This window comes from Streptomyces sp. CA189 (assembly GCF_056428985.1).
Genome location: NZ_JBWJVM010000072.1, coordinates 1 through 46266 on the forward strand (window position 1 = coordinate 1; position 46266 = coordinate 46266).

The window sequence follows — 46266 nt, forward strand, 5'->3', positions numbered from 1 at the left end:
CGCCGTTGCCAGCGACGCATGCGAGCGTGGGGACAGACCTTGGACACTGGTCTGGGACGGCCTACGTATTCAGTTCCTTCCTCGTGCAGGTCGTCCGCTTGGGTGGAGCGACTTCGTGTCGCACTGGTGGTGCTCCTCTCGATGATGTGCGCGTGGTGCAGGGGGTGGTGCACCCCCTCCCGGGCGGTGCCCGTGGGGAAGCCTGGGCCGGGGGGCCTTCGGGCGATTCCAGCGCTCGCCTGTGTGCGGCGCGGGAGAGACCGGTACCCAAGGAAGTGAAGGGGACCGGCTACCCTCTGGCTCTCCAGGGTGTTCGCGCCGTCGCAGACAGTGAAGAGCGCGGGCGTAGCACTACCGGGATCCGAGCAGGGGCGGGGTGCTACGGGGCGTAGCAGTTACGCGAGGGTCGCCCCGATGATCTTTGCGATTTTCCGGGAGCGGGAGGTGGTGGCGTAACCGGCGCGTTGGGCGATGACGCCCGGGAGGGTCTGGTGGCGCACCCATTGCGGGTGCTCCTTGCACACCGTCAGCAGGGTGTCCAGGCAGGTGTCGTACTGCCTGGTGTCGCACTGGGCGAGGGCGATGTCGAGCTGGAGACGGCTTCGTGCGGCCTGGTGCAGCGAGGACCAGTCGTGCACTTGCCGGGCGAGGTTCAGGGCCTTGGCGGCCTTGCCGGTGGACACCGCGATACCGACGGCCTGGGCCGTGACGGCGGCGGGGCCGAACGCGGTGCCGTTGACCATGACGTCACGCCCCAGCCGGGCGGCTACGGCGAACCCCTGGGATAGCAGTTCCTCAGCGGCCGCGGTATCTCCCCGGCGGGCCGCGACCACGGCCGCGAAGACGACGTGCCAGCCGTAGGTCGCAAGGAACACGGGATCGCGGTCGCTGTAGGCCGGTTCGATGCTGGTGTAGGAGGACTTCGCTGAGCGCTCGGCGTCATCGAGCCGGGCGTCTCGCAGATAGATCCACGAGCGGCCCGACGCCACGCAGGCCTCCCGCACCGGATCGCCGCCCTGCTGGGCCTGACCGGCGGCGTGCCCGATGGCCGCGTACGCGAGATCGCGGGCTCCAAGCTGGTTGGCGACGTAGGCGCCCAGACGATAGGCGTCGGCGAGAGACCCGCGTGCCGTCATGCGGCGGTCCTCGCCGGCGTCGGCAAGGACCGCCGCCGCGGCCCTGACCGAGGACGCGGCGAACTGGCCGGCCACCGCGATACGCCCGGCCCGGTAGGCCTCCCACCCCGCCGCGAGATCGCCCGTGAAGTCGACGGGCTCGCGGTCGGTGCCGATCCCCGCCGCGGTGTCGTGGACTGTGCGCGACAACTCGCGCAGGACGGACCGGTCATCGGCGAGCATTGCCCTGCGGGGAGCCTGCTGGCCCACGATCACCGAGATGTCGGCGCCCAGAGCGTGTGCGAGCCGCAGGAGGGTGGGCAGCGAGATGTGACCCCGGTCCTGCTCGGCCTTGCGGATCGTGGCGATGGACAGGCCCGCGTTCTCAGCGAGTCCTTCCTGGGTGACGGCGCCGCGCAGGAGCTTGATCCGCTGACCGGTGGTGTGCTCGTTCCACTTCATGGCGTCCCCTTCGTCTATTGGGACGGTACCGCTGACCCGGGAGGGGCTGAACGTCCTTCCCGGACCTCCGGGTCAGGAACCTCGCGGGTCTACTCGGCGCCGGGAGCCGTTTCAGCGGTGAGCTGGCGGACGGTGCGCGACTCCTTCGTCGGGCGCAGTGGGGCGCCGTCGGGGCCGCGTACGTACTCGACCACGGTGATCTCCTCGTGGTGATGGTGCTGCTTGTCGGGGTCGTCCCGGTGCAGCCGGGGGTTCATGCAGTGGGAGCGGTCGTACTCGGCGATCACCTGCCGGTAGTCCAGCTTCCGGCCGGTCGGCGCAGGCCCGGCCGGGGGCGATGCGGTGAGCTGGGGGCGGCGGCCCCGGAGCGTGATGAGGTGGACGGCCGAATCGTCCTCGACGCCCTTGCGCCGGTCGCGGCGCAGGTCGCTGGGCTTGCGCTCCCGGACACTCTGGTCGGCGATCGGGCGTTTGGTGACCTGCTCCTGGGTGATGAAGTCCCAGCACGCGTAGACGACGTGACTGATCTCGTCGGTGGTGCCCAGCAGCATCGGGTCCAGGGCCTGGAAGGCGCCGACCGTGGCCTCGTTGTCAGCCAGCAGAGGCGGTGTGCCGGGGATGGCGTGGCGGGGGCGGGCCCAGAAGGTCAACCACCATGCCGGATGCTCACGGCCGTCGACGGGCTCGACGTACGTCACGCCCTCGTCCAGCCCGAAGTAGCCCCAGAAGGGCTGCTGCGGCCCGGCCACCGAGGTCGGCTGGATGTGCTCGGGCGCGTGCGCGAAGTCCGCGGCCCAGGGCCCCCAGGACACCGCGACCACGTCCGCCGGCCGTTCTCCGTTGTCCATCAGGGTCCGCACCAGCGGCTTCCCGAAGGCGATGAGCCCGTGCTCGGAAGGCAGGGTCATTGCGTGATCGGGATCTGTCCGGGTTCGTCACGTGAGGCCGAGGGTTCGTAGGGGCCGGAGGTAGTCGCGGCCGGTGTGGCGGAGGGCGGCAGCGATGTTGGTCCGGCCGTCCTGGCGGAAGACGCTGATGGCAAGGTTGCGCAGGGAAGCCATGGCGCGGGGCAGGGTGCCGGTGCGGACCTTGGAGTCGTCCTCGCGGAACGTGCGGTCCCGGACGTGGTGCAGGAGGTTCTCGATGCCCCAGTGGCCTCTGATCCAGGTGGCGAGTTCAGTGCAGGTGGCGTCGAAGACGCTCAGGCTGGTGATCAGGTAGACGCGCTCGATGGCCAGCTTCCCGGTGGTCAAGTCGCGCCGCCACCGCACCACTTGGATTACCTGCCGGGCACCGGGGTAGTCCAAGTGGCTGAACGCGGCGACTTTGAGCCGGCGGATCTCGTCGCGGTGGTGGGCGTGGTCGCGGGTGCGGTGCCCGAGCGGGATGTCCCGCCAGGGCAGCTTCCTGACCTGGGCGTACAGGCCGGGATGGTTCTTCTTCACGACAGCCACGTAGTGAGCGCCGCGGCTGATCAGATAGGCCCCGTGATCATGCTGGGTGTGCAGGGCGTCGGCGGTCACCACCGAGTTCTGTAGATCCAGGCCGTCCAGTAGGGGTGCGAAGGAGGGGATCTCGTTGCTCTTGGAGGCGACCTGCCGCTGGGCCAGGACCACGCCGTGGTGGTCCATCGCCGCCAGCAGCTGGATCGCTGTGGCGGTCTTGGTCCGCGAACCGCGTACCACCTTGCCGTCGACCGCGATCACCTGCCGCACCGGCCCCGCCTTCGTCTCCGGCTCGGCCGGGGGTGGCGTTCTGGCCTGCAGAAACGCGCCGATCGCCGCGTCCAGCGCATCACCGTCCACACGCTGCAGCAGGCGGCGCACCGTTGCGGCGTGCGGCACCGGTCGCAGACCGGTGAGTGGATCGGTCGCGAAGCCAAGGACACCCAGCGCATGCTGCGGGGCATCCGTGATCCACTCGCTGATCGCGATGAGTGAGCGGGCTCCGGTCAGCACCGCCGAGACGGCCGCGCACAGCAACGCGACCGCCGGATACCGCAGTCCCCGCACATCGCGGGGATCGGCGACCAGGATCAGGAAACGCCGCAGGTCAGCGACATCGCTTGAGGTGAGGGAATCGGTCGTGGAGCCCAGTTGCTCCAGCACGGAAGGGATGGGCGATGATGTTCGGGCAGGCACGGTCTCGCTCGGTTCTCATGGGTCTCGACAACCACATGATCACCAGCGCCGTGCCTGCTCTGCTCTCCGGGGTCCCTTGCGGCACAACGGACATGACGCCACGTCACTCACGAGACCGGCGAACCGGACCAATCCCAATCACGCAATGCCCCTGGCTCGGAAGGCACCCGGTGCGGGGCCAGCGGCCCCTTGCGGCCGCGTTCCGCCTTGCGGATCGCGGCCTCGGTCATCTCTTCATCAACGTGGTACAGCCGCGCTTTGGCGAGTCGATTGTTCTCCTGGGCGAGCAGCACCCGGGCAGCGTCGTCTGGGGAATCCACGAACGGAACGAGGGTTCCTGAGTTCCCCATGAGCGCCATAGTGAGCCGGTTGACGGCGTCCTTGCCCTGTTGAGCGGTGATCAGCCGGGCCCGCAGGTCGGGCAGGCGCTGCGGTTCGATCGCCGCGGTGGCAGCCACCGCGGGGAAGCGGCTGGGCCCCGCTTCCAGAACCGAGTGCACACCGGCACTGACCGCGAGCAGCTTGAGCGCGTCGCCGGCGGAAGCTGCACACACCCGCCGTGCACGCTCGTGCAGCGGCTCGTCGGCCTCACCATCGACAGCAGCCTGGAGCAGGCTGCTCAGGACGGGGGCCATCGACGGCATCTGCCGCGCGACACTGAAGTGCCCGAAGCCGTTCGCCTGCCAGCGCTCCGCTGCCTCCCGGCACATGCTCAGCACCACTGCGACAACGGGGGCCTGCCGCTCCAGCAGAGCGATGTGCGCGGCGTGAGCGCGAAACTGCTCGGCTACCTGCTGAGTCGCTCCGGACAGAACCTTGCCGGACAGGGCCACGAGTTGTTCGGCAAGCGCAACGTCCTGCGCGGTCGGATCGGAGCTTGAATGGTCAGTGATGCCGGACATGCCTACCAGTATCGGCGGTAATTGACCTCCCAGGTCACAGGCCGATCCCCTCGGTAGCGTTGTCCTCCCACTTCTCGCCCTCGTCGACGTACTCCCAGAAGACCGGGCTGTTCTTTGCCCAGCCGCCCTGGGTGCGGAGCTTCTCCGACCGCTTGCCCTTGCGGCGGCCGGTGGTGACGAGTCCCCGGCGTCCGGAGTGCCCGGTGATCCGTCGCCCGGTCATACCCGCGTACCTCGCGGCCCTGGAGATCGCCAGGCCGCACCCATCCGGGGACAGCCTGGCGGTGCCAAGTGCACCCCACTGCGTGACGGGCAAGTACGCGGGCCCGTCCGGGGCCGCGCCGGCGGCGAGCTTCGCCTGCTGCCAGGCGATCCAGCAGCGCACCGCGCAGGAGTCGGCGTTCTCGCCGTAGGAGACGACGACATCGCGGGCCGGTCGTCCCTTCACGCTGGGCACCTGAACCTCCAGGCCCTCGGCTACGAGCTGGATGCCGCTGTCGTCCAGCTCGCTCATCTCCTCGTTGCGGCCCGCGATGGCGAACCTCATCGTGTTCAGAGACCTGTCCCGCAGCCTGGCAAGCTCCGGTACCACGAACACCCGGCGGCGCCGGGCGTCCGGGTGCGGGGCGCGCTCGCGGGGGGCGGTGTTCATCTTCCGCAGGTCGTCCGGGGTGATCGCGGCGGCCTTCCCGCGGCCGCGCTTCTGCCGTTCCTTGTCGTTCTTGAGCGGCTTGAGTGCCTGGGTGGCGGCCGTCCGGGCATCCTTGGGCACGTCGTAGCCGTACCGGCGGGCCTCGGAGGCGACCCCGGTTACCCGACGCTCGATCGAGTTGGGTGCGGCCTCCTTGACCTCGTCCAGCCACTTCACGAAGGCCACGTAGGTGCCGACCGTGATCTTGCTGAGCGGCAGGGGGGTGCCCGTCTGCTCGGCAAGCCAAAGGTGGAACTCCTGCCACAGCTGCCAGTCCCGGGCGTACCCGGTCTTCGTCTTGTGCGGCCGACGGTCGTACAGATCCTCGGCGGCCTTCGTGTCCAGCGCGGCAAGGACGGCGGCCACCGGGTCGTACACCGCGACAGCGTCGTCGTCCACGAGCTCGGCGTCGACCACCTCCACCGGTTCCAGCCCGGTCCCGTCCTCTTGGGCGGTCGTCATCAGGCCTCACCCAGTCGAGCCGGTCCACAGGTGAAGGAGAGCACCGCATGGTCCTCGCGAACCCCGTGGTCCTTCACAGCCATTCGCCGCACCAGGTTGAGGAGGCCCGAGCGGGTGTCGTGCGGGAGCGCCAACGTGTCGCCCCAGATGCTGGACTGCCGGTGTCCTGCCCGTTCGTGCCAGCCCAGAGCCAGGGTCCAGAAGACCGGAAGCGGTGGCTCGTCCGGGGAAACAAGGACGTCGGGGGACAGCTCGAACCACGTCGTGGCGTACCGGTCGGCCTTCAGGCCGAATTCCTTCTCGGCCCGTTGCTGCGCACCGCGATACAGGTCGGACTGGGTGTCCTCGCCGCCGGCCAGCACCACATCGGTGAGGGATCGGTAGCGAGGAGCGTCGGGCAGAGCCACCGTGATCCCGCGGAAGTAGCGGGTGGCCGTCTCGGAGGTCACTCCGCGACCTCCGTCTCGGTGGCGGCCGCGTCGACGGCGGCCTTCACCCACTTCGCCGCGGCGGCCACGGTCTTGAACGTGGTGTCGCCGCTGACCGTCTTCCAGCTCGGGTAGGGCTCGGTACGAACGCTGTGCAGGTAGCGCATCTCCAGGATCGCGGCGGCGCTCCACACGGTGGCGCCGCGCGGAGTGCGTCCCTCGCCGATGGTGCCGACGATGTTCTTCTCGTCCAGCTCCTCCACCCGCTCCAGCGTGCACAGATAGGCGTGCGGGGCCATGTCCAGCTCCGCCAGCAGGGGCGGGCCGGGGTAGAGCCACAGCCCGGCCAAGCGCTTGGGTGGCTGCCCGTAGCCGGTGCTCGCGGTGGTGGTGCTGTGGTCGCTCTGCTCCTCTCCGGTGATCAGCCTCACCACCTGGCAGGAGCGGCACAGCAGCCGTACGGTCACCTCCTCGTACCGGTCGCCGTGGTCGCAGTCCTCGTTCGGGCAGGAGTGCGCTGGTCCGCCGCGGCGGTTGCGGTGCTGCCCGAACTCCGTGCGGAGGTCGACCTCCCAGGATGGGCGGGCGCAGTCGGGCCGGTGGGCGGGCCGGGTCCACCCCAGGTAGGCGGAAAGGGCATCGGAGCTGCTCAACGGACGACCTCCTTGCCGGCCACGGGCGAGACGAGGGAGCGGGGGCGGATGCCTCCGCGGGGGCCGAACTCCAGCACGGCGAAGGGCTCGCCGGCCGGGAGGAGGGGGCGGCCGCTCTCATCTCCCTCGACCTCGTAGAGGAAGATGACGGACTGCTCGCTGCCGTAGAACTGGGCGCCGGCCAGGGTCAGACCGTCGGCACGGCGCTCCGTGTCGGTGTTGATGGTGCCCGGCAACTGCGGGGTGCGGGCCCGGAGCGAGGCCTTTGCGGCGCGGGCAGAGGGCCACCATTCCAGGGGGCGGGCACCGGGGGCGCCCTGGGGCAGGGAACCTTCGGCGGTCGGCTGCCAGATACCCCAGGTGCGTACAGCGGTGCTCATCAGCGGCTCCCTTCGATCTGTCCTCACCGGAGCGCCAGTCCCTCGGCCGCGTCCGTGCCGGCGAAGAGGGAGTGGTACAGGTCCATCTGATTCGCCGCGTGCTTGGCGGCGGCGTAACGCTGGACCGCGTCGCCCACGTCGAAGAAGGGGTTCGAGCCGGTCAGTGCAGCGCTGAAGCAGCCCTCCCGGAACGTGGTGGCCGCGTCCGGGTCGATGGCGCGCAGCCGGGCCAGGTTGGCGTCCAGGACGGCGTGCGCGGCGAGTTCCTGGGACCAGTCGCGGGCGTCCTCGCTGGCGGCCTGGGCCCATGCCCGGGCCGCTGCGGTGTCGGGGGCTTCGTCACCGTGCTCGTGTTCGTACGCCTCGGCCACGATCCGGCAGCCAGCGTCGGCGCACAGAGCGCGGACCTGGGCCTGCACCGTGCCGTGTTCCTTACGGAAGGCGACTTTGGGCGCCGTCGTACTGTCGCGCAGGGCCGCGCAGTCGAGCCTTGAGGCGTCCAGGGCGAGGTTGCGGAGTACGGCGGCGACGAGAGCACCTCGTCCCTGCTGGGACACCATGGCCTCGGACCAGCTGAGGGACTCGGTGTGAACGACGGCGTTCGTACCGTCGGACAGTGTGGCGGTGGCGATCGACGACAACGGTCAGCTCTCCTTCGTGCGGGCGATGACGGCGCTGGTGACGGCGAAGAGCATGAGCAGGGCTCCCGCCGTGATCGTGGGGAACGCCAGGAAGTTGCACATCTCGTCGGCCTGCCGGCCGATGGAGGCGGACAGGCTGCCCCCGGAGAGGTCGTCGGGGCGCTGGTAGTCGTACTTGCTCATGGCCACGCCGGCGGCCGTGACGATGACGGCGAACAGCGTGCGGGCGAGGAGCCTGCGTTCCTCGAAGGTCCAACCCGTGCGCTGCTTCTCGGCCCGCAGACCTCCGGGGGCGAGGCCCAAGTCCTTCTCCGCGGCCCATTCGGCTGCGGCCTTGGCCTCGATCGACTCGGCGGCATCACGATGGTGGCGCCTCGCTGCGGTGTAGCACTCCGCCTCGTCGCACAGCACGCGCCCCACCATGGCGATGGAGCCGTCCGGGTACTCGGTGACGGTGATGTCCGCCTCGGTCAGCCCGGCGAAGACGCAGCTGGAGGACTTGCGTACGCCCTCGCGCACGGCGCTCTCCAGCGCCGCGCGGCCGTCCGTCTCGACGATGAGCTGGTCGGCGCTCCAGCGCAGGCGCTCGGTGTGCACCGTGAACGAGCGATCGAGCGGGGGGAGCGTGATGGTGACGGGAACGCTCAACGGCACGGGTCAGCTCTCCGTTTCAGCGGTGGAGCCGGGCGGCGTCTGGTCCCACTCCGCGGCGAGCTGGTCGAGTTGGGCCCGACCCTCCGCCGTGAGGGTCGGGGAGGCGCTTCCGCGGGCCGGTCCCGTCCAGGTCGGAAGGCTCGCGGCCTGGTCCAGGTCTACGGCCGTGACGTGGTGCACGGCAATCTCCGTGCCGTGGGACTCAACCGGGTACTGCACACGGCCCCGCCGGATCATCCGGTCGATCCCCTTCCGCACCGCCTCCGGCGACCGGTCGGCGAAGAGGCTGTCGTCCCCGAGCAGGTGGGCCAGCTCGTCCAGCAGTACGCCCATGTGATCGGGCGTGCCGCCCTCGGCTCCCGTGCTCTGCATCTGGTTGCCCAGCGCGACGGCAAGCATGTTGGCCGTCTTGCCGGGCAGTGTGCGCTCCAACTCGCCCCGCAGCTTCAGGAGTTCCACGGCCTGACCCTGGATCCGCGTGGCGGCCCACGTGCGGGCGGCCTCGGCTTCGACGTCCTCGTCGGCGTCGCGGTGGTATCCCTCGGCGGCCGCGGCGCAGACCTCGGAGTCGCACAGCACTCGCGCCACCGCCTCGGTGCCGAGAGAGTCCTCGGTGACCTCGACGTCGGCGTCGGCGTCGGCCAGCTCGGCGGCGACGCACTCACTTACGGACCGCCTTGCGATCCGCAAGCACCGGCGCGCGTTCTCCTCCAGCTTCGTCCGGTCGGCGGCATTGATCGGGACTCTGGTGTGGGGGATGCTCCAGCGCACGCGGTGCACGTGGACGGTGTAGTAGCGGTCCGGATCTCCGGGGATGAGCAACAGCGGAACGCTCAGCTGCATGGGATGGTCACCCTTTCGAGGGGTTGGGGTAGTCACCGGGCGCCCGCCGAAGGGAGCAGCTCGGCCGGAAGGAGGGTCGCGCGGATGGATCCGGTGACGGCTGTGTCCACCACGGTCCACCCGGCGTACAGCTGCTCGCGGCGGCCGATCATGGGGTGGGATTCGACGATCGCGCCGATGTGGTCGGCCCACTGCTGCACCGCCTCGCGCTGCTCGGCGGGGGTGTAGGTGACGCTGTCCGCCTCGCCGGCCAGGGAGCCGCCGGGGGCAAGTGTCCAGGTCAGCGGGGGCAGATCGTGCGCGGCGCCGTCCCGGAGGAGGTCGGCGAGCACGGCGTGCGCGGCCTGCTGCCAGCGGTAGCGGGTGCCGCTGTTCACGGCGTCGGTCACCGGCTGTGCCGTTCGTGGATCTTGCGGATAAGGCGCCGGTTGACGACCCGCCGGGGCGTCATGCCCTCGATCACGTTCTTGGCCCGGCCGGAGTGCACGCGCATCAGCCCCACGGAGAACCAGGCCATCGCGGCGGCGCCGAGCACCATGGTGACGATGAGGAAGGTCGGCATCAAACGTCCTCGCGGTACGTCGCCAGGGCTTCGCCGTCCGGGCCCACGGTGCCTTCCATGAGGCTGCGGACGTAACCGGCCTCCCAGGACCCGGAGCGGTTGCGCAGGACCTCCTCCGTGCCGCCCTCCTTGGCGGCGACGGTGCACAGCGCGTGCGCGAGGAACTCGGCGACGTCGCGCCCGTCGGCCAGGGCCTCGGCGATGACGTCGGCAGCACGGCGGGTCAGGTGGTCCATGGTGTCGGTGGCCTTTCGTTGGCGGAGCGGTGGTGGTCGCAACGGTATGTCCGGGTGCTGACACCGGTAGGCGTCCGCACCCAAGTCCGGTCTACGCCGCGGTGGTTGTGCCGGCGGGCAGCCCGTCTGTCTCGTCCAGGAAGGTCAGGGTGGCGATCTCCTTCGGGCCGCGCAGCACCACGCCGCTGACGGTGCGTCCGGCCGGGGTGGTCAGCGGGACGTCGGAGGAGATGTGAACCACGTCCGGGGTGGACGGGAGGAGTTCGGTCACCGTGCCGTTGGCGTGGAGGATGCGGTGCCCGCCGTGTCCGTGGACGACCGTCACTGTGCCGGTGAAGCTTTGGCCCTTGATCGTGCCGGAGACCCGGTCACCCTGCTGAACGACTCGCATGTGCGTTCGCTCCCTCGCTCGCGGCCGACGGGACGTCATGTCCGGTTTATCGCCTCGGATATCGCACCTTATCCGAGGCGATACGCACGCCGCAGCCCCATCACCCGATCGTGTGCAGAATTCCGCCAAGTTTCTCCGGGGTCTAGACGGAGGGGGGGCGGCCCGGCACACTCGGAGATGTAGAACCGGTAGAACCGGGCAAGAATTCACCGAAACGATCACAGGGCGGGCCGCCATGTCGAGCTACGACGTACTTACGCACCGCATGCCGGGCCTCCAGTCCACCGCGAAGGAGTTCGCCATCCGACTGACGCACGCCGAGCTGCGCGACGCCCAGGCCCGCGAGGACATCGTGATGACCATCGCCAGTGACGAAGCAGCCTGGATCGGACTGGACCCCGATCACGTGCCCCTGGGGCGCCTGCTGCGGCAGGCGCTGGCCAATTCCGCCGCTGGCTTGGCGCACATGAGCCCCGACTCGCGGTACTGCGTCGTCCTGGAGGTCCTCGCCGGGACGCCTGAAGGCACCCGGATCATGGCCGCCCACGGCCGCACCCATGACGAATCCTGACCCGCCAACCCAGAGACGAGGGACGCAAGTGACCGAGACCGAGACCTTCGAGAGCATCCGTTTCACGGCCGACGTCGTGGCCACCACGCCGGACGGCCGCGTGCTGCTAATCAAGCGCGGCTGGGAGCCGCACAAGGGAAGTTGGGCGCTGCCCGGTGGCCATGTTGATCTGGGGGAGACGAGCCGCTCGGCCGCCGTTCGAGAGCTGGCCGAGGAAACCGGCCTGTACGTGAACCCCGACGACCTGCGCCAGATCGGCGCCTTCGACCGCCCGAACCGCGACCCGCGCGGCCGGTACGTCACCATCGCGTACGCGGTCACCGTCCCCACCGGCACCACGGTACAGGCCGGTGACGACGCGACCGCCGCCCGCTGGTGGCCCGTTGACGCCCTCCCGCAGCGGCTTGCCTTCGACCACGCCGACATCCTCACTGCGGCGGCCACGGCGTGAAGATCACCATCGAAGGCGCCGACGAGGCGTTCGCCGAGAAGCTCGTCGTCCTGGCCGCCCAGCACCACGCGGAGCTGACCGTCACCACCGTCGACACCACATGGACCGTCGATCGCGCGGTGCAGTACCTCGGCGACCTGCCGGCCAGCGCCCTGCGCTTCGCGCGGCTCGTCGTCGACGCCAACGGCAACAAGCCCGCCGAGGAACTGCGGGCCGAGTTCAACGACCAGCTGCGGGGTCCCAACATCGCCCTGTCCCGCGCGGTGACGCGCGGGGTCCGGCTGAAGTGGTGGCCCGAAGGCACCCAGGCCCCCGTCACACCCAAGTACAACCCCGATCACCCCGCCTGGAAAAAGGCCATCGCGTACACGATGACCAGCGAAAACGTCCCGATCTTCCGGACCGCCTTCGCCCGTCTCATGAACTCGACCGACCAGGAGCAGGAGGCCCGACAGTGAGCACCCGCGTACAGCCGATCTGGCAGTGCCCCGACTGCGACACCAACAACGACGCCACCACGGACGCCCAGTGCATCGCCTGCGACCGCGACCGGCCCGTGAGCCCTCACCTTGAGATCGGGGTCGTGCACGGACGCCACGACGGCAAGCCGGTTCTCGTCACCGCTACCCGCCGCGATGACCCGTCGCTCCCCTACGGCTGGTCGTGCAGCTGCGGCATCGCCCAGCGCGTCTCGTCCAGGCCCGACCTGGAGAACAGCGCCTGGCGCCACGCCCACCCGCCCCGCTGGCGGTACTGGGCGCGCAAGGTCACCGTGCTTCGGCAGGTCGTGCAGCCGACCGCCCGCCCGAAGCACGCGCCCCACCAGTTCTGACCGGTCTCCCCCACGAGGAACCCAACGAGAGAGAAGGAACCCATGTCGTACACGCCGTTACTCACCCCCGAGCAGCAACTCGCCTCCGCCAAGCTCGACCTCGGTCTTCCGATCATCGTCGCCATCTGCGGCTCGACCCGGTTCATGGCCGAGATGGCGGAGGCGGAACTTCTGGAGACCGTCGCCGGCCGGATCGTGGTCAAGCCGGGCTTCAGCCTGAAGGAGCCGCATGAGCTGTGGGCGGATCCGGGCCGGGCCGAGGACCTCAAGCACGAACTCACCGAGCTACAGGAAGCCAAGATCCGGCTCGCCGACATGATCCTGATCGTCGGCTACTACGTCGGGGATTCCACCATCTCCGAGATCCGCTACGCGCGGACCCTGGGCAAGGTGGTGGCCTTCACCCACCCCGCCGTAGACCCCGACCCTGAGGCTGCGCCGCCGATCGTGGCCCACTCGCTCCGGTTCCTCGAAAGCGACGTCTCCGTCTCCGTGCAGGCCGTGGAGCCGGTGCCCGGTCTGCGGGTATACAAGCTCCCGGACGAGCTGTGCCAGGAAGGCAGCGCTGTCACCCATCCGTGGCAGCTGGGACACCACGAGGGTCAGGTCATGGCCGCCTTCCCCTCCCAGGTCGACGCCCTGCTCGCCGCCCGGGAGGTCGCGGACCTGACCGACTGGGCCCTCTCGGCCGCAGACCTCCGGACCACCAAGGCCTTCGGCCCCGAGGAGTACCTCCCGCGGCTGAGCCGGACCAACGGCCTGAGGTTCGCCCCGGTCAAGAAGGGGGCGGCGCTGTGACGCTTCACGACCCCGTGGCCACCGCCGATGACCTGTGGCGCCGCCTCGTCGACCACCAGCCCGCCGTCGCGGCCGCGCTCGCCCTGAAGGTGCGGGCTCTGCACGCCGACTGGCCGCTGCGGGAGCTCGGCGTCAGCCGCCCCGAGGCCGCGCTCGTCCTCCCGCACTCCGACCCGGAGGACCGGGTGGAGATCGAGCCGTACGACACCACCGACTGGGAGAACTGCTCCGCGTGCGGCGAAGTGCTCGATGACTTCTGCCGGTACCACCGGGGCTACATGGCGGGGTACGAAGCGCTCCACCGGCCGCTGCTGGACGCGATGACCCTCGACCCCGACGTCACCGTCCGGGCGGCTCTCCAGCGCCTGTCGGAGGAGGACGAGGACCTTGGCCACGGGGAGTGCATCGAGCCCCATCTGACCCCTGCCGGTGAGCACGTCGACTGCGATGGGCTGCTGCTGTGACCGATCACGACGAAGCGCTGGCCGCGGCCGCGCGTACCCTCCTCTTGGCGCGCCACCCGGCCGCCCAGTTCGACGCCACGGGCAAGGTCGCCTCTGCCGGATTCCTGTGCTCTCCGGGTGCTCCCGGCTACGGGCAGGTCCGGGTGGGCCACCGCACCCAGTTCCCGAGCGTCTTCAACGACCTGACCTTCGACGATGCCGCGGCCGAGGAGTACGTCCTGGTGTCCGCGTACGCCGATCTGCTGCGCGAGCACGGCTGGTCGGTGCGCGAACTGCGGGGCGACCGGCCCAGTCTCCTACTCTCCCCGCCGGTGTGCCCGGGCTGCGCCACCCCGACGGAGCCGTTCACCCTGGAAGGCGAGGCACTCTGGCGCTGCCCGTCGTGCCGGCGCCGGACGTACGGCACGACCGACCCCGACCGCGACTTCGAGCTGCCGACCTACACCGAGACGGACGCCGACGGCGGCGTCACGGTCTACCACGGCACCGGGGAGGTCGACATCGAGGCGACCGGCGAATGGGCCGCCCAGGACGACCCCGAAGACGATGACTACGTAGGCGTCGCCCTGGGCTCGGCGGGGACGGGTTTCCTGGTCATCCCGGCCCTCGGCCTCGTCCCCGGCACCCTGCTGGTAGCGGTCGGTCCCGGGGCGTCGGGCAAGTCGACCTTCGCCCAGAGCGCGGCGGTCGACGCCGTGGTCTGCCTCGACTCCCTGCGCCGCGAGATCGGCCGTGACGAGGGCGATCAGTCCGTCACCCCGGCCGCCGTGGAACGGCAGAACGCCCTCCTGGAGGAGCACCTGAGCGCCGGGACGACGGTCTACCTGGACAGCACGAATGTAGAACCCCGCGTGCGGGCCGGATTGGTGGAGCGGGCCCGCACGCGCGGGCGCCCGGTCGTCGCCCTGCGCTTCCTGCCCGGCCTCGACACCTGCCTGGCCCGCAACGCGCTGCGGCCGGACAACCGGCGTGTCCCCGAAGACACGTTGCGCTGGCAGCACGACCTCACGCGAGAGGCCACCCCGGATGTCCTGCTCCGGGAGGGCTTCACCGCCGTGCACCACATCGAACCCATCCCGACAGGAGCCACCATGTCCGACGACCTCCTTGCCCCCGAGCGGATCGCGGATGCCGTCGCCGTACTGCGCAAGGCGCAGCAGGGCGACCAGGAGGCGCACCGAGACCTGGGCAACTACTTCCCGGAGTACGAAGGGCTGGTGATGCAGACCGATCACCTCCGCTACCTCGAACTCGCCGCCCGCGCCGGTCTGGAGGCCACCCACCTCCTGATCATGCACATCCAGGGCGACACGTGGGGGGCGTCAGTGGACACCTACACCTCCGACCTCGGGAATCCGCTCGCGGCCGTGAACCTCGGGGACTACACCAGCAGGACCGAGGCGGTCCGCGAGGCGGTACGCGCCGCAACGGACAACGGATGGGGGCTCGCCCCCGAGCACGAGTGGGCCGACTTCGACTGCGGCGGCGGGGAGATCCACATCCCGATCCACGCACGGCCGGTCGCCGGGTGAGCCCGGCTGCCGAGGCGCCGCGCCTCGACCGGGCAGAGACGTACGCACAGACCACTCACCGAATCTACGGCGACCGGCGGGCCTCCCCGCCGGCGCGGGAGCTTCTCCTCGCCGTGGCGTACGCCCTCTTCGTCGCCCCGGGAGAGCCCGGGCGGGTGCTGAACGCGGCCTCCCGGGCTCTGGGAAGGAGTTCGGCGACGGGCCGACCTCGGATCGCCGCTCTGGTCGCCGACGACGCGCCCCGATACCAGCCGCCCGACGCGGCGGGCGACTGGGGCCCCGGGCAGGCTCCAGGCTGTGAGGCGCCGCGCCTGCGCGCGTACATCTACCGGCCGCGCATCACGACCACCGGACCGCCCGAGGACACGATCCCCCTGCGGCCCCGGGACTCTCCCTCCCCGGCCCTGCACGCCGCCGCGGCCTTCAGCCCGCCGCCGGTCGACTACCGCAACGCCCAGGGGGTGTGCGGGGCCGACTCCCACCACAAGGTGCTGGAGCTGGACCCGCGCACCGGCTGGACAACCGCACGGTGGTTCTGCCGACGGCACGTAGAGGGGTCCCGCCGGTAATGCTCCAGGATTGAACGCTAAGAAATGATCACGGTCTGAGCGGGGCTGGTCTCGGGGAAACCGCGCGGCGGCCATGGGCGGATCGGTAGCGTCGCGGTCATGCTGAGTGCTGACGAGCCGTCTCTGAACGACCTGAACGACGAGCAGATCCAAAGGCTCCTGGGCGAGGTCGCCCCGAAGGTGAAGGAGCTGCTGGAGGGGGTCACCCTCGCGATCGACTACTACAACGAGGGCGGCTACGACCGGGAGACGTGGAACCGGATCTGCGACGGGCTCGCGCACGAGGCGATGAACCTGATGATGGCGCTGTCCGCCCCGGCGTACCCGTACCTGGCCAGGGACTGCGAGCGGGCCGTCCGGGAGGCCGCGGGCATCACACCGCGCGAGGGCGGCATGCGCGAGGCGCTCCAGCAGCAGGTCGCCAAGGGCCTGCTGATGTCCGTGCTCACCGTCGGCCGGCAGACCATGGTCGCGCCCGAGGAATGGCCGGACGAGCTCCCGGCCGCAGTGCTCGGCGCGGTACGGAGCTCGAAGCAGATCAAAGCCGACCCGACCATGGCGAACCTGTGCGATTAGAAACCGGCCCAGCGCCTCGACGCGCAGAGGCGCTTCAGCGGCGTTCGACGCTGAAGCCGGCGTCGTGGAGAGCGTCGGTCCACACGTCTCGGTCGAACCACCTGTCCCCGTCGGGCAGCATCTGGCGGATCTGCTTCATCCTGGCCTCCCAGTCGTGACCGGCCGGGCCGCGGCTTCCCTCGCAGCCCTTGCACCCGTCTTCGCCGTGGATGTGTCCGGCCATCCACGCATTGACCGCGACGTTTACGACCGTGGCGTACAGGTCCCCGCCGGTCTCCGTGAGGGAGTCGGGGACACCCGCGAGGATGAGGGCGAGCTCGGGGTTCTTCAGCGGAGGCAGCGGCGCCTGGCCGAGGTGATCGGTCCCCTGCTCTCCGTGCTCCTTGTACTGGGCGGCGATGGTGTCGGCCAGGGCCTCGGCATCGAAGTAGCGCCAGGCCGAGCGGACTTGGATGCCCAGCCGGTCGGCGACGGTGGTGATGTTGCGCTCGATGGTGTCGGCCACGGTGCCGGACCTCACGGTGACCCCGCGCCGGGCCAGGGCGGCGAGAGTGTCGGCGACTGCGGTCGAGAACTGCTTGGTGTTCCTCACCCACGCAGTGTAGGACGGGGCCGGGCGCGGCTGACCGTGGTTCCTGTGTCGCTCGCCCGTGACGGCGGGGCCGTGGGTCTCGGACTCGGGGTGGCTGAGGCCAGGTCACGTGCCCTGTCCGGCGGCGGCCTTCTGCTCGTCGTGTTCGCGCAGCATCCGCATGACGGTCGCCGGGGCGGTGGAGCGCGTCTGACGGGAGGCGGTGCGACGGGCTGTGGTGCGCTCGGGATTACGCGCCGGGCTTGGGCCGCATGGCTCCGCCGCGTCCGCGCAGGGTGACGCCGGTTTCGGTGAGGATGCGGTGGACGAAGCCGTAACTGCGTCCGTTGGCTTCGGCGAGGCTGCGGATGGATTCTCCGCTCTCATAGGCGCTCTTGAGGCGGGCGGCGACCTTGTCGCGGGCCTCACCGGTGATCCTCTTGCCCTTGTCCACGGGGGTACCTCTCCTTCTGCCACTCCTGCCTGGACTTCGATCATCGCGCATGGGGCCGACGGGCGGCAGCGGATCAGCGGGATCGGTCCAGGCCGCGCGCTCGCGCGCTTCGTACCCGTGCGGCTGACGTGATCTGGCCGAACTCCGGTATTCGCGGCGCGAGGTGTCCGCTGTGCTGGCTAGCGTGACCTGCGGCGCCCCCGCCCAGCCCGAGAGGATTAGCGGTGTCTGACCTTGTTCTGCCTGCCCTTGCGCAGTTGAGCCCGGTGGCTGACGACCATGCCTGGCACTTCCCCAACGCGCACCGTCACCGTCTGCATGTGCGGATGCGGGCCTGGCCGACGATGGAGGGCGGGTACCTGGTCATCGCCACCGACTTCATGCACGGGGGCGGGCTGGTCAATATGGCGGAGAGCCTGTGCGAGGCCGCGGCACGGGAGTTCGGCGACTCGGTCGCTGTGGTGCGGCACTTCCCGGCGTGGACGGTGCTGGCGCACGAGCGCGACAGGTTCGACCTGCTGGTGCTCAACAGGGAGGGCATCGCCGAGAGCCACCCGTGCACGGAGGAGATCCTGGACCTGCTCGGTCCTTCCGTGCTGGGCTTCCCGGGCGACACCCCGCCCGGCCCGGCCGGGGAGGAGGTTGTCGAGCTGCCGTCCCAGAGCGTGCACATGGCGCGCGTGCAGGCCGCAACTCTGCGGCTGAGGCAGAGCGGCCTCGGGACGATCGTGGACAGGGACCTTGACTCGGCCAGCCGGCTGGGGCTGGGCGCGAGCGCGCTGGAGCGCCTTGCGGACTTCCTCGCAAATGCGCTCGTGGACGACGAGGCCACCGAGCCCGGCGACGAGCGTGAACAGAAGCTGGAGGAGATCGTCGCGGCGCTGAAGTCCCAGGTGTGGGAACTGGTGGCCTTCTCCGATCGGCTGGAGAGCGAAGCCCGCGCACGGGGCTGAGCTGCCTGCCGGGGCGGCACGGGCCGTTCCTGGCCAGGCGGTTCAACCACTCCACTCGGCGCATGCGGCCGGGGCGGTTCCCGTAACGTTGGACGCTGGCCACCCGCAGCGCGAAGGGCGGCCGGGGTGGGAATGAGGAGGCGAGCGTTGGTGGCGGACCAGGACGTCGGGGACCCGGCTGTATGGGAGGACATGTTTACCCGCGATGTTGACGAACGGGCCGCGCGGTTCGTACGGCCCGCCGACACCGACCGTCCGACGTGGGCGGTGTACGAGGGCGGGTCCTACCTCGGCACGGTGAACGCGGAGGTGAACAGCGGCGGGCCCCTGTGGCGGGTGCAGAGCTCTCGTGAAGCCCACCGGGAGCTCGATGACGCCGTCAGGGTGCTGCGGCGCCCGGCTTCCTGGCCGCGCGAGCGCGAGCAGGTGGGGCGGTGGGCCCGTCGCCTGCTCGATGACGACTCGCTGATCGCCCTCGATGTGGAGACCACCGGACTTCAGGACGCGTTCGCGGTGCAGATCGCCGCCGTGGCCCGGGACGGCACGGTGCTGCTCAACGAGTACGTGGATCCGCTGGCCGTCATCGAGCCGGCCGCGATCGCGGTTCACGGGATCACACCGCAGCGCCTCGCGTCCGCCGCGCCCTTCGCCCGGCTGCTGCCCGCCCTCGCCGGCGTCTTGCACGGCCGGACCGTTCTTTCCTACAACATGCCCTTTGACCGCGGAGTGTTGGAGCGTGAGCTGGTCCGCCACCACGGCACCCTGGACGCGGCCTCACGGTGGCTTGCCCGCTGCCGGTGGCAGGACGCGATGGTCCCGTACGCGGTGTGGAAGGGATTGTGGTCCGTCAAGCGGGGTTCCTACCGCAACCAGCGGCTCGGCGGCCCCCATGACGCCGTCGCTGATTGCCGGATCCTGCTCGCGAAGACCGAACAGATGGCCCAAGGCCCTGGGCCCGTGGGAGCGTGGTGATGACGGGGATCCCTACACCCGGAGATGTTCGCCAGGCCGGTGAGCAGCAGCAGCGGGAGACTGCGGCGAAGAAGGCGCTGAAGGCCCAGAGGCGGGCGGAGAACGAGCGTAACGCGGCCGCCAAGGCCGAGCGCAAGGCCCGCCTCGCCCTGCCGCCGGAGGAACGGCTGGCGGCGAGGGCGCTCAGCATCGAGGCGAAATGGGCGATGCCCGCCCCCGGTGTCTCGGCCGACGAGGTCAAGGCCGCGCAGCGGGCCCGGCTGACGCGCGTCGAGGTGGTGGAGGTTGTCCGCGAGATCACCGTGGAGGTGGTGGCGCCGCCGCTGCCAGCGGGTTCGTACACCGAGTGCGAGGTGTGCGTGGGCCGCGGGATGCGCGACCGGTACGGGCAGGTCCCTGCCGCCGCCGAGCGTCTGGTCCTGACCGATGCGGCCGGGGCCCAGGTCGCCGAGATCGACACCTGCCCTACCCATGTACCGTATGTGCAGGCGACCGCCCGCCGTCGGGGATTTCGTACCGGCACCGGAGCCGAGTGAGACGGCCGAACTCGAACACCGGCAGTCGTCTTCGCAGAAGTCTTCCCTCAGGCGGACAAAGGTCCTTGTCCTGGGGTTGGGCCGTGAAGCCGATGCCGCACTCGTCGGGTAGTCGAGGCCCTGGTCGTGGGCGAGGATCGCGGCAGCGGCTGGTGCTCCCGCACGGGGCCAGGTCAGGGGGCCGGCGGTGCCCAGTTCCTGGTGTTGTCTCCGCCGCGGCCGCGCAGGGTGGCTCCCGACTCCAGCAGGAGCCTGTGGAGGAACCCGTACGACCGCCCGGTCAGCTCGGCCAGGTCCCGGATGGACGCCCCGTCCTCGTACCAGTCCCGCAGCTGGGCGCCGATCCGGTGGCGATCCGCGCCGAGGTACCACCTGCCCCTCTCCAACGCGGGCGCCATCGCGTCCGGGGCTGACGGCCGCTGCTTGGGTTCGGCAGAACTCTGTCGGCGGCCGGGGCCGCGCAGGGTTGCCCCCGCCTCCAGCAGCAGTTCCCGGACGTATCCGGCGGACCGCCCGGTGGCCTGGGCCAGGGCCCGCATCGATGCGCCGTTCTCGTAGAGTCGGCGCAGCTCGGCGCCGACCAGGCGTCGGGTGGTGGTGTCGTAGCGGATGCCCTTGCCCATGCGTCCTCTCGCCGCGTCGCTTGTGCCCGGTCCGGGGCGAAATTGGTATCACCAGCATCATGCGCCACAAGCCGGGAGGACGCCTCCCGCGGGCTTCCGCAAAGGCTGGCGGCGCCCGCGTGATCCTTCGCGCATTGAGTGACGTCACGGCGTCGGGTCAGTGCTGCGGTGCGAACCGTTCGAGAAGACGTTCCCGCTGCTGGGTGCCGAGGCCGCGAACCCGGCGGCTCTCGGAGATTTCCATCTCGGTGAGGATCTTCTGGGCCCGGACCTTGCCGATGTCGGGGAGCGCTTCGAGCAGGGTGCGGACCGGCATCTTGCGGATGGCTTCGGAGCCGTCGGCCAGTACTTGGGCGAGGGACAGTGCGCCGTGCTTGAGGGCGTCCTTCACCTCGGCGCGTTCCTTGCGGGCCGCAGCGGCCTTGTCGAGGGCGGCCCGGCGCTGTTCGGGGCTGAGCGGGGGAAGTGCCATGAGGGCGGGTCCTCTCGTCGTATGAACTGGAACTGGCCACCCATCATGTACCCGCCTTCGGAGCTTTGACCAGCGGCTTTCATGCGGCGCTGGGGGATTCACCGCTCTCCTGCGGTCCAGGTCTTGAGGTGGCGGAGATACGGCCGAAAGGGATAGCAGGACCTGTTGAGGGTCTGGATATCCTGACTCCCGCGCGCTGCCAGCGATCGGCCGTTCTTCGCGCGAACCGTGCTGCGCGTGGACTTCAGCGCAGCTGCATGTCGTCGTGGGCGGCGACCCGGCCGAGTTCGATGGTGTTGTCGGGGAGCTTCCACCACATCAGCCGCGGGGCGCTGGCGGTGCCGTGCTTGATGTCGCAGCGCCAGGCCACCGCCCCGTCCTCTCGGATACGGGGCGGGGAGCCGCCGGGGCCGGTGCGCATCCGGCGCAGCCGGCGGGCGGTGCTGTCCACGGCACGTCCGGTGAGGACCTCGACGACTACCTCCACGATCTTGCGGCGGTCGACGAGTTCGATCTCCGAGAGGGAGGTGAGCCAGTCCCGCCCCAGCCGGTGGGTGGCCATGGGCTGGGCATCGCGTTCGGCCTCCGGCACCGTGGTGAGCCAGTGATGCTCGACCTCGTGGCGGAACTGGCGTTCCGGGTCCGCGTACGCGCGCGCGGTCTCCGGCTCGCCAGTCTCGCGCTCGGCGCGGAGCTGCTTCGTCAGCTTCTGTACCTGTTGCCGCAGTTCGGCGATCGTCTCGTCCCTTTCCCGCAGGAGCCGGTCACGCTCGGCAAGTTGGGCGGCAAGGCGGGTGGCCTCGGCGTCGCGCCGGGCCTCGTCACGCTCTCGGGCACGGTCGGGGGCCTCGGGCGGCGTGCGCGGGGCGGGCAGTACGGTCAGCGGCGCGGTGGCGGTGGCGGGCAGTCCTGCGGCTGTCCGCACGCGGGCGGTGATCTGCGCGAGGGCGACGGCGGGCCGGTGCACGTCGACGCGGACGAGCGGGTGCCGCTCCCACGGGTCGGCTTCGGTGGCGTCGGGCAGGTAGATACGCACGGCTCCGCCCCATGCGCTCATTCGCCGCAGCCGGTTCGACAGAGCCCAGCTCGCCGCGTCGTCGGCTATCACCGCGACATCGGCCAGCCCGGCCGTCTCCGCCGCCAGGCGGGCCGGGTCAACCAGCGGGCGCTCGCCGTTCTGACGCGAGGTGGAGACCAGAACGAGGGGCAGGATGCGGGATGCCTCGAAGACGCGCCCGGCGAAAGTCTCGGCCCCGGCCGCGTCCACTATCCACATCTCGGCCGCCGGCGCTGCGGTTGTCCGGGCGGTTGCTCTGCGCACGGCGGCTACTCCCGCGCGGCCGCGGGTGCGGGCACGGCGGCGGCATCTGGGAGGGTGTCCAGGCTGTTGAGGGCCTTGTTGATGGTGCTGCGGGCGTATCCGGTACGGCGGGCTGCCTCGCCCGGCCCGATCCCGGCGGCCTGGGCCAGCGGCAGGGCAGTGCGCAGTGACTTCTCCGCCGCCTCGGTAGCCTCCCGCGCGCTCTCGCGGTCCGCAGCCGCGACGGACAGGGCCCGGTGGGCCAGGGCCCTCTGTTCGTCGACGCTGTTCATCACCCCGGGCCGCCACACGACCTCGGCGAACCGGTATCGCGCCTTGAGGGCCTCCTGCAGGGCGAGGGCCCCGGCCGGGGAGTCGGTGGGAAACTCGGCGGGGGTGAAGTCCTCCTCGTGCCAGTCGTCCTCGGACGTGTGCAGCAGCGTGCCGTCCTTGGCGCGCACCTCGATGCGCCACTGTCCGAGGCCGTCGATGCCGAAGTCGACCCGCTCCGGCATCTGGATGCCCTCCGTCGACACTGGGACGATGCCAGGCATCAGCTGCTCGTGCCCGTCAGGTCCCGTGATGCTGGCGTAGTCGATACCGCCCGCGGTCTTATCCAGTTTCTCCTCGGTCACTTGTGGTCTCCCCTCCACGATCAGGCGTCACTCTATGACGCACCCCGGTGCCTTCGGACAGGAACCGGCGAACCTGTGCACATACGGATGAGCTCCAGTCGAATGGCAGGTGGGGGCGGAATCGGTCGATTGCGCCCCCACTCGCTGATCCAATGATCCGAGCCGGCCATATCGGGGCATATCGGTGCACCGATCCAATCGGGTTCGCTCCTCATTTGCACCTCCCCATTCAGCCCCCTTACCGTCATGATCCAGCGCCCGCCGGGCGAGCGAAGAGGGGACGATATGTGACAGACCGTCTGTATCTACGGCACTCGACCGATAAGCAGACCAATACCCGCCAACTCCATGCTCTGGACAGTCTCCTCAAGTCCGGCGCACCTATGTACGAGGACCCGGCTACATCGTCTCGCGTCTACGCGATCACCCGATCCGGGTTCCGCCGACTGCTCGACGAGGCGGCGGTCGGCGATACCATCCGCATCGCGGATGCCGCCAGGTTGTTCCGCTCGACCAAGGACGTCATCCAGATCCGGGAGGTCCTCCAGCGGCGCGGCCTGCACCTGCGCATCGCGACCGGCGCCTGGTCCGGCTTCGATCTCGCGGCCGACGACCCGCAGACCAAGCTGTTCGTCACGATGCTCGCCGGGGTCCTGGAGTTCCAGCGCGACATGATCTCGGAGAACACCAAGGAAGGCGTCGCCGCAGCCGAGGCCGCGGGCAAGACCCTGGGACGCCCGGCCGCGCTCGACGAGGGCCAGGCGGCCGACGTCGTCGACGCGTACGCCAAAGGCGCCGCGGTGAAAGCGCTCGCCCGGCAGTACGGCGTCGCGCCCAAGACCATCCGCAGGGTGCTGGACGCGGCCGGCGCCCGCGACACCGGCGACGCCCCAGAGGAACTCGACGGCGTGACCAGCGACGTCGAGGACCAGGAGCAGGCACCCGAGCAGCCGCACGCCATCGACGTGCCCGGCCTGCTCGCCGACCACCTCCAGGGCACCCGGGACACCGCCGTCCACGAGGCACTGCGCGGCGGCCGGACCATCCGCCGCGGGCAGGGATACTCGGTGCGCGTCACCGCTCCGCTCGCGCTCCACCAGGCCGCGCTGGGGCAGTGCGCCGCCCTCACTGAGAGTTCCACCCCGGCGGAGCGAAAGGCGTACCGCGCGTACGCCGACCGGATCGCCGCGCTCCCGGGGACATCCTGAAGCACGCGGTCAGACGCGGTTAACACCCCGTACCCCGCGCTCCGCTCGTCCGCCATCGCATTTCCCCCCACCGTGCCGAGTCTGTAAAACTGCTGGTCACAGGCCGCGCGGCAGGGTCATGATGGCCGCCGCACACTGGTACGAGACGAAGAGGAACAGCCCATGGCCCTGCCCGTACTCACTCCCGCCCAGCGGGCCGAAAATCTCCAGCGGGCCGCTGCCGCGCGGCGGGAACGCGCCGAGGTGAAGGACGCGCTTAAGCACGGCCGGCTGTCGCTGCGCGAGGTGCTGGAGCACGAGGCCGAAGCCATCCTCAAGATGCACGTGCTCACCCTCCTTCAGTCGCTTCCCGACATCGCCAAGGTGCGGGCCCAGAAGATCCTCACCGAGCTGGAAATCTCCGACACCCGCCGCATACGCGGCCTCGGAAGCCAGCAGAAGGAACGGCTCCTCAAACGCCTCCCGGCCCAGACCGGACCGGGGCAACAGCCCGCCCCGGTGTCGTAGCCGTGTGGTAGACCAGCAGGCCGGGAGGATCAAGATAGCGGCCAACCCCTCGAATGGCTCAGAACCGATCCGTTCAACGATCGTTGGGCTATCCGTCGACATACCCCCTGGCGCGACACAGATCAGGGCCTCGCGGAATGCACCCCAGCGAGGCCCTGATCTGTGTCCAGTAACACCCAGGCAATCCCATTGACCCCGACTGTGTCTCGGGTCCGGTGAGTGCCTGGTTGAAGGTCAGTAGCGAGACGGGGCTGCGGTTGAGCCGGCACCCTTTCCGGGAGTGGCTTCACCCTTCCGCAGTCGGTTGGCGAGCTTGCGTACGTGCGGGTCCTTCGGATCGGTGTCCAGGTAGAACAGCGACTCGTCCGCCTTGGTGTCGACGCCACCCCAGCGGACCACGCCCCCGCAGTCAGCGACGATGTCCCGCACTGCCGTCTTCTCGAGCGGGAAGAGGCTGCCCGGCACGGACGCCCCCGGGCGGATGCGGACCGCCGTGCCGGAGGCCAGGTTGGCTTCCGGGGTCTTGGCGTCGAGCTTGTCCGCCTTCTGCCAGCCGACCAGCTCACCGGCCCGGATCTCGGTGACCTCGTAGTGGTACCGGCGTACTACGTGCAGCAAGATGGCCTCCGGGTCGCCGATCCATACCGGCACACTGAGTCCCGTGCCGGCCACCGCGCGGGTCCATACCTGGGAGTCTCGGTCGGCGTTCGCCTGTACGGGCCATCCGTTCGGCGTGGTCTTGGGCTCTGGGCGCTTCGCAGCAGCCTTCTTCCCCGTCCTTCCGTCGGCGGCTGACGCGGTGGCCAATCCCGATGCCAGTCCTGCGGCCGTCATCGCGCCCAGCGCGGCGGCGGTCCTCATCACGGTGCGTCGCGGTATTCCGTAGTCCATGATCGTCTTCCTCTCTTCGAATCTCGTTCAGCGGGGTTCGTCCGGCAGCGTGGTTCTCTCAGCCGAATCCGATGGCCAGGAAGAACGGAGCAAGGGTCAGCGTCACCGAGACCAGCCAGTACGGGTACGGCGGCGCCTCGGTGATGAGCGGGCTGAGGCGACCGCGCCGGGCGAACTTCGCGCTGCCGATGGAGGAGGCCACCCAGGCGGGCGAGGACATCTCACCGCTGGCCTTCCGCGTTCCGCTTCCCGACCGGCCGTCCACCCTGGTGGACCTCACCGGCGCCAGGTGTCTTCTCCTCGCCCGCGAGTTGGCGCAGACGATCCGCTCGATGGCGCGGGTCGGCCGCCGGATCGCCTCGCCCGGAACGGTGGTGGCATACGTCCAGGTCGCCCGGAACCTCGACGCGTTCTTCGCCGGCCGGGTCGAAAACGCCGCGACCTGGACGACCGGGCAGATCACGCCGCAGGACCTCAACGACTTCGAGACGTGGCTCTACGAGACGATGCCGACACCGCGGACGGGTTACGCGATGCTGACGCAGGCGATGACGCTGCTGCGGGAGATCCGCGACGCCCGGCCGGAGTCCCTGAACCCGGCTCTGCACGACCGGCTGATGTTCGTTGGGCTCCGGCCCCGACCGCACTTCGGGAACAAGGTGGACGCCTATCCGCCGCAGGTTGCCGAGGCCCTGCGGGAAGCCTGCCGCAGCCATATCCGTGAAGCGGTACGACGGCTGGCCACCGAGGCGGACGCCGCGGTGGCAGCAGGCGAGGACCCGCTGACCGGCGGCTGGGGCCGGCGGGAGAACTTCCTGTGGTACTTGGACCGCCACGGCCCCATCAGCAGCCGGGAGTTGATGACTCACCGCACACGCCGGTCGGGTATGGGCCCCTCGCCTTGGGAGGGCAGGCAGCAGGAGTTGCACCATGCGGTGTTCCCCTCCTCGGAGGACCTGGCAGCCGTCTATCAGCTCCTGATCCTGTCCACTGGACTGGAACCGGAGAGTGCCCTGGAACTCTCGGTGGACTGCCTGAAGAACCCAACTCGCGGCTATGTCGAGATCGAGTACGTCAAGCGGCGCCGGCACGGCAGGGAGGTCAACCGGATGCGGGTGCGTGACGGCGGCGCGGGCACACCGGGCGGTCTGATCCGCCTTGCCCTGCGCTTGACCCGCCGGGCACGGGCTCACGCCTGGAACGAGTCGAAGACGGCGTTGTGGATCTACTGGCACTCCAACGCCGCAGCTGCGGGTGATCCCGCCGCAGCGGGAGGCCGAGCTGAAGCAGGACACCGCGGCCGCCGCGAAGGAACTCGACGTCGAGCCGGGTGACGCGAGGAAGCTGCTGGCCGGCGAGATGGACCTGTGGCTGTCGTCCTGCCGGGACTTCTTCAACTCGCCCTTCGGTACCACCGGGCAAGCCTGCCCGGTCCCGTTCTGGAGCTGCCTGGACTGCTCGAACGCGGTGGTCACCTCGCGGAAACTGCCCGCCGTCCTGGCCTACCTGGACCATCTCGAAGACCAGCGCCAGGCGATGCCCGCCGACGCGTTCGCGCTCGCCCACGGCCGCACCCGGCAGCGGATCTTGACGCAGATCCTGCCCGCCTTTCCCGAGCCGGTCCTCGCCGAGGCCCGTGCGATCGCCGAAGCCACCCGCCCGCTGGAGAATCTGCCGCCCCTGCTGGGCGGGATCGGAAGCCGCCAATGACCGCCATCCTGACCACCGCCCTGGCCGCGGAGCCGCTGGTGTCCGCGCACGTGAGTGCGGACACCCTGGTTTTGAGCGGGCGCCCGCTGCGGGAGGAAGCCGGGCCGGGCCCGCGGTTCGGTGAAGACGTCTGGGACATGGCCGCGGCCTACCACCTGCCTAACCACCACCGGGGCCAGAGCACGATCATCTTCACCACGATCGAGGACCCGATGTGGCGGCTGACCGCGAAGGAGTACGCCTACAGCCGCCTGACCAAGATCACCGAGGGGTGCAGGCAACTGCCGTCAGTGGTCACCGTCGCCCGGGAGTTCCGAGAGCTCCGCAAGCTGCTGGTCTTCCTCGCCGGCCGCCACCCCGGGCTACGGCTGCGAGAGGTGACCGATGACGCCGTACTGGACGCCTTCCTGCACCACCGGGTCGAGGGCGGCAGGACCAAGCCCGAGATCCAGGCACAGGAACGGGGGCGGGTGAAGTGGTTTTTGACGCTGCTCTTCCGCACCCGGGAGTCGATCACCTACGACCGGCTGGAGAGGCTGCCCTGGGACGGCCGGGCATCGAAGCACGTCGCGGGCCGCCGGCCGCAGGAGAACAGCACTCAGCGCATTCCGCCGGGAGTCCTGGCGCCCTATCTGCGAGGCGCCCTGTTCTACATCCGCGTCGCCTCGAAGGACATCCTCGCCGCCCTTGCCGAACAGGAACGGATCAACGAGCCCGTCGGCGACGCCAACAAGTCGTACAAGGGCGCCGGGCGGGCCCGGCTGGAGGAGTTCATCGAACGGCGCCGGCGGGAAGGCCGCGGACTGCCTGCGAGGCCCTCGGACATCAATCTGCCGCACAAGTACAACCGGGCGAGCGATGGCGGGGTGAACCGCACGCTCGTGGCCCGGCTCGCGCGGATCGGCGAGAACACGGTGGACCACCCGGCCCTCGTCGAGCTGCTGCGGCAAGCCGTCGCCGAGCTCGGCCTGGAGGAGGGCGGCATGGACACCGAGATCAGCATCGACGAGGAGTCCGGCCGCCCATGGCGGCCGCGATTCCACTCGAAATCCCTGCTGATCGAGACCCGCATGCTGCTGGCCGCCTGCTACGTGATCACGGCCTACCTCTCGGGAATACGGGACTCCGAGGCCCAGTCCCTGGGGCCCGGCTGCCACTTCACCACAGCGTCCCAGGACGGCATCATCGAGCGGCACAAGGTCCGCGGCACGGTCTTCAAGGGCCGCCAGCCCATCGGCGACGAAGACACCTGGGTGGTCATCGAGCCGGTCGCCCAAGCTGGCTCTATCGACGACAAGTGACTCCAGTCGGAAGGTGAGTTCTGACTCCACCTCACGTGGGTGGAGTTCGCGTTGATGGGATTTGGCTCCAGTGGAGGGCTGGTCGTGGGAGCATCGGGGTGCTAGCGAGCGTGAGGGGACTTCAGTGCCCGGCTCCAAGGTCGAGTTGTATGCCGCGATCCGTCGTGATGCGCGGGAGTTGGGTCTGTCCAGTCGCGCGCTGGCGCTGAAGTACTCGGTGGGCCGGCGCACGGTTGCTCTCGCGCTGGAGTCGGCGTGGCCGACTGCCCGGAAACGGATGCCGCCGCGGGGTTCACGTCTTGATCCGTACAAGCTGGCAATAGACGGGATGCTGCGGGCTGATCTGGACGCTCCGCGCAAGCAGCGGCACACGCTCACGCGGATCTTCCACCGGCTGCTTGACGAGTACGGCGCTGAGGAGGTGTCGTACGCGATGGTCCGTGACTACGTCTTCGATCGGCGCCGGGAGATCCGGGTCGAGGAAGGCCGCGGACCGCCGGCCTCTTTCATCCCGCAGACCCACCGCCCTGGCGATGAGGCGGAGGTTGACTTCGGGGACGTGTGGATCAACCTCGGCGGCACCCTGACGAAGTGCTTCCTGTTCTCGCTGCGGCTCTCCTACTCGGGCCGGTCCGTCCACAAGATCTTCGCGTCTTGCGGGCAGGAGGCTTTCCTCGAAGGCCACGTCCACGCGTTGAACACGCTCGGCGGCGTCCCCTACGGCAAGATCCGCTACGACAACTTGCGGGCGGCGGTCGCCCAGGTCCTGGGCCTGACCCGGCGCCGGGTGGAATCCGAGCGGTGGACCGCGTTCCGCTCGCACTATTCGATCACCAGTTTCTACTGCCACCCAGGCATCGAGGGCGCCCACGAGAAGGGCGGGGTCGAGGGACAGATCGGCTGGTTCCGGAGAAACCACCTGGTCCCCGTCCCGCAGGTGGACACCCTCGCGGAACTGAATCTGCTGGTCGAGCAGTGGGACCGGCAGGACAACGACCGCCGTATCCGGCTCCGCCCCAAGACCATCGGGGAGTACTTCCAGGCCGAGCACCCGCTGCTGGTGCCGCTGCCTGACGAGGTCTTCGAGACGGGGTTCGTCTCATCGGTGCGGGTGGACCGCTACGGGCAGGTCTCGGCCCGCACCAACCGCTACTCGGTACCGGTGCGGCTGATCGGCCAGATGGTACGGATCGTCCTGCACGCCTCCGAGCTCGTCGTCTACGACGGCTCCAAGGAAGTGGCCCGCCACGAGCGGCTGATCGCCAAGGGCGGATCTCGCCTGGACCTGGACCACTATCTCGAGGCCCTTGTCCGCAAGCCCGGCGCCCTTCCCGGCGCCACCGCCCTTGAGCAGGCACGCTCGGCCGGCAAGTTCACCCCTGTCCACGACGCCTGGTGGCAGGCCGCCTGCAAAGCCCACGGCGACGCCGAGGGCACCCGGGCCCTGATCTCGGTCCTGCTCCTGCACCGGCACATGGTCCACGAGGACGTGGTCGCCGGGATCGCGGCCGCGCTGAAGGCCGGCGCGCTGACCGCGGACGCCGTCGCCCTGGAGGCCCGCAAAGCAGCCGACACCGATGCCGGCGTGCCCGCCCCGCACCAGGAACGGATCTCACGCCCGGCGGAGGGTGGGGCGACCGTGACCTCGCTGACCGCGCGCCGGCTGGCCGCGCTGCCGCCCGATCCCAGGCCGCTTCCATCGGTGGCCGCCTACGACGAACTGCTGCGGCTTCGCCGCCGGCACGCCGGACCATCCGCCCAACAGGGGGAATCATGAGCGCGAAGCGCAACCGGGGACTGACCGAGGAAGCCGCGGACGCGGCCGTGGACCAGGCATGCCGGATGCTGCGGCTGCCGACGATCCGGGCCCAGTACCCGGAACTGGCCGCGGCTGCCGCACAGGACCAGATGACCTACCGCGGGTTTCTGGCCGAGCTGCTGATGTCGGAATGCGATGACAGGGCCCGGCGCCGTTCCGAACGCCGGATCAAGGCGGCCGGCTTCCCGCGCGACAAGTCCCTCCGGGCCTTTGATTTCGACGCCAACCAGGCCATCGACCCGGCCGCGATCCACACCCTGGCCTCCTGCGAGTGGGTCAAGAAGAGCATGCCGTTGTGCCTGATCGGCGACTCCGGGACCGGGAAATCACACCTGCTGATCGCGCTCGGCACCGAGGCCGCGATGCAGGGCTACCGGGTCAAGTACGTCCTCGCGACCAAACTCGTCAACGAACTCGTCGAAGCCGCCGACGAGAAACTCCTCGCCAAGACCATCGCCCGCTACGGCCGCGTCGACCTTCTCTGTATTGACGAGCTGGGCTATATGGAACTGGACCGCCGCGGTGCCGAACTCCTCTTCCAGGTTCTGACCGAGCGCGAAGAAAAGAGCTCTGTGGCGATAGCCTCCAACGAATCCTTTGGAGGCTGGACCAAGACCTTCACCGATCCCCGGCTCTGCGCGGCCATCGTCGACCGCCTCACCTTCGGCGGCAACATCATCGAAACCGGAACCGACTCCTACCGCCTGGCCATCACACGGGCCCGCGCCGAAGCAGCCGCGGCCGTCACAAACTGACGTCTGGTCTTCCGCCGACGTCGCGGGCGGCCGGTGTGATGCGGCACTCCGTGGGCGGGCTCTGTCGTCCTCTAGACCGTGGCACCGACAGGTTGCAGCCTCTGCATGACCCCGGCTGCGAGAACCTGACCGCTTGGGGTGATCATCATGTGATGGATGAAGATTTTTGGGCGGTGCTCCCGGATGCAGAGCGCGAGCAGTGGAAATACGTCCCGGGCCAAACACTTGGGCCGCTGCGGCTTGGGATGAGCTGGAAAGATTGCGTCGCCGTCATGACCGGGTGCGGGTTTACCGACGTTGCGGACATGACCGAGGCTCATTGGCACATTGCCGAGTTCAGTAGGCCGGAGCGGTATCCGTGGCAGGCGGCAGTGAAGGGCTACTTCGCGGGAGACGGCGCATTGGCGTATGTACTTGTCGATGGGCGAAGAGGCCCGCAGGTCACTTGCGAAGCGATCCGCCTGATCGGCCGTGTCCCATCGGAACTCAACCAGGAAATGGAGGCGTACGCCGCCAGGCACGACCGGGGCATCAGGTTCGGCTACGGCGGAGACATCTTCTGTGACGGCTTTGAGATCGAGCCAGGCACACAGCGTGCTGGTGACGCCGTCGTCACCTGGGCCTTGTTCTTCAGCGCCGGGGATGACCACAGCGTCGCCCGGGATGGCGCTCCCGCAGCAGTCTGGCGCCACTGGTAGCCGACCGCGGGTGGCGTCGAGTTGTTGCTTGACTGCGGTCTCAGCTCGGACCGGCTTGATGCGGTGGTCCGGGAGTTCGACTGCTGTCCACAGCAGCTGAACTATCGGTCTCTCCCGCCTCCAAGGTGGAGTCACCTCTCACATTCAGATCTTGCCCCTGTGGCCCCTGAACGGAGTCAGGACTGACTTACCACTGGAGTCAGTTGTCACTGTCAAAGCCACCCAAGCCGTCGCCGTGATGGAGAGCCTGACGGACTGCGACCGGCTGTTCTACCGCCACGGCTACCGCGGCACCAACGACGGCATCGGCAACACCATCAACCATCTGCTGAACGTCTTCGCCGACCGGCTCGCCGAGGTCCGCCCGCACGACCCCATCCCGCTGGTGGACGAGAAGAAGTGGCGTTTCACCACGCGGCAGTTCCGCCGGACTTTGTCTTGGCACATCGCCTTTCAGCCGTTCGGGGTCGTCGCGGGCAAGATTCAGTACAAGCACACGAAGGTCGCGATGTTCGAGGGCTACGCGGGGAACTCGGCCTCCGGTTTCCCCAGCGAGGTCGAGAGCGAACAGCAGCTGGCCCGCACGGAACACTTCCTCGACCAGTACGAGGACTTCAAGGCCGGAGTACGGATGCCACCCCGCCTCGCCGAGGAATTTACCCGCCTCCGCGACGAGCTCGGCGACTTCCCAGGCCGCGTGATCGACACCGCCCGGCTGCGGGCGATGCTGACCAACCCAGCCCGCACCTACTACCCCGGCGTCCTCAACGACTGCTACTTCGAGGCATCCACAGCGCTCTGCCTCCCGCGTCGTCCCTCCGCAGAACTGCAGGCGGCACCCGTGATGAATCACTGCCAGCCCGCGAAGTGCCCGAACTCCTGCGTCCTTCCCCAGCACCGCCCGGCGATCGACAACGTCATCGGCGACGCCCGGCAGCTGCTGACCATCCGGCCCCTTACCGGCCTCCAGAAGACCGCGCTGAACCAGCAGATCGAACAGATGGGGCGCATGCGCGACCAGGCCGAGGAGCCCACCCGATGAGCGTCACACCCACAGTCCACGCCGCCCTGAGCGAGGCCATGGACCGCCTCCTGGCCGGCGATCCGCAGCACAGCGACGGCCAGCTCACCGTCGCCTCCCTCGCCCGCGAGGCGGGCACCTCACGGGCGACCGCCTACCGGGCCCACGACACCCTGGAACTCTTCCGCAAGCGCGTTGACGAACGCTCCACCGGCCCGGACGTCCCGGCGACCCTGCGCGAGCGCATCCGCGAACTCCAGGGCCAGCTCCGCGAGGCCCGTCGCGCCCGCCACGAGGAGATCACCGACCTTCGCCAGTCCCTCGACACCCTCGCCCAACACGTCCAGGCCCTCACCCTGGACAACCAGCGTCTGCGGGCCGAACTCGCCCGGCAGGGCACCCTCACAGTCCTTCCGACAGCCGGACCACGACCTGGATGACAGTCACGACGGACAACGGCCAGACGGCAGTACGCGAGGCTCCGCACTGCCGAAACGCCGGTCACAGCCGGGTGTTCGCGACCTGCTCCACTCGCTGAAGCACGGTCAGGCAGCCCGCGACCGCGCCAGCGGCCCACCGAGCCGCTGGCGCCGATACGTCCCGCGATCAGCAGACCACAGACCCCATCGCACGGCCACCCGGCCCGCCTCGGCTGCCGTCCTGCCCGCCGTCAGGGGGTGTTGGTAGGAACCAGCGCCCAGTTGAGCCTGGTGTTGGTACTCAAGGGGGTGCAGACTCCGACCGCGACGATGTTGTTGAGGGAGCTCCAGCACACATTTTTGCCGGCGTTCTTGATGTGAAGGTCGGGGGTGTTGGCCCACTTCTGGTCGTTGGTGTTGTTGCACGGAACGAAGCCGACGGCAGGAACCGTGTCGATGCCCAGACCCCCCAGCCCGCTGGCGCACTGGCCGCTGGTGACGCTCTTGATCTGCTGGGTCGTGGTGTCGTAGGTGAAGACCTGATTGTCGTTCGAGAGGGCGCAGTCGTTGAGCTTCGCAGGCACTGGGCTTTCGCCTGGAGCCGTGGCGACTGCGGTCACACACTTGCCGAGGGTGCCCGAGTGCAAGCTTGTGATGCGGAACTCGACGCCGGTGAGCGGGAAAGCAACGGCGTGTGCGGCGGGGGTGGTCAGTCCGAGTGCCGTGAGGGTCAGGAGGGCGGTGGTTGCGGTTGCAGCGAGGCTTCTGATCCGGGTGGCGTGCATGGGGCCATCTTTTCGTCGTCGGTTTGGTGCTCTATGGCACCGGTGTGGGGACGATGCTTGCCCACGATCCAGGGCGAGTTTGAAGGACATGCGGAGCATTACACCCGATTGATTGCCTTATCCGCGCGACTGGGTGAATTGCCCGGAGCGGAAGGCGAGGCTGTCCAATCGCGTAATCACGCGCAATGTGCTGGCCGGCGATCGGCGCCGATGGGGGCCGAGTCGCACGCAACGCAGCGGCGTGGTGCCATCAAACCGGACCCGGCCCCAGCAGACGCAGCGCGGAGCTGACCAGCCCCCACCACTCAACGCGTCTCGGGTGACGTCCCGGCCACCAGGACCAAATCCCGTGGCGAGCGACGGCCGGCACCAGGTGTCAGAGGACGTCAGTGCGCATCCGGTACGCGACTGACTCGTTGAGATACAGCCTGCCCCGTTCAAGTCCCCCAAGCGGGGCACGGCCTGTGACGTCGGGGCGGCCGTTGAGTGCACCGCGTCCGTCCCGACACCCCACAGGCCGTACGGACCTGCGACTCCGTGATCGGTAGGAGTACCTACCACCCTCATCACAGTCCGTCACCACCGGATGCGAGGCAGGGCCGTTAAGTGGACACACTCGCCGCACGAGGTCGACCTGAGCATCGTCGACCACCCGGCTGAAGAGATCCTCGAACTCGGATGGATCAGGACTCCGGGGCGCCTTCGTCGTGTTGGTCAGCCGGTCATCGACCGGCACCTCCGGGCAGGGACAGCTTCCCCGATCGAGTGAATCTGTTCCCGGGCCCCCACGAGGCGGAATCGCTGGTGAGACAGGGATCTGCCCGGATAACCCAGTCGATAAGTGCGGTTCGGGGGTCGGCGAGCGTGCGGCGGGCCCAATCGGCTGCCTGTGCCCGGTCGCGTGGCCAGGTGGGTGGTCGGCGAAGTGCTCGCACGGTGTCGTCAAGGTCGGCCAGGTGCTCGCCGGTGTTCTGGATCCGCCACCCGGCGGTCTGCTGTTTTCCTGCTGCAACGGTGCCGAGTGGTCGACCCTCCTGGTAGGCCACCCACACGGGCTCGGTGGTGTCGCCTAGCCTCACAAAATCGATCGGCATGTCATCGACGTGGCGGCGGAATTGGTCGGGCAGTTCGGCAGCGACCGGCGCCCTGTTGGCCCACTCCTGGTGCGGCGAGGTCGTCAACTGAGCCACCACAGCAGAAATGCGGCCGTTGCCGCGGCTAGGGCGCCGGCCAGTGGAGCGGTGCACTTGACGCGCTGCCCGACGATGAGCCAGAAGACACCGCGCCCCGCAAGTGCGGTGGCTGTGATGTACAAGAGCCACACACCGGTGGCTGAGATGGACTCGGTCGACATCCGGGGCTCCTTTGAGCGGCCATTGTCACGGGAGGTATCGGGCTGTTCAGCGGCGATCGGCGCGGCCTTGGGGGTGCCGGTCTCGCTCGCCGTTCCCCGAGATGTCGGCGGCGACGCGGCGACCGCCTCGGGTCACCCCTGGGCTTCGAGTTCTACACAGATGGCCGCCAGGTCCTGGGCGGACACTTCGCCGTCGCGCCAGGCGAGTTCCCCGGCGATCGACCCCCGGCAGGGGTCCACCGGGGCCACGGCCAGCCAGACGTCAGTGTCGACGCCCCAGCCGTACTCAGATGCCCACTGCATGACGTCATCGGGGATTTGAATGCCCGCGGTATCGGGTTCCGTTACGGGGGCATGGGGGGCCTCGCCGCGGATGACGGACCAGGTGCAGCTCACAGCTTCCTCCAAGGGGTCGGGACGGGCACGGCTTGTGCCGCCCGCTGAGGCCCTCGAAGGGTCGATGAGGGGGCCCAGTGTAGGCCCCCGGCGGACGGTGTGGCGGGGTTACTGCGGGGCGGCGTCGCCTTCTGGGAGGTAGGCAAGGTCCTGGCCGTCGTCGCTGATGGTGAGGTACGAGGGCCGCTCGCGGCGGGTGGGCACGATGCGGTCGAGCCAGGTGCGGGGTTCGACGTCGGCGGGCCGCATGTCGGCGGCGTCCAGGACCCGGAGTTGTTCGCTGGAGAGCACGTCGGCGAAGTGGTAGGGGTAGACGGCTCCGGCCCACAGCTGGAGGCGTCCCTGTTCGATGATGATGCTGATCGGGTTGGATCCGCGCCAGGCCCGGTACGGCTCCTGGAGGGGGGCGGCGGCGGCGCGGTCGAGGTAGACGCGGGCGCGCCGGGTGCCGGCGGCCCACGGGTATTTCGCCGGCTCGGCCATGACCTCGGCTGCCCATCGGGCGACGGCGTCGGCGGGGTTTCCGTCGCGGTGCAGGCGCACGATGAAGTGCCGGCCGTCGGGGGACAGGGCAAGGCCTGCGCCGACGGTGTGGAGGCTTTCGGCGCTGGCCCGCAGGACGCCCGTCGGGGTCAGTTCGAGGTAGCGGTGGGGGAACACCTCGTGCGTGAGGTCGTCCGGAAAGCCGAGTGCCCGCAGCAGCCGGACGGTGTTGGACGGGCCGGTGCCGCCGTATCCGGAGAGGCATTCCTCCACGCCGATCACGGCGCCGTCCTCGCCGTGGATCAGCATGTTCGGGGCGTCGTGCTCGCCGAGGTCGGGGAGGGCGCTCGGGTCAAGGCCGGATTCCAGGATGATGTCGGCCGGGTTGAAAGCGACCTGGACGCGGGTGATGGCGCCGAGTGCGCCGGCCTCGACATAGGCGCGGGCTTGGTCGGCGGTGAGGACCGGGATCAGGGGGGCGTCGGCGGCGGGGTGCGGGGTGCTGGTGCGGGCCCGCTCGACCATGCCGGTCACCGTCCGGTGGGTGACGCCCAGTTCGCGGCCGATGGCTCGCAGGCCCGTTTCGTGCCGGGCGGCCTCGTGCTGCTCGCCGAGCGTCACGAGCCGTTCCACTGAACGGTCCCGGTCGGCCTCGGCTTTCCGTAGCTGGCGGGCCAGGACGGCGATTTTGTGGTGACGGGCGTGCATGTCTGCCTGGTGCTTCCGTACCTCGGCTTTGAGCTCGGAGTGATCCATAATCCGGGACTCTAGGTATCCAGACAGTGGAGAGCAAGGTATCCAGGTCTCGAACTTTGGGTCTCCACAAATGGGTCGCAGAGTTCCGGATATCAGGATGGCGTGCGTTACGTCTGGGGATTCGGCGGCGCCGAGCCTTTGTTTCCCGATACCGTGCCCAAGTCGGTAAACACAGATAGTGAGATCCGCGCACATGATGTGACGGCGCGGCGGTAGGGTTCCGGCATGACGAATCCAGCGCTCGGCGCGGACGAACTCGTGGAGATGCTCGGGCCCTTCGCGGCGGGCTGGCCCGGCCTCGGCCTGACCGTCACCCGCAGCGGGTCCGCGGGCGATCAGGTGACGGTGTGGCAGGGCGTCGACCTCGTCGGCTACACGGAGCCCTCCGACCGGTTCCCGGATCTGCGGGTCTACTTCGCGGCGGTCACGCTCGACACCGGGGGAAACCCGCGCGGTGTGCCCTTCCCGCACGGCTTCCTGCCCCCCGACCCGCTGCGGGCCCGGCACGGCGAACGTCTGCGCTGGCTGCCCTCCGGCCACCCCGACCGCCCCACCGACAACAGCCCCGCACGCCCGGTCACCCCGGTGGAGGCATCGTGACGCAGTGGCCGGCGGGCCCGGTGACCCGGAACGCGACCAGTGCCGAACTGCCGCCGTGGCGGCCGCCGGAGCCGCGTGAGCTGCCGGAGTGGCGTACCCGGATCCGGGAGTACCTGGGTACCGGCCTGGCGATGCAGTCGATGGCGTCCGCGCTCAACGCGGGGCAGGCCACCATCATTCCGACGGTGCCCGGGATGGACGCGAGTGTGGGTGCCGTCGGCGCACAGCTGCTGCTGCGGGAGGAACAGGAGCGGCTACGGCAGGCCCGTCTGTACTACGCGACCGCGGACATGACCGCGCTCGCGCTGGCCGCCGCGGCCACGCCTCCGGCCGAGCCGATCAGCGCCGAGCGGCTTCCCTCGCCGTTCGGGCTGATGCTGTTCGCCGAGCCGATCGGCGGCTACACCATGCGGATGGGTGAGGGGTTCGCGGACGTCACCGTGCCCATCGTCGCGGTGAGCTGGGGCCGTTGGACTCCGCTCGATGTCGCGCTCGACCGCGGGGCCGTGCGCTGGCTGGCGGTGCGCGAGGATCGACCGGCCGTCATCCCGCCCGCGTACAAGGGGGTGTGGATGACGTTCTGGTCGCCCAGCGACGGTGGGCAGTACGCGGCCATGGCCCCGGACGCGGTGGTGGCCATGGGTCCGGACGGCCGGCCTACCACCGCGGCGGACGTGATCAGCATTCAGGGCATGACCGCCCCGCTCGGCTGGGACAACGAACTCGTGCTGGCCTTCGGCGGGAAGTTCGCCGAAGGCCGTCCGGACACCTGCGACCAGTGGGCACAGGTCGTCTACACCGCCTGGCAACTGATCTCCCAGGGCGGCCGCCGGCTCATCGAGTCCGAACCGGTGGAACGGCCGCGGGCCGGACGCAAGCGCGACGCACGCGATGGCATCACCGACACCGGCGACGTCCAGGTGATCCGGATTCACTCCGCACACCGGCCGCCCCGTGAGGCCGCCGAGCAGGACGCGGCCGCCTCGGACGGACGCCGGGCACCGCAGTACACCTGCCGGTGGCCCGTGCGCCCGCACCGCCGGGACCACTGCATGAACACCGCCCTGCACGCGGGCAAGGGCTGTACGCATGAGGAACGGATCATCCCCGCGCACATCCGGGGCCCCGAGGGCAAGCCGTTGCGGGTCAGGGACACTGTCCACCTGTGGGATCAGCAGCCTGAATCCGACACCGGCGACGTCCCCGCGCCCCGCTCTCAGACCTGACCACACGACAGATCGCCACCACACCGAGGAGACCGATGGACATCGATTGGGGCGGCGCCCGCGCCGAGGACACGGGGACCGCGACGGGCACCATCGGCGGCGCCGATGGCGTGCACGCGCCCTCCGGGGCGGTGGTGGTCGACCGTGACGCGCTGGTGGCAACGCTCCGGGACCGGATCGACGCCTACCTGAGCGAGGTGGACCCGGACATCATCGACGCCGACGACCTCGCCGAGTCGCTCGTCTACTACATCGTGCGGAGCAACGGATGATGGCCCTCGGCGTCGGCGGGGCCGTCGCGGCCGTCTCCGCCGCGTTCTGGGCCGGGGTACTGGTCGGCATGGACACCGGCACGGCTGCCCGGGACTCGATCACCACCGCCGCGTGGGCGTCGGCCGCCATCGCGGCCGCGCTGTGGGCTGGGATCCCGTACGTACGCATCTCCGCCGCGCGGGAGGCCGCGAGAATCCGGGCCGGGGGGAGCTTCCGGTGACCGCAACCGCCGGGCTGCCCGCTCAACTCGGCGTACACGCCGCAGGCCTGTCCGGCGGGTACACGGTCCTGCAGGACGGGCGGGTACGGGTACCGGACGGGTACACGGTCGACGCCGAGACGCTGCGGCGGGCCCTTGCCTCCGTCCCGGCCAACACCCGGCGCTCCCGCGACTCGCGGGCGACGGCGTTCGTGGCCTGGTGCAAGGATCACGGGCGCCTACACACCGACCCGGGCACTCTGGCGGACTACGCCACGTGGCTCGCCGGCCGGCGGCATCCGGCCGAGACGATCGCGGCCTACACCAGCACCGTGGCCGGCCGGCTCGCGGTCGATGCCCGCGTACTGGTCTCCGCCTCCGAGCGGGACCTAATCGCCCAGGTGATCGCCCACCGCGCGCAGGAAGAGGCCGCCGACCCGGACGGCCAGGACGACCCGTTGCAGGCGCCGGAGTGCACCCGCCAGGACCTGGCGGCGATGCTCGCGGTCCACTCCCCGGACACGGTGCAGGGCATCCGGGACCGATTCATCTTGGCCCTCGACTGGTACATGGCCGGCCGCGCCTCGGAACCCGCGTCACTGAACCTGCGGGACCTCGCGGTGGAGTCGGCCGAGTACCTGGATCCGGACTCCGGGGAACTCGTGGACCTGGCCGTGCTCGTCGTCACCCTGCGCCGCTCGAAGACCAACGCCTACGCGCGCTCGCGGGACGTCATCCGCATCGCGGCGCAGGACGACGAGACGTGCCCGGTGGCAGCCTGGCGGGCCTGGGAAAGGGTCCTCACCGCGCACGGCGTCACCTCGGGGCCGCTGCTACGGCGCGTCAAGAACAACCGGCTGACCACGGCGGGCCGTCCGCCCGCCGACCCGACCCGGGCCGGCGGCATCGGGGACCGCACCATCCGCAACCTGATCCGCGACTCCGCCCAGTCTGCCGGCCTCACCCGCGAACTCACGCCGGAGGAACGCGCGCTGCTGTCGACGGCGGCCGAGTCGGCGGAGCTCGCGACCGTCGCAGAGCACGCCGAGCGGGCGGCGATCCGGGTACGGCGCCGGCTGGCCCGGCGGGCTCTGCGCCGCTCTCTGCGCCGCTACTCCGGCCATTCGATGCGGCGGGGCCCGGTGCGGCACCTGCAACGGCTCGGTACACCACGGCACGTCATCGAACGTCAGCTGCGGTACGCGCCCGGTTCCAAGGCGCTCGCCCGGTATGAGGACGGTTCCGTGGCCCTGGCGGAGAATCCCACAGTGCCGGCTCGTCTAAGACCCCGGCCGCACTCAGGCGGTTGACTGGCGGGGTGGGGTCAGCTGGGCGGCGATGGAATGTCCAGCCAGCCGCCCTGCACACGCATGAACTTGTCGGGGGGAAAGGCGATGTCCAGGGGGCCGAGGTCTTGAAGGCCGTGGTGCAGTAGGCACAGGTACAGCACATCAGTGGTGGCCAGAGTGTGCCGGTGGCCGTGGTCGTCAGTGATCAGGAGCAAACCGTAGCCGTCCGGGGCGGGCGGCAGCTTCGCCGCCCGGCAAAACTCCTCGTACGGCCCTGTGCCGTGCATGCTGGGTGTGCACCAGCCGTACTGCCACACTCGGGATCTGTCCTGCTTGTGGGCATCCACGCTCATGCCCGGTCAACGAGACCACTGGACAACGGTGCTGGAGGCACCGCCGGCGGGTCACAGCTTCTCGCCGAGACTGCGCAGCAGGGCGGCTGCCTCCTCCAGCCGTTGGAACGTCCCCACTGCCCCGGGGCGGTGGGTCACGTCGGGGTGCCACTTCTTGGCGGCCACACGGTAGGCCTTCTTCAGCGTGGTGGTGCCGTCGTCGCTGAGCTCGGCCAGGCTGAACACAACGGCACGCGCCTCCGCCGAGGTGGCAGGCCTCTGAGCACCCGCACCCGCCCCGCCACCTCGTCGCCTGCGGGCCTGTTCCTCGCCTTCCCGGCGGCGTTGCTGTTCCTCGTGGAAGCGGCGGGCCTGCTCGGCCTCCTCCCGGCGCCGGTCCCGGTACGCACGCTGCTTGCAGGGGTCCCGCCGGTAATGCTCCAGGATTGAACGCTAAGGAATGATCTTGGTCTGAGGGTCTCGGTTCGATCACTGGCGGGACGGCTGTGACGCCTGTTGCCTAGCGTCACGGCTTGTGACTATTGAGTATCTTTCAGAAGACCAGATAGCCCGGTACGGGCGCTTCGCCGGGGAGCCGTCGGCGCAGGAGTTGGAGGAGTTCTTCCGGCTGGACGCGGCGGCCTTGGAGCAGGCGGCAGCCAAACGGCGTCCGCATAATCGCCTGGGCTGGGCTGTGCAGTGGGGCACCGTGCGGATGCTGGGCACCTTCTTGTCGGCACCGGCCGAGATGCCACCTGGGGTGGCCGCGTTTGTCGCGGAGCAGTTGGGGATCGACGATCCGTTGTGTCTGAAGCTGTACCCGGAGCGGTTGCCGACCCAGCACGAGCACGCCCGGGAGATCCGGAAGCTGTTGAAGATCCGCGATTTCGAGGAAGGCGATCTGGCTCTGCGGGAGTACATAGCCGGCCGGGTGTGGGTGTCGAACGAGGGGCCGCGGGGGCTCTTCGACCGGGCGGTGACGTGGCTGTTGCGTAACCGGGTGCTGCTGCCGGGGCTGACGCCGCTGGGCTACCTGGTCGCTGAGGTCCGCAAGGGCGAGCAGGCGCTGATCTACTCGGTGGTGGACGCACCGGTGGATCCGGAGTTCAGGCGTGGGCTGCTGGAGCTCCTCGACGTGCCGGACGGCGCCCAGACCTCGGTTCTGGAGGGGTGGCGCAAGGGCCCGCGGGATGTGTCGGGGCGGGGACAGAAGGCCGCGTTGGAGCGGGCGCGGGACATCCATGGGGTGAAGGCGGGGGAGCTGGACTTGTGGCGGGTGCCGCCGGTGAAGCTCGCGGAGCTGGCCCGGTACGGGATGAGTGCGCATGCGCCGACGCTGCGCAGGCTGGCGGAGCCGCGGCGTACGGCGACGGTGCTGGCCACGATGCGGCACCTGGAGGGCTCCTCCGTCGATGACGCGCTGACGCTGTTCGATGTGCTGATGGCCACGAAGCTGCTGGCCCGCGCGGAGCGCGAGGAGGACAAGGCGAAGCTGAAGGGGCTGCCGAAGCTGCGGAAGGCGGCGGCGAAGGTGGCCAGCGCGGTCTCAGTGCTCCTGGACGTCCCCATCGAGAGCGAGGCCGGCGAGGACGATGGGGAGCCGGTGGCGCTGAGCGTGGCGCAGGCGTGGGAGCGGATCGAGCAGCTCGTTACCCGTGAGGAGCTGGCCAAGGCGATTGTGGAGCTCGGCGAGCTGCTGCCCGAGGGGACGGATGAGGACGCGGATACCGCCTGGCGCAAGCAGTTGCTGGAGCGGTATGCGACCGTGCGGCCGTTCACCTCGCTGCTGGCCGAGGTGATCGGGTGGGGTGCGACGCGGGCCGGCACGCCGATCGTGGAGGCGCTGCGGGAGCTGGGGAAGGTGCAGGCGCGGCGTAAGCCGGGCCCCGAGCACATCGACGCGTCGCTGCTGGACGGGACGTGGCGGCGTCTGGTGCTGGGTAACCCGTTGCTGGCACCGAGCGGGTACATCGACAAGCACGCGTGGACGTTTTGTGTGCTGGAGGCCCTGCACACCGCGCTCAAGCGCCGGGATGTGTACGCCAAGGGGGCGGACAACTGGGGTGATCCGCGCGCACGGCTGCTGTCCGGGCCGGACTGGCAGGTCAACCGGCCCCGGGTACTGACCGCGCTGGAGCTGTCGGGCAGTGCGGACGAGCACCTGGGCGAACTCGAAGTGCTGCTGGACGAGATGTACGCCCACGTCGCGGAGGGCCTGCCGGGCAATGCCGCGGTGGACATCGTGGACGGGAAGATCCGCCTGGACCGGCTGGAGGCGGAGCCCGAGCCTGCCGGATACAGGCCGGTGCATGACGCGGTGCAGGCGATGCTGCCGAGGATCGACTATCCGGAACTGCTCCTGGAAGTCCACGCGCGCACCGGCATGTTCGACTCTTTCGAGCACATCGGCGGGAAGGTCGCCCGCCCCGCTGATCTGGACCTCACGCTGACCGCGCTGCTCGTCTCGAAGTCCACGAATATCGGGTTCGAGCCGGTGATCAAGCCCGGCGAGAAGTCGCTGACCCGCTCGCGGCTGACCGCCGCGGACTGGGGCTACTGGAACCTGCCCGGGATGAGTGCCGCCTCCGGTCTGCTGGTCACCCGGCAGGGCGACATCGACATCGCCTCGGACTGGGGCGGCGGACACGTCGCCTCCGCCGACGGTATGCGCTTCAACGTACCCCTGCGCTCGATCCACACCCGCCCGAACCGGAAGTACTTCACCGGGCGCGGAGCAACCTGGCTCAACGTCGTCTCGGACCGGGTGATGGGCCTGGGCGGCATCGTCATGCCCGGCACGCTGCGCGACTCACTCGGCATCCTGGACGCGATGTTCAACCTCGACGGCCCGGTGCGGCCGGAGATCGTGATCACCGATACCGGTTCGTACAGCGACCTGGTCTTCGGGCTCTTCGCGATCTGCGGCTACCAGTTCTCACCGAGGATCGCCGACATCTCGGACGCCCGGCTGTGGCGCCTGGACATGGCCAAGGACTACGGGCCGCTCCAGCCGGTCTCCCGCCAGCGCGTACAGGTCGAGCGGATACGCCAGAACTGGGAGGACATGCTCCGCGTTGCCGGGTCGCTCCAGACCGGCAAGGTGCGGGCGTACGACCTGCTGCGGATGATGACCAGCGGCGACCGCATGACCGGCCTGGGTGACGCGTTCGCGCACTACGGCCGCATCTTCAAAACCCTCCACCTGCTCCAGTTCATCGACTCCGAGGCATACCGGCGGATGATCGGTGTCCAGCTGAACATCGGCGAGGGCCGCCACGCGCTGGCCCGGAGCATCTTCTTCGGACGGCTCGGCGAGCTCAGGCACGCCTACCGGGAGGGGATGGAGGATCAGTTGGGGGCGCTGGGCATGGCCCTGAACGCGGTGGTTTGGTGGAATACGCTCTATATGGACGCCGCGGTCAAGGAGCTGGAGGCCGGCGGGCTGACCATCTCATCTGAGATCCGCTCCCGCCTCTCCCCGCTGGTCCACGAGCACATCAACTTCCATGGCCGGTATCCGATCGTACGCAGCCACGGCGACGGATCCCTTCGCCCGCTGCGCGACCCGGGCGCCCCCGAGGAGTAGTCCCGGGCAGCGGTCGACCCCGGATCGGGCCCTTGCCCACGGTCGGGGCCGCTGCCGGGTCGGGTACCGGCTCCACCCGGATCGGGGGGAGAACCAGGGAGCCGGTACCCGGAGCGGGCCCCGTGGAGGGGCCCGGACGTCCATGAGTACAGGACACGAGCCGCCGGCCTGGGGATTGGGGCCGGAGTGTCCAGGGAGCTGTCCCTGGACACGGGAGTCCGAGCCGCCGGTGAGGTGCCGCCGCGCAGGATTGGCTGAGGCACTGTCAATTTGTGTGCACTGGAACCGAATCCGCCAGGGAGCTGCCGTCGGCGCGCGTTCGGAAAACCATCTCGAACGACCGAACAAGTGAACTACGCTCAACGCGGTGAACACCAGAAACCGCGGCTTCATAGCCGCCCTCTGCGCTGCTCTCCTCCTGGCAGCCCCCGCGTACGCGCAGGCCGAGCCGACAGCGGTGCCGAGCACGACCGTCATGTACGGCGGGCTCGTCTCCGTCTCCAATCCTCTCCTTCCCCTCGGGTCCAAGGGCCCCCAGACGCCTGCCCCGGGCCTGGCCTCGCTCGCCCCTCAGGTGGCGACCCTGACCGAGCACGGCGACGTGACCGCACTGCGCGACGGAATCACCTACGCCAGCCCCGCCCCTTCGCCCGGCATCGCTGCCGAGGCTGCGGCCGCCCCTGTCCCGTCCGTCACCGTGGAGGACTGCCGCAGCAGGTACCCGAACTACGCGAGCGCCACGTCGGTGGTCATCGACCACTTCAACTACTGCCTCGTGGGCACCTGCGTGTACTACACCCTCAACGGGGAGACCGGCGCGGTCATCGGCACCACGACCTGGCGCTGTGTCGCAGCCGGGCGTGGTGCCCGAGCCACGCGGAGGATGAACTTCGACGTCGGCTACGACCGTTTCCTGGACGTAGGAACCACCAACCTGGCCGCGCATCTGGAGACGCAGCTGACGACCGGCGGGTACAGCGGTACGGACGGGTCCAACCCCGCCTGCGCTGTCAGTGCCACCAGCGGAAACCCCACCAGCCGGATCGCCTGGCAGGGCGGTGCGCGGGCGAGCTACACCGTCACCTCGAACAAGGCCGACGGGTACAGCCGCGACTACCTCTCCCGGTGCGGCATCAGCCTCTACGGCCGCTCCAGCCTGCCGATCTGGGCCGGCATCTTCAACACGGGCGGACGGATGGACTCCGCCACGTACCTCGGAGCCAACGTGAACGCCGCGATCTTCGACCGCGTAATTCCCGTGATGCAGGAGTACAGCCTCTCCTCGACCGCTCACTCCCAGATCGCCAACCACATCTGGGATGCCTTCTACCTCCCTGCCGGAACGATCCCGCAGAAGGCCGGCAAGCAGATCCCCGGCTCCCTCGACTCCGGCAAGCCCCTGACCCGGCTCTACGACCAGTGGGACGATGCGGCCGGAGCCTTCAAGCAGAAGAACGAGTCTGGGAAGAACGCGGCATGCCTCACGCTGCCCACCCCGCCCACCGGCTACGACTGCGACGAGTTCCCCTTCGCCTCCACCTGGGAAGGCGCCGGCGTCGGGGACAACAACTTCTCGGTCCGGTACGTCGACGCCACGCAGAATCGGAGCGCCGGAGGAACCCTCGGGGCCTGGTTCGGCGCGGACCGCATCCTCCACAAGGACGCCTTCTACGTGAACATCGTCAACTGATCTCCAGCTAAACCTCGATGCCCATCGATCGAGCGGCGGGGCGGCCAACACGCCGGCCCCCCCCCCCCCCCGGTCGAGGAAGTAGCGCAGCGATCCGC

General features: G+C 69.6%; 55 protein-coding genes and 2 pseudogenes. 29 read left to right on the plus strand and 28 right to left on the minus strand.

The genetic code is table 11. The annotated features are described in order from the left end of the window. Nucleotides 1-395: 395 nt before the first annotated feature. From AC061S_RS35105 to AC061S_RS35175, 15 genes are all read right to left on the minus strand, one after another. The gene (locus tag AC061S_RS35105) at nucleotides 396-1577 is read right to left on the minus strand and encodes a helix-turn-helix domain-containing protein (RefSeq protein ID WP_478689927.1); all 1182 of its coding nucleotides are present in this window, start codon (nucleotides 1575-1577) and stop codon (nucleotides 396-398) included. An 89-nt stretch (nucleotides 1578-1666) separates the two neighbouring features. Beyond that, complete coding sequence (locus AC061S_RS35110; RefSeq protein ID WP_478689928.1) at nucleotides 1667-2485, minus strand: hypothetical protein; 819 nt, start codon at nucleotides 2483-2485, stop codon at nucleotides 1667-1669. Nucleotides 2486-2512: 27 nt separating this feature from the next. Further along, the gene (locus AC061S_RS35115; protein ID WP_478689929.1) at nucleotides 2513-3685 is read right to left on the minus strand and encodes an ISAs1 family transposase; all 1173 of its coding nucleotides are present in this window, start codon (nucleotides 3683-3685) and stop codon (nucleotides 2513-2515) included. A gap of 140 nt (nucleotides 3686-3825) precedes the next feature. Then, complete coding sequence (locus AC061S_RS35120) at nucleotides 3826-4620, minus strand: hypothetical protein (RefSeq protein WP_478689930.1); 795 nt, start codon at nucleotides 4618-4620, stop codon at nucleotides 3826-3828. Nucleotides 4621-4654: 34 nt separating this feature from the next. Continuing rightward, nucleotides 4655-5773: a site-specific integrase gene (locus AC061S_RS35125; RefSeq protein WP_478689931.1), complete on the minus strand. Its 1119-nt coding sequence runs from the start codon at nucleotides 5771-5773 to the stop codon at nucleotides 4655-4657. Next, nucleotides 5773-6222: a hypothetical protein gene (locus AC061S_RS35130; RefSeq protein ID WP_478689932.1), complete on the minus strand. Its 450-nt coding sequence runs from the start codon at nucleotides 6220-6222 to the stop codon at nucleotides 5773-5775. Before AC061S_RS35130 ends, AC061S_RS35125 begins: the two co-directional genes overlap by 1 nt. Continuing rightward, a complete protein-coding gene (locus tag AC061S_RS35135; RefSeq protein WP_478689933.1) occupies nucleotides 6219-6854 on the minus strand; it encodes a hypothetical protein in 636 nt (211 codons plus the stop codon). The genes AC061S_RS35130 and AC061S_RS35135 overlap by 4 nt, the downstream gene beginning before the upstream one ends. Next, on the minus strand, nucleotides 6851-7234 hold the full coding sequence (locus AC061S_RS35140; protein WP_478689934.1) for a hypothetical protein: 384 nt from the start codon (nucleotides 7232-7234) through the stop codon (nucleotides 6851-6853). The genes AC061S_RS35135 and AC061S_RS35140 overlap by 4 nt, the downstream gene beginning before the upstream one ends. 23 nt (nucleotides 7235-7257) lie before the next feature. Then, nucleotides 7258-7875: a hypothetical protein gene (locus AC061S_RS35145; RefSeq protein ID WP_478689935.1), complete on the minus strand. Its 618-nt coding sequence runs from the start codon at nucleotides 7873-7875 to the stop codon at nucleotides 7258-7260. Nucleotides 7876-7878: 3 nt separating this feature from the next. Further along, the gene (locus tag AC061S_RS35150) at nucleotides 7879-8529 is read right to left on the minus strand and encodes a hypothetical protein (RefSeq protein ID WP_478689936.1); all 651 of its coding nucleotides are present in this window, start codon (nucleotides 8527-8529) and stop codon (nucleotides 7879-7881) included. A gap of 3 nt (nucleotides 8530-8532) precedes the next feature. Next, nucleotides 8533-9372, minus strand: coding sequence for a hypothetical protein (locus tag AC061S_RS35155; protein ID WP_478689937.1), 840 nt, complete (start codon nucleotides 9370-9372; stop codon nucleotides 8533-8535). Between the two features lie 32 nt (nucleotides 9373-9404). Next, entirely contained in the window at nucleotides 9405-9761 is a 357-nt protein-coding gene (locus AC061S_RS35160; protein ID WP_478689938.1) for a hypothetical protein, read from the minus strand. Continuing rightward, nucleotides 9758-9934: a hypothetical protein gene (locus tag AC061S_RS35165; protein WP_478689939.1), complete on the minus strand. Its 177-nt coding sequence runs from the start codon at nucleotides 9932-9934 to the stop codon at nucleotides 9758-9760. The genes AC061S_RS35160 and AC061S_RS35165 overlap by 4 nt, the downstream gene beginning before the upstream one ends. Further along, nucleotides 9934-10170, minus strand: a complete 237-nt coding sequence (locus AC061S_RS35170; RefSeq protein ID WP_330335741.1) for a hypothetical protein — start codon at nucleotides 10168-10170, stop codon at nucleotides 9934-9936. The genes AC061S_RS35165 and AC061S_RS35170 overlap by 1 nt, the downstream gene beginning before the upstream one ends. Before the next feature lie 91 nt (nucleotides 10171-10261). Beyond that, nucleotides 10262-10561 (minus strand): hypothetical protein, encoded by a 300-nt coding sequence (locus AC061S_RS35175; RefSeq protein WP_478689940.1) that lies wholly within the window; start codon nucleotides 10559-10561, stop codon nucleotides 10262-10264. A gap of 235 nt (nucleotides 10562-10796) precedes the next feature. Here AC061S_RS35175 and AC061S_RS35180 point away from each other — a divergent pair, with 235 nt between their 5' ends. The 9 genes and pseudogenes from AC061S_RS35180 (at nucleotide 10797) to AC061S_RS35220 (ending at nucleotide 16354) form a co-directional block, all read left to right on the plus strand. Further along, entirely contained in the window at nucleotides 10797-11132 is a 336-nt protein-coding gene (locus AC061S_RS35180) for a hypothetical protein (protein ID WP_478689941.1), read from the plus strand. Nucleotides 11133-11160: 28 nt separating this feature from the next. After that, nucleotides 11161-11583: an NUDIX domain-containing protein gene (locus AC061S_RS35185; protein WP_478689942.1), complete on the plus strand. Its 423-nt coding sequence runs from the start codon at nucleotides 11161-11163 to the stop codon at nucleotides 11581-11583. Further along, on the plus strand, nucleotides 11580-12041 hold the full coding sequence (locus AC061S_RS35190; protein WP_478689943.1) for a hypothetical protein: 462 nt from the start codon (nucleotides 11580-11582) through the stop codon (nucleotides 12039-12041). The genes AC061S_RS35185 and AC061S_RS35190 overlap by 4 nt, the downstream gene beginning before the upstream one ends. Then, nucleotides 12038-12415: a hypothetical protein gene (locus AC061S_RS35195; protein ID WP_478689944.1), complete on the plus strand. Its 378-nt coding sequence runs from the start codon at nucleotides 12038-12040 to the stop codon at nucleotides 12413-12415. Before AC061S_RS35190 ends, AC061S_RS35195 begins: the two co-directional genes overlap by 4 nt. A gap of 42 nt (nucleotides 12416-12457) precedes the next feature. Then, nucleotides 12458-12844 (plus strand): annotated as a pseudogene (locus AC061S_RS35200) (hypothetical protein); the annotation flags it as partial. Nucleotides 12845-13209: 365 nt separating this feature from the next. Continuing rightward, complete coding sequence (locus AC061S_RS35205; protein WP_478689945.1) at nucleotides 13210-13677, plus strand: hypothetical protein; 468 nt, start codon at nucleotides 13210-13212, stop codon at nucleotides 13675-13677. Then, the gene (locus AC061S_RS35210; protein WP_478689946.1) at nucleotides 13674-15209 is read left to right on the plus strand and encodes an AAA family ATPase; all 1536 of its coding nucleotides are present in this window, start codon (nucleotides 13674-13676) and stop codon (nucleotides 15207-15209) included. Before AC061S_RS35205 ends, AC061S_RS35210 begins: the two co-directional genes overlap by 4 nt. Then, nucleotides 15206-15778: a hypothetical protein gene (locus AC061S_RS35215; protein ID WP_478689947.1), complete on the plus strand. Its 573-nt coding sequence runs from the start codon at nucleotides 15206-15208 to the stop codon at nucleotides 15776-15778. The genes AC061S_RS35210 and AC061S_RS35215 overlap by 4 nt, the downstream gene beginning before the upstream one ends. 99 nt (nucleotides 15779-15877) lie before the next feature. Further along, on the plus strand, nucleotides 15878-16354 hold the full coding sequence (locus AC061S_RS35220) for a hypothetical protein (protein WP_478689948.1): 477 nt from the start codon (nucleotides 15878-15880) through the stop codon (nucleotides 16352-16354). Nucleotides 16355-16388: 34 nt separating this feature from the next. On the opposite strand, the gene AC061S_RS35225 is transcribed toward AC061S_RS35220, so the two are convergent. Together AC061S_RS35225 and AC061S_RS35230 are read right to left on the minus strand one after the other, a co-directional pair. After that, nucleotides 16389-16946 carry a hypothetical protein gene (locus AC061S_RS35225; RefSeq protein ID WP_478689949.1) on the minus strand — a complete coding sequence of 186 codons (558 nt, stop codon included), beginning with the start codon at nucleotides 16944-16946 and terminating at the stop codon, nucleotides 16389-16391. 229 nt (nucleotides 16947-17175) lie between these two features. Then, nucleotides 17176-17379 (minus strand): helix-turn-helix domain-containing protein, encoded by a 204-nt coding sequence (locus AC061S_RS35230; RefSeq protein ID WP_478689950.1) that lies wholly within the window; start codon nucleotides 17377-17379, stop codon nucleotides 17176-17178. A 266-nt stretch (nucleotides 17380-17645) separates the two neighbouring features. Here AC061S_RS35230 and AC061S_RS35235 point away from each other — a divergent pair, with 266 nt between their 5' ends. The 3 genes from AC061S_RS35235 (at nucleotide 17646) to AC061S_RS35245 (ending at nucleotide 19840) form a co-directional block, all read left to right on the plus strand. Beyond that, nucleotides 17646-18332: a hypothetical protein gene (locus AC061S_RS35235; protein ID WP_478689951.1), complete on the plus strand. Its 687-nt coding sequence runs from the start codon at nucleotides 17646-17648 to the stop codon at nucleotides 18330-18332. Nucleotides 18333-18482: 150 nt separating this feature from the next. After that, the gene (locus AC061S_RS35240) at nucleotides 18483-19304 is read left to right on the plus strand and encodes a 3'-5' exonuclease (RefSeq protein WP_478689952.1); all 822 of its coding nucleotides are present in this window, start codon (nucleotides 18483-18485) and stop codon (nucleotides 19302-19304) included. Further along, nucleotides 19304-19840: a hypothetical protein gene (locus tag AC061S_RS35245; protein WP_478689953.1), complete on the plus strand. Its 537-nt coding sequence runs from the start codon at nucleotides 19304-19306 to the stop codon at nucleotides 19838-19840. The genes AC061S_RS35240 and AC061S_RS35245 overlap by 1 nt, the downstream gene beginning before the upstream one ends. A gap of 173 nt (nucleotides 19841-20013) precedes the next feature. Here the strand turns inward: AC061S_RS35245 and AC061S_RS35250 are convergent, their stop codons facing one another. From AC061S_RS35250 to AC061S_RS35270, 5 genes and pseudogenes are all read right to left on the minus strand, one after another. Then, nucleotides 20014-20238, minus strand: a complete 225-nt coding sequence (locus AC061S_RS35250; RefSeq protein WP_478689980.1) for a helix-turn-helix domain-containing protein — start codon at nucleotides 20236-20238, stop codon at nucleotides 20014-20016. A 60-nt stretch (nucleotides 20239-20298) separates the two neighbouring features. Next, nucleotides 20299-20463: pseudogene (locus AC061S_RS35255) on the minus strand (helix-turn-helix domain-containing protein); the annotation flags it as partial. 157 nt (nucleotides 20464-20620) lie between these two features. Continuing rightward, entirely contained in the window at nucleotides 20621-20935 is a 315-nt protein-coding gene (gene mihF / locus AC061S_RS35260; protein ID WP_478689954.1) for an integration host factor, actinobacterial type, read from the minus strand. A 244-nt stretch (nucleotides 20936-21179) separates the two neighbouring features. Then, complete coding sequence (locus AC061S_RS35265) at nucleotides 21180-22256, minus strand: TMF family protein (RefSeq protein ID WP_478689955.1); 1077 nt, start codon at nucleotides 22254-22256, stop codon at nucleotides 21180-21182. 5 nt (nucleotides 22257-22261) lie between these two features. Beyond that, nucleotides 22262-22870, minus strand: a complete 609-nt coding sequence (locus AC061S_RS35270) for a hypothetical protein (RefSeq protein WP_478689956.1) — start codon at nucleotides 22868-22870, stop codon at nucleotides 22262-22264. Between the two features lie 152 nt (nucleotides 22871-23022). Between AC061S_RS35270 and AC061S_RS35275 the strand changes: the two genes are divergently transcribed. Both AC061S_RS35275 and mihF (AC061S_RS35280) read left to right on the plus strand, forming a co-directional pair. Further along, nucleotides 23023-24078 (plus strand): recombinase family protein, encoded by a 1056-nt coding sequence (locus tag AC061S_RS35275; RefSeq protein ID WP_478689957.1) that lies wholly within the window; start codon nucleotides 23023-23025, stop codon nucleotides 24076-24078. A gap of 162 nt (nucleotides 24079-24240) precedes the next feature. Beyond that, on the plus strand, nucleotides 24241-24585 hold the full coding sequence (gene mihF, locus AC061S_RS35280; protein WP_478689958.1) for an integration host factor, actinobacterial type: 345 nt from the start codon (nucleotides 24241-24243) through the stop codon (nucleotides 24583-24585). 234 nt (nucleotides 24586-24819) lie between these two features. On the opposite strand, the gene AC061S_RS35285 is transcribed toward mihF (AC061S_RS35280), so the two are convergent. Next, the gene (locus AC061S_RS35285) at nucleotides 24820-25476 is read right to left on the minus strand and encodes a hypothetical protein (protein WP_478689959.1); all 657 of its coding nucleotides are present in this window, start codon (nucleotides 25474-25476) and stop codon (nucleotides 24820-24822) included. Nucleotides 25477-25547: 71 nt separating this feature from the next. On the opposite strand from AC061S_RS35285, the gene AC061S_RS35290 reads away from it, so the two are divergent. The 8 genes from AC061S_RS35290 to AC061S_RS35325 all read left to right on the plus strand — a co-directional run bounded on the left by AC061S_RS35290 (nucleotide 25548) and on the right by AC061S_RS35325 (nucleotide 33220). Further along, on the plus strand, nucleotides 25548-26810 hold the full coding sequence (locus AC061S_RS35290) for a hypothetical protein (RefSeq protein WP_478689960.1): 1263 nt from the start codon (nucleotides 25548-25550) through the stop codon (nucleotides 26808-26810). Further along, nucleotides 26731-27186 (plus strand): hypothetical protein, encoded by a 456-nt coding sequence (locus tag AC061S_RS35295; RefSeq protein ID WP_478689961.1) that lies wholly within the window; start codon nucleotides 26731-26733, stop codon nucleotides 27184-27186. Before AC061S_RS35290 ends, AC061S_RS35295 begins: the two co-directional genes overlap by 80 nt. Next, nucleotides 27183-28487: a hypothetical protein gene (locus AC061S_RS35300; protein WP_478689962.1), complete on the plus strand. Its 1305-nt coding sequence runs from the start codon at nucleotides 27183-27185 to the stop codon at nucleotides 28485-28487. Before AC061S_RS35295 ends, AC061S_RS35300 begins: the two co-directional genes overlap by 4 nt. 124 nt (nucleotides 28488-28611) lie before the next feature. Further along, nucleotides 28612-30264 (plus strand): IS21 family transposase, encoded by a 1653-nt coding sequence (gene istA, locus AC061S_RS35305; RefSeq protein ID WP_478689963.1) that lies wholly within the window; start codon nucleotides 28612-28614, stop codon nucleotides 30262-30264. After that, on the plus strand, nucleotides 30261-31061 hold the full coding sequence (gene istB / locus AC061S_RS35310; RefSeq protein ID WP_478689964.1) for an IS21-like element helper ATPase IstB: 801 nt from the start codon (nucleotides 30261-30263) through the stop codon (nucleotides 31059-31061). The genes istA and istB overlap by 4 nt, the downstream gene beginning before the upstream one ends. Before the next feature lie 152 nt (nucleotides 31062-31213). Further along, a complete protein-coding gene (locus tag AC061S_RS35315; protein WP_478689965.1) occupies nucleotides 31214-31759 on the plus strand; it encodes a hypothetical protein in 546 nt (181 codons plus the stop codon). 235 nt (nucleotides 31760-31994) lie between these two features. Then, entirely contained in the window at nucleotides 31995-32801 is an 807-nt protein-coding gene (locus AC061S_RS35320) for a hypothetical protein (protein ID WP_478689966.1), read from the plus strand. Then, nucleotides 32798-33220 (plus strand): hypothetical protein, encoded by a 423-nt coding sequence (locus AC061S_RS35325; protein WP_478689967.1) that lies wholly within the window; start codon nucleotides 32798-32800, stop codon nucleotides 33218-33220. The genes AC061S_RS35320 and AC061S_RS35325 overlap by 4 nt, the downstream gene beginning before the upstream one ends. A gap of 230 nt (nucleotides 33221-33450) precedes the next feature. Here the strand turns inward: AC061S_RS35325 and AC061S_RS35330 are convergent, their stop codons facing one another. The 3 genes from AC061S_RS35330 to AC061S_RS35340 form a co-directional block, all read right to left on the minus strand. Beyond that, nucleotides 33451-33984, minus strand: a complete 534-nt coding sequence (locus tag AC061S_RS35330) for a hypothetical protein (protein WP_478689968.1) — start codon at nucleotides 33982-33984, stop codon at nucleotides 33451-33453. 1486 nt (nucleotides 33985-35470) lie between these two features. Then, nucleotides 35471-35641, minus strand: a complete 171-nt coding sequence (locus tag AC061S_RS35335) for a hypothetical protein (RefSeq protein ID WP_478689969.1) — start codon at nucleotides 35639-35641, stop codon at nucleotides 35471-35473. A 201-nt stretch (nucleotides 35642-35842) separates the two neighbouring features. Further along, complete coding sequence (locus AC061S_RS35340) at nucleotides 35843-36973, minus strand: hypothetical protein (RefSeq protein WP_478689970.1); 1131 nt, start codon at nucleotides 36971-36973, stop codon at nucleotides 35843-35845. A gap of 225 nt (nucleotides 36974-37198) precedes the next feature. On the opposite strand from AC061S_RS35340, the gene AC061S_RS35345 reads away from it, so the two are divergent. Genes AC061S_RS35345 through AC061S_RS35365 form a run of 5 tightly spaced genes read left to right on the plus strand, consistent with a single transcriptional unit; the run spans nucleotide 37199 to nucleotide 40581 of the window. Beyond that, nucleotides 37199-37573, plus strand: a complete 375-nt coding sequence (locus tag AC061S_RS35345) for a hypothetical protein (protein WP_478689971.1) — start codon at nucleotides 37199-37201, stop codon at nucleotides 37571-37573. Next, nucleotides 37570-38799, plus strand: a complete 1230-nt coding sequence (locus AC061S_RS35350; RefSeq protein ID WP_478689972.1) for a hypothetical protein — start codon at nucleotides 37570-37572, stop codon at nucleotides 38797-38799. The genes AC061S_RS35345 and AC061S_RS35350 overlap by 4 nt, the downstream gene beginning before the upstream one ends. 35 nt (nucleotides 38800-38834) lie before the next feature. Continuing rightward, a complete protein-coding gene (locus AC061S_RS35355) occupies nucleotides 38835-39071 on the plus strand; it encodes a hypothetical protein (protein WP_478689973.1) in 237 nt (78 codons plus the stop codon). Further along, the gene (locus tag AC061S_RS35360) at nucleotides 39068-39292 is read left to right on the plus strand and encodes a hypothetical protein (RefSeq protein WP_478689974.1); all 225 of its coding nucleotides are present in this window, start codon (nucleotides 39068-39070) and stop codon (nucleotides 39290-39292) included. Before AC061S_RS35355 ends, AC061S_RS35360 begins: the two co-directional genes overlap by 4 nt. Further along, the gene (locus AC061S_RS35365) at nucleotides 39289-40581 is read left to right on the plus strand and encodes a site-specific integrase (protein ID WP_478689975.1); all 1293 of its coding nucleotides are present in this window, start codon (nucleotides 39289-39291) and stop codon (nucleotides 40579-40581) included. The genes AC061S_RS35360 and AC061S_RS35365 overlap by 4 nt, the downstream gene beginning before the upstream one ends. A 14-nt stretch (nucleotides 40582-40595) precedes the next feature. On the opposite strand, the gene AC061S_RS35370 is transcribed toward AC061S_RS35365, so the two are convergent. Then, entirely contained in the window at nucleotides 40596-40913 is a 318-nt protein-coding gene (locus AC061S_RS35370) for a hypothetical protein (RefSeq protein ID WP_478689976.1), read from the minus strand. 51 nt (nucleotides 40914-40964) lie between these two features. Next, entirely contained in the window at nucleotides 40965-41138 is a 174-nt protein-coding gene (locus AC061S_RS35375) for a DnaJ domain-containing protein (protein WP_478689977.1), read from the minus strand. A gap of 289 nt (nucleotides 41139-41427) precedes the next feature. Between AC061S_RS35375 and AC061S_RS35380 the strand changes: the two genes are divergently transcribed. Further along, nucleotides 41428-44478, plus strand: a complete 3051-nt coding sequence (locus AC061S_RS35380; protein WP_478689978.1) for a Tn3 family transposase — start codon at nucleotides 41428-41430, stop codon at nucleotides 44476-44478. Nucleotides 44479-44845: 367 nt separating this feature from the next. Continuing rightward, nucleotides 44846-46168, plus strand: coding sequence for a NucA/NucB deoxyribonuclease domain-containing protein (locus AC061S_RS35385; RefSeq protein WP_478689979.1), 1323 nt, complete (start codon nucleotides 44846-44848; stop codon nucleotides 46166-46168). Nucleotides 46169-46266 lie beyond the last annotated feature (98 nt).

Excerpts from the sequence above, each read along its gene's own strand:
- AC061S_RS35275 (WP_478689957.1), top strand. The coding sequence starts at position 23,023 with ATGATCCGAGCCGGCCATATCGGGGCATATCGGTGCACCGATCCAATC.
- AC061S_RS35245 (WP_478689953.1), top strand. The coding sequence starts at position 19,304 with ATGACGGGGATCCCTACACCCGGAGATGTTCGCCAGGCCGGTGAGCAG.
- istB (WP_478689964.1), top strand. The coding sequence starts at position 30,261 with ATGAGCGCGAAGCGCAACCGGGGACTGACCGAGGAAGCCGCGGACGCG.
- mihF (WP_478689954.1), bottom strand. The coding sequence starts at position 20,935 with ATGGCACTTCCCCCGCTCAGCCCCGAACAGCGCCGGGCCGCCCTCGAC.
- AC061S_RS35120 (WP_478689930.1), bottom strand. The coding sequence starts at position 4,620 with ATGTCCGGCATCACTGACCATTCAAGCTCCGATCCGACCGCGCAGGAC.
- AC061S_RS35170 (WP_330335741.1), bottom strand. The coding sequence starts at position 10,170 with ATGGACCACCTGACCCGCCGTGCTGCCGACGTCATCGCCGAGGCCCTG.
- AC061S_RS35105 (WP_478689927.1), bottom strand. The coding sequence starts at position 1,577 with ATGAAGTGGAACGAGCACACCACCGGTCAGCGGATCAAGCTCCTGCGC.
- AC061S_RS35290 (WP_478689960.1), top strand. The coding sequence starts at position 25,548 with ATGGCCAGGAAGAACGGAGCAAGGGTCAGCGTCACCGAGACCAGCCAG.
- AC061S_RS35180 (WP_478689941.1), top strand. The coding sequence starts at position 10,797 with ATGTCGAGCTACGACGTACTTACGCACCGCATGCCGGGCCTCCAGTCC.
- AC061S_RS35360 (WP_478689974.1), top strand. The coding sequence starts at position 39,068 with ATGATGGCCCTCGGCGTCGGCGGGGCCGTCGCGGCCGTCTCCGCCGCG.
- AC061S_RS35370 (WP_478689976.1), bottom strand. The coding sequence starts at position 40,913 with ATGAGCGTGGATGCCCACAAGCAGGACAGATCCCGAGTGTGGCAGTAC.
- AC061S_RS35155 (WP_478689937.1), bottom strand. The coding sequence starts at position 9,372 with ATGCAGCTGAGCGTTCCGCTGTTGCTCATCCCCGGAGATCCGGACCGC.
- AC061S_RS35325 (WP_478689967.1), top strand. The coding sequence starts at position 32,798 with ATGAGCGTCACACCCACAGTCCACGCCGCCCTGAGCGAGGCCATGGAC.
- AC061S_RS35140 (WP_478689934.1), bottom strand. The coding sequence starts at position 7,234 with ATGAGCACCGCTGTACGCACCTGGGGTATCTGGCAGCCGACCGCCGAA.
- AC061S_RS35345 (WP_478689971.1), top strand. The coding sequence starts at position 37,199 with ATGACGAATCCAGCGCTCGGCGCGGACGAACTCGTGGAGATGCTCGGG.
- AC061S_RS35110 (WP_478689928.1), bottom strand. The coding sequence starts at position 2,485 with ATGACCCTGCCTTCCGAGCACGGGCTCATCGCCTTCGGGAAGCCGCTG.
- AC061S_RS35125 (WP_478689931.1), bottom strand. The coding sequence starts at position 5,773 with ATGACGACCGCCCAAGAGGACGGGACCGGGCTGGAACCGGTGGAGGTG.
- AC061S_RS35285 (WP_478689959.1), bottom strand. The coding sequence starts at position 25,476 with ATGGACTACGGAATACCGCGACGCACCGTGATGAGGACCGCCGCCGCG.
- AC061S_RS35315 (WP_478689965.1), top strand. The coding sequence starts at position 31,214 with ATGGATGAAGATTTTTGGGCGGTGCTCCCGGATGCAGAGCGCGAGCAG.
- AC061S_RS35220 (WP_478689948.1), top strand. The coding sequence starts at position 15,878 with ATGCTGAGTGCTGACGAGCCGTCTCTGAACGACCTGAACGACGAGCAG.
- AC061S_RS35165 (WP_478689939.1), bottom strand. The coding sequence starts at position 9,934 with ATGCCGACCTTCCTCATCGTCACCATGGTGCTCGGCGCCGCCGCGATG.
- mihF (WP_478689958.1), top strand. The coding sequence starts at position 24,241 with ATGGCCCTGCCCGTACTCACTCCCGCCCAGCGGGCCGAAAATCTCCAG.
- AC061S_RS35340 (WP_478689970.1), bottom strand. The coding sequence starts at position 36,973 with ATGGATCACTCCGAGCTCAAAGCCGAGGTACGGAAGCACCAGGCAGAC.
- AC061S_RS35330 (WP_478689968.1), bottom strand. The coding sequence starts at position 33,984 with ATGCACGCCACCCGGATCAGAAGCCTCGCTGCAACCGCAACCACCGCC.
- AC061S_RS35250 (WP_478689980.1), bottom strand. The coding sequence starts at position 20,238 with ATGGCGCCCGCGTTGGAGAGGGGCAGGTGGTACCTCGGCGCGGATCGC.
- AC061S_RS35335 (WP_478689969.1), bottom strand. The coding sequence starts at position 35,641 with ATGCAGTGGGCATCTGAGTACGGCTGGGGCGTCGACACTGACGTCTGG.
- AC061S_RS35300 (WP_478689962.1), top strand. The coding sequence starts at position 27,183 with ATGACCGCCATCCTGACCACCGCCCTGGCCGCGGAGCCGCTGGTGTCC.
- AC061S_RS35355 (WP_478689973.1), top strand. The coding sequence starts at position 38,835 with ATGGACATCGATTGGGGCGGCGCCCGCGCCGAGGACACGGGGACCGCG.
- AC061S_RS35175 (WP_478689940.1), bottom strand. The coding sequence starts at position 10,561 with ATGCGAGTCGTTCAGCAGGGTGACCGGGTCTCCGGCACGATCAAGGGC.